55 protein-coding genes and 2 pseudogenes (1 of these 57 cut by a window edge) are annotated in these 57,671 nt (G+C 41.9%); 27 read left to right on the top strand and 30 right to left on the bottom strand.

The features are described 5' to 3' along the window. From ACFEL9_RS09680 to ACFEL9_RS09665, 4 genes are all read right to left on the bottom strand, one after another. Positions 1-11 carry the beginning of a 3-keto-disaccharide hydrolase gene (locus tag ACFEL9_RS09680; protein ID WP_385888955.1) on the bottom strand. The gene continues 799 nt to the left of window position 1, outside the view, so the window shows 11 of its 810 coding nt (coding positions 1-11); it begins with the start codon at positions 9-11; its stop codon lies beyond the left edge, outside the window. Between the two features lie 167 nt (positions 12-178). Then, on the bottom strand, positions 179-607 hold the full coding sequence (locus ACFEL9_RS09675; protein ID WP_385888952.1) for a hypothetical protein: 429 nt from the start codon (positions 605-607) through the stop codon (positions 179-181). 156 nt (positions 608-763) lie between these two features. Further along, on the bottom strand, positions 764-1,663 hold the full coding sequence (locus ACFEL9_RS09670; RefSeq protein WP_385888949.1) for a 3-hydroxyacyl-CoA dehydrogenase family protein: 900 nt from the start codon (positions 1,661-1,663) through the stop codon (positions 764-766). A 317-nt stretch (positions 1,664-1,980) separates the two neighbouring features. After that, positions 1,981-2,691, bottom strand: coding sequence for a carboxypeptidase-like regulatory domain-containing protein (locus ACFEL9_RS09665; protein ID WP_385888946.1), 711 nt, complete (start codon positions 2,689-2,691; stop codon positions 1,981-1,983). A gap of 92 nt (positions 2,692-2,783) precedes the next feature. Between ACFEL9_RS09665 and ACFEL9_RS09660 the strand changes: the two genes are divergently transcribed. Beyond that, positions 2,784-3,893: an Mrp/NBP35 family ATP-binding protein gene (locus tag ACFEL9_RS09660; RefSeq protein ID WP_385888944.1), complete on the top strand. Its 1,110-nt coding sequence runs from the start codon at positions 2,784-2,786 to the stop codon at positions 3,891-3,893. A gap of 93 nt (positions 3,894-3,986) precedes the next feature. After that, positions 3,987-4,184: a hypothetical protein gene (locus tag ACFEL9_RS09655; RefSeq protein ID WP_385888943.1), complete on the top strand. Its 198-nt coding sequence runs from the start codon at positions 3,987-3,989 to the stop codon at positions 4,182-4,184. Positions 4,185-4,293: 109 nt separating this feature from the next. Here ACFEL9_RS09655 and ACFEL9_RS09650 read toward each other — a convergent pair whose 3' ends face one another. Beyond that, the gene (locus tag ACFEL9_RS09650; protein WP_385888940.1) at positions 4,294-5,244 is read right to left on the bottom strand and encodes a hypothetical protein; all 951 of its coding nucleotides are present in this window, start codon (positions 5,242-5,244) and stop codon (positions 4,294-4,296) included. 83 nt (positions 5,245-5,327) lie between these two features. Here ACFEL9_RS09650 and ACFEL9_RS09645 point away from each other — a divergent pair, with 83 nt between their 5' ends. Both ACFEL9_RS09645 and ACFEL9_RS09640 read left to right on the top strand, forming a co-directional pair. Further along, positions 5,328-5,972, top strand: coding sequence for an FMN-binding negative transcriptional regulator (locus tag ACFEL9_RS09645; protein WP_385888938.1), 645 nt, complete (start codon positions 5,328-5,330; stop codon positions 5,970-5,972). Between the two features lie 29 nt (positions 5,973-6,001). After that, positions 6,002-6,910, top strand: coding sequence for a glycerophosphodiester phosphodiesterase (locus ACFEL9_RS09640; protein WP_385888935.1), 909 nt, complete (start codon positions 6,002-6,004; stop codon positions 6,908-6,910). 68 nt (positions 6,911-6,978) lie between these two features. On the opposite strand, the gene ACFEL9_RS09635 is transcribed toward ACFEL9_RS09640, so the two are convergent. Then, on the bottom strand, positions 6,979-7,971 hold the full coding sequence (locus tag ACFEL9_RS09635; protein ID WP_385888933.1) for an amidohydrolase family protein: 993 nt from the start codon (positions 7,969-7,971) through the stop codon (positions 6,979-6,981). Positions 7,972-8,036: 65 nt separating this feature from the next. Next, complete coding sequence (locus ACFEL9_RS09630; protein ID WP_385888932.1) at positions 8,037-8,576, bottom strand: 3-hydroxyanthranilate 3,4-dioxygenase; 540 nt, start codon at positions 8,574-8,576, stop codon at positions 8,037-8,039. A 90-nt stretch (positions 8,577-8,666) separates the two neighbouring features. Between ACFEL9_RS09630 and ACFEL9_RS09625 the strand changes: the two genes are divergently transcribed. The 10 genes and pseudogenes from ACFEL9_RS09625 (at position 8,667) to ACFEL9_RS09580 (ending at position 18,103) form a co-directional block, all read left to right on the top strand. Next, positions 8,667-9,497 (top strand): SDR family oxidoreductase, encoded by an 831-nt coding sequence (locus ACFEL9_RS09625; protein ID WP_385888929.1) that lies wholly within the window; start codon positions 8,667-8,669, stop codon positions 9,495-9,497. A 73-nt stretch (positions 9,498-9,570) separates the two neighbouring features. Beyond that, positions 9,571-9,962 (top strand): annotated as a pseudogene (locus tag ACFEL9_RS09620) (four helix bundle protein). A 43-nt stretch (positions 9,963-10,005) separates the two neighbouring features. Next, a complete protein-coding gene (locus ACFEL9_RS09615; protein ID WP_385890053.1) occupies positions 10,006-11,463 on the top strand; it encodes an aldehyde dehydrogenase in 1,458 nt (485 codons plus the stop codon). A gap of 51 nt (positions 11,464-11,514) precedes the next feature. Further along, entirely contained in the window at positions 11,515-11,928 is a 414-nt protein-coding gene (locus ACFEL9_RS09610) for a RidA family protein (RefSeq protein ID WP_385888926.1), read from the top strand. A 43-nt stretch (positions 11,929-11,971) separates the two neighbouring features. Next, positions 11,972-13,252: a kynureninase gene (kynU, locus tag ACFEL9_RS09605; protein WP_385888924.1), complete on the top strand. Its 1,281-nt coding sequence runs from the start codon at positions 11,972-11,974 to the stop codon at positions 13,250-13,252. A gap of 85 nt (positions 13,253-13,337) precedes the next feature. Continuing rightward, positions 13,338-14,687, top strand: a complete 1,350-nt coding sequence (locus ACFEL9_RS09600) for an FAD-dependent oxidoreductase (protein ID WP_385888922.1) — start codon at positions 13,338-13,340, stop codon at positions 14,685-14,687. Positions 14,688-14,768: 81 nt separating this feature from the next. Continuing rightward, positions 14,769-15,614 carry an orotidine-5'-phosphate decarboxylase gene (pyrF, locus tag ACFEL9_RS09595; RefSeq protein WP_385888919.1) on the top strand — a complete coding sequence of 282 codons (846 nt, stop codon included), beginning with the start codon at positions 14,769-14,771 and terminating at the stop codon, positions 15,612-15,614. 107 nt (positions 15,615-15,721) lie between these two features. After that, the gene (locus ACFEL9_RS09590) at positions 15,722-16,906 is read left to right on the top strand and encodes an acyl-CoA dehydrogenase family protein (protein WP_385888916.1); all 1,185 of its coding nucleotides are present in this window, start codon (positions 15,722-15,724) and stop codon (positions 16,904-16,906) included. 305 nt (positions 16,907-17,211) lie between these two features. Then, a complete protein-coding gene (locus ACFEL9_RS09585; RefSeq protein WP_385888915.1) occupies positions 17,212-17,718 on the top strand; it encodes a shikimate kinase in 507 nt (168 codons plus the stop codon). Next, positions 17,711-18,103, top strand: a complete 393-nt coding sequence (locus ACFEL9_RS09580; protein ID WP_385888913.1) for a DUF423 domain-containing protein — start codon at positions 17,711-17,713, stop codon at positions 18,101-18,103. Before ACFEL9_RS09585 ends, ACFEL9_RS09580 begins: the two co-directional genes overlap by 8 nt. Here ACFEL9_RS09580 and ACFEL9_RS09575 read toward each other — a convergent pair. Then, the gene (locus ACFEL9_RS09575) at positions 18,098-20,029 is read right to left on the bottom strand and encodes a sensor histidine kinase (RefSeq protein ID WP_385888910.1); all 1,932 of its coding nucleotides are present in this window, start codon (positions 20,027-20,029) and stop codon (positions 18,098-18,100) included. The two genes, ACFEL9_RS09580 and ACFEL9_RS09575, sit on opposite strands and share 6 nt — an antisense overlap. Before the next feature lie 136 nt (positions 20,030-20,165). Here ACFEL9_RS09575 and ACFEL9_RS09570 point away from each other — a divergent pair, with 136 nt between their 5' ends. Both ACFEL9_RS09570 and lolA1 read left to right on the top strand, forming a co-directional pair. Then, positions 20,166-22,820, top strand: coding sequence for an FtsK/SpoIIIE family DNA translocase (locus tag ACFEL9_RS09570; protein WP_385888907.1), 2,655 nt, complete (start codon positions 20,166-20,168; stop codon positions 22,818-22,820). Between the two features lie 119 nt (positions 22,821-22,939). Further along, complete coding sequence (gene lolA1 / locus ACFEL9_RS09565) at positions 22,940-23,587, top strand: outer membrane lipoprotein periplasmic chaperone LolA1 (protein WP_385888904.1); 648 nt, start codon at positions 22,940-22,942, stop codon at positions 23,585-23,587. 185 nt (positions 23,588-23,772) lie between these two features. On the opposite strand, the gene kdsA is transcribed toward lolA1, so the two are convergent. Beyond that, a complete protein-coding gene (kdsA, locus tag ACFEL9_RS09560) occupies positions 23,773-24,594 on the bottom strand; it encodes a 3-deoxy-8-phosphooctulonate synthase (protein WP_385888902.1) in 822 nt (273 codons plus the stop codon). A gap of 83 nt (positions 24,595-24,677) precedes the next feature. Here kdsA and ACFEL9_RS09555 point away from each other — a divergent pair, with 83 nt between their 5' ends. Further along, positions 24,678-25,628 carry an NAD-dependent epimerase/dehydratase family protein gene (locus ACFEL9_RS09555; RefSeq protein WP_385888899.1) on the top strand — a complete coding sequence of 317 codons (951 nt, stop codon included), beginning with the start codon at positions 24,678-24,680 and terminating at the stop codon, positions 25,626-25,628. Between the two features lie 98 nt (positions 25,629-25,726). Here the strand turns inward: ACFEL9_RS09555 and ACFEL9_RS09550 are convergent, their stop codons facing one another. The 5 genes from ACFEL9_RS09550 to ggt all read right to left on the bottom strand — a co-directional run bounded on the left by ACFEL9_RS09550 (position 25,727) and on the right by ggt (position 29,684). After that, complete coding sequence (locus ACFEL9_RS09550; protein ID WP_385888898.1) at positions 25,727-26,011, bottom strand: acylphosphatase; 285 nt, start codon at positions 26,009-26,011, stop codon at positions 25,727-25,729. 2 nt (positions 26,012-26,013) lie between these two features. Then, positions 26,014-26,487 (bottom strand): free L-methionine (R)-S-oxide reductase MsrC, encoded by a 474-nt coding sequence (gene msrC, locus ACFEL9_RS09545; RefSeq protein ID WP_385888895.1) that lies wholly within the window; start codon positions 26,485-26,487, stop codon positions 26,014-26,016. Between the two features lie 60 nt (positions 26,488-26,547). Further along, the gene (locus ACFEL9_RS09540) at positions 26,548-27,192 is read right to left on the bottom strand and encodes a porin family protein (protein ID WP_385888893.1); all 645 of its coding nucleotides are present in this window, start codon (positions 27,190-27,192) and stop codon (positions 26,548-26,550) included. Positions 27,193-27,350: 158 nt separating this feature from the next. After that, a complete protein-coding gene (locus tag ACFEL9_RS09535) occupies positions 27,351-27,863 on the bottom strand; it encodes a DUF1572 family protein (RefSeq protein ID WP_385888890.1) in 513 nt (170 codons plus the stop codon). 96 nt (positions 27,864-27,959) lie between these two features. Next, complete coding sequence (gene ggt, locus ACFEL9_RS09530; protein ID WP_385888888.1) at positions 27,960-29,684, bottom strand: gamma-glutamyltransferase; 1,725 nt, start codon at positions 29,682-29,684, stop codon at positions 27,960-27,962. Positions 29,685-29,842: 158 nt separating this feature from the next. On the opposite strand from ggt, the gene ACFEL9_RS09525 reads away from it, so the two are divergent. The 5 genes from ACFEL9_RS09525 (at position 29,843) to ACFEL9_RS09505 (ending at position 37,436) form a co-directional block, all read left to right on the top strand. Further along, positions 29,843-32,692: a TonB-dependent receptor gene (locus ACFEL9_RS09525; protein ID WP_385888885.1), complete on the top strand. Its 2,850-nt coding sequence runs from the start codon at positions 29,843-29,845 to the stop codon at positions 32,690-32,692. A 123-nt stretch (positions 32,693-32,815) separates the two neighbouring features. Continuing rightward, positions 32,816-35,293 (top strand): PIG-L family deacetylase, encoded by a 2,478-nt coding sequence (locus ACFEL9_RS09520; protein ID WP_385888882.1) that lies wholly within the window; start codon positions 32,816-32,818, stop codon positions 35,291-35,293. A gap of 81 nt (positions 35,294-35,374) precedes the next feature. After that, positions 35,375-35,551 (top strand): hypothetical protein, encoded by a 177-nt coding sequence (locus ACFEL9_RS09515; protein WP_385888880.1) that lies wholly within the window; start codon positions 35,375-35,377, stop codon positions 35,549-35,551. A 2-nt stretch (positions 35,552-35,553) separates the two neighbouring features. Then, the gene (locus ACFEL9_RS09510; RefSeq protein WP_385888877.1) at positions 35,554-35,679 is read left to right on the top strand and encodes a hypothetical protein; all 126 of its coding nucleotides are present in this window, start codon (positions 35,554-35,556) and stop codon (positions 35,677-35,679) included. Continuing rightward, on the top strand, positions 35,676-37,436 hold the full coding sequence (locus ACFEL9_RS09505) for a sodium:solute symporter family protein (RefSeq protein ID WP_385888874.1): 1,761 nt from the start codon (positions 35,676-35,678) through the stop codon (positions 37,434-37,436). The genes ACFEL9_RS09510 and ACFEL9_RS09505 overlap by 4 nt, the downstream gene beginning before the upstream one ends. Positions 37,437-37,438: 2 nt before the next feature. Here ACFEL9_RS09505 and ACFEL9_RS09500 read toward each other — a convergent pair whose 3' ends face one another. The 3 genes from ACFEL9_RS09500 to ACFEL9_RS09490 all read right to left on the bottom strand — a co-directional run bounded on the left by ACFEL9_RS09500 (position 37,439) and on the right by ACFEL9_RS09490 (position 40,416). Further along, positions 37,439-38,275, bottom strand: a complete 837-nt coding sequence (locus tag ACFEL9_RS09500) for a DUF2911 domain-containing protein (RefSeq protein ID WP_385888871.1) — start codon at positions 38,273-38,275, stop codon at positions 37,439-37,441. Between the two features lie 111 nt (positions 38,276-38,386). After that, positions 38,387-39,763, bottom strand: a complete 1,377-nt coding sequence (locus ACFEL9_RS09495; RefSeq protein WP_385888868.1) for a carboxypeptidase-like regulatory domain-containing protein — start codon at positions 39,761-39,763, stop codon at positions 38,387-38,389. A 32-nt stretch (positions 39,764-39,795) separates the two neighbouring features. Beyond that, entirely contained in the window at positions 39,796-40,416 is a 621-nt protein-coding gene (locus ACFEL9_RS09490) for an RNA polymerase sigma factor (protein ID WP_385888865.1), read from the bottom strand. A gap of 47 nt (positions 40,417-40,463) precedes the next feature. Here ACFEL9_RS09490 and ACFEL9_RS09485 point away from each other — a divergent pair, with 47 nt between their 5' ends. Together ACFEL9_RS09485 and ACFEL9_RS09480 are read left to right on the top strand one after the other, a co-directional pair. Then, positions 40,464-42,491, top strand: a complete 2,028-nt coding sequence (locus tag ACFEL9_RS09485; RefSeq protein WP_385888862.1) for a vWA domain-containing protein — start codon at positions 40,464-40,466, stop codon at positions 42,489-42,491. A 199-nt stretch (positions 42,492-42,690) separates the two neighbouring features. Next, positions 42,691-43,734 carry a T9SS type A sorting domain-containing protein gene (locus tag ACFEL9_RS09480; protein WP_385888860.1) on the top strand — a complete coding sequence of 348 codons (1,044 nt, stop codon included), beginning with the start codon at positions 42,691-42,693 and terminating at the stop codon, positions 43,732-43,734. Position 43,735: 1 nt separating this feature from the next. On the opposite strand, the gene xerD is transcribed toward ACFEL9_RS09480, so the two are convergent. Continuing rightward, a complete protein-coding gene (xerD, locus tag ACFEL9_RS09475; protein WP_385888858.1) occupies positions 43,736-44,638 on the bottom strand; it encodes a site-specific tyrosine recombinase XerD in 903 nt (300 codons plus the stop codon). 76 nt (positions 44,639-44,714) lie between these two features. Next, entirely contained in the window at positions 44,715-45,374 is a 660-nt protein-coding gene (locus ACFEL9_RS09470; protein ID WP_385888856.1) for a hypothetical protein, read from the bottom strand. Positions 45,375-45,449: 75 nt separating this feature from the next. On the opposite strand from ACFEL9_RS09470, the gene ACFEL9_RS09465 reads away from it, so the two are divergent. Beyond that, entirely contained in the window at positions 45,450-45,968 is a 519-nt protein-coding gene (locus ACFEL9_RS09465; RefSeq protein WP_385888853.1) for a YkgJ family cysteine cluster protein, read from the top strand. A 63-nt stretch (positions 45,969-46,031) separates the two neighbouring features. On the opposite strand, the gene ACFEL9_RS09460 is transcribed toward ACFEL9_RS09465, so the two are convergent. Further along, positions 46,032-46,388 carry a YraN family protein gene (locus tag ACFEL9_RS09460; RefSeq protein WP_385888851.1) on the bottom strand — a complete coding sequence of 119 codons (357 nt, stop codon included), beginning with the start codon at positions 46,386-46,388 and terminating at the stop codon, positions 46,032-46,034. Positions 46,389-46,422: 34 nt separating this feature from the next. Here ACFEL9_RS09460 and manA point away from each other — a divergent pair, with 34 nt between their 5' ends. Together manA and ACFEL9_RS09450 are read left to right on the top strand one after the other, a co-directional pair. Beyond that, a complete protein-coding gene (manA, locus tag ACFEL9_RS09455) occupies positions 46,423-47,634 on the top strand; it encodes a mannose-6-phosphate isomerase, class I (RefSeq protein ID WP_385888850.1) in 1,212 nt (403 codons plus the stop codon). 81 nt (positions 47,635-47,715) lie between these two features. After that, the gene (locus ACFEL9_RS09450) at positions 47,716-48,282 is read left to right on the top strand and encodes a DUF6580 family putative transport protein (RefSeq protein ID WP_385888847.1); all 567 of its coding nucleotides are present in this window, start codon (positions 47,716-47,718) and stop codon (positions 48,280-48,282) included. A gap of 76 nt (positions 48,283-48,358) precedes the next feature. Here ACFEL9_RS09450 and ACFEL9_RS09445 read toward each other — a convergent pair whose 3' ends face one another. From ACFEL9_RS09445 to ACFEL9_RS09400, 10 genes and pseudogenes are all read right to left on the bottom strand, one after another. After that, on the bottom strand, positions 48,359-48,454 hold the full coding sequence (locus tag ACFEL9_RS09445) for a hypothetical protein (RefSeq protein ID WP_512701508.1): 96 nt from the start codon (positions 48,452-48,454) through the stop codon (positions 48,359-48,361). Positions 48,455-48,495: 41 nt separating this feature from the next. Further along, positions 48,496-48,981 carry a ribonuclease HI gene (gene rnhA / locus ACFEL9_RS09440; RefSeq protein ID WP_385888845.1) on the bottom strand — a complete coding sequence of 162 codons (486 nt, stop codon included), beginning with the start codon at positions 48,979-48,981 and terminating at the stop codon, positions 48,496-48,498. A gap of 2 nt (positions 48,982-48,983) precedes the next feature. Further along, positions 48,984-49,439, bottom strand: coding sequence for an RES family NAD+ phosphorylase (locus tag ACFEL9_RS09435; protein ID WP_385888842.1), 456 nt, complete (start codon positions 49,437-49,439; stop codon positions 48,984-48,986). Continuing rightward, positions 49,439-50,008 carry an Xre family toxin-antitoxin system antitoxin gene (locus ACFEL9_RS09430; protein WP_385888839.1) on the bottom strand — a complete coding sequence of 190 codons (570 nt, stop codon included), beginning with the start codon at positions 50,006-50,008 and terminating at the stop codon, positions 49,439-49,441. The genes ACFEL9_RS09435 and ACFEL9_RS09430 overlap by 1 nt, the downstream gene beginning before the upstream one ends. Before the next feature lie 58 nt (positions 50,009-50,066). Further along, positions 50,067-51,713 (bottom strand): acyl-CoA carboxylase subunit beta, encoded by a 1,647-nt coding sequence (locus ACFEL9_RS09425; protein WP_385888836.1) that lies wholly within the window; start codon positions 51,711-51,713, stop codon positions 50,067-50,069. A gap of 92 nt (positions 51,714-51,805) precedes the next feature. Continuing rightward, positions 51,806-52,480: a hypothetical protein gene (locus ACFEL9_RS09420; protein WP_385888834.1), complete on the bottom strand. Its 675-nt coding sequence runs from the start codon at positions 52,478-52,480 to the stop codon at positions 51,806-51,808. A 108-nt stretch (positions 52,481-52,588) separates the two neighbouring features. Beyond that, positions 52,589-53,173: pseudogene (locus ACFEL9_RS09415) on the bottom strand (NADPH-dependent F420 reductase); the annotation flags it as partial. A 178-nt stretch (positions 53,174-53,351) separates the two neighbouring features. After that, positions 53,352-53,969: a Crp/Fnr family transcriptional regulator gene (locus tag ACFEL9_RS09410; protein WP_385888831.1), complete on the bottom strand. Its 618-nt coding sequence runs from the start codon at positions 53,967-53,969 to the stop codon at positions 53,352-53,354. Between the two features lie 115 nt (positions 53,970-54,084). Further along, positions 54,085-55,422 (bottom strand): cation:proton antiporter, encoded by a 1,338-nt coding sequence (locus ACFEL9_RS09405; RefSeq protein ID WP_385888829.1) that lies wholly within the window; start codon positions 55,420-55,422, stop codon positions 54,085-54,087. Positions 55,423-55,449: 27 nt separating this feature from the next. Then, the gene (locus tag ACFEL9_RS09400; protein WP_385888826.1) at positions 55,450-57,615 is read right to left on the bottom strand and encodes a xanthine dehydrogenase family protein molybdopterin-binding subunit; all 2,166 of its coding nucleotides are present in this window, start codon (positions 57,613-57,615) and stop codon (positions 55,450-55,452) included. Between the last annotated feature and the right edge of the window lie 56 nt (positions 57,616-57,671).

Here is a 57,671-nt window from a genome sequence, read left to right as displayed (position 1 = left end):
CGTGGCTGCATAAAATGATGATTATAAAATATTTTTCAAATTACGGGAAAAGGATGAGATAAGGTATTACTCCTTTTTCAGACAATGTCTGAAAGCATAAGAACTGCGAAGTGGGGACTTTCGCAGAACGGGGTCCCTATAAACATAGGAGCCTCATGTTGGCTGCGGTTCTCGAAGTTTAAGTATTCATTCTATTCCACATCTGCCAAACAACTTTATTAAAAAATGGATAAAGGGATGACACCAGAAAGGGAATGCAAAAAACTATACTCCCGATAATAATATGTCCATAAAAACTGGCTGCCAACAAACATAGCACACTTAACCATAGAAATATAATGCCTAAAATGTAAAGCAGTTTTCTAGCGTTTATCTTAGCTAACATCGAAGAGCCTAGGCCTAAATACCCCATAAGTGAGAAAAGCCCGATAAATGGCAATAACTCGGCGTTCGATAAATCCGACAGATCAGGAAGTTGCGGATTGTAAAACAAGTCAAACGCAAAAAGCACGGTTAATCCAAGAAAGGTACCTGCATGTCCAAAGCCAATCAAAATAAAAAAATGAAAGACAGCCACGAGAAATATAAACAGAGGTTTTGGATTCATAAATTCGAATATTCAGAAAGAAAGCTAAATCGAGTTTTTCGACTTTCCACACGGTCATCATCGAATTGCTGCCAACACTAAAATTGCTATATAATACGAACTTTCCAAATTTTTGAGCCATTGATTATCATCCCCTCATCAACTGCATCAAAAGCATTATCTAAACCGCTCACTCACCTTCAACTCCTTACTTCCCGCTTCATATTTATAAAAACCCTCACCGCTTTTTGCACCTAGTTTACCAGCGGCTACCATATTTACCAATAGGGGGCAGGGCGCATATTTAGGATTACCAAATCCATCATGCAGTACATTTAATATGGACTGGCAAACATCCAAGCCAATAAAGTCCGCTAATTGCAATGGTCCCATGGGATGGGCCATACCGAGTTTCATCACCGTATCTATTTCTTCCACGCCAGCTACCCCTTCATATAAACTATAGATGGCTTCGTTGATCATGGGCATTAGAATGCGGTTGGCAATAAAACCTGGATAGTCGTTGACCACGCAAGGAATTTTTCCCAGTTGTTTACTCAGTTCAACGATGGCTTCGGTTACTTCTTTTTTTGTTGCATAGCCATTGATGATCTCTACCAGTTTCATCACCGGCACGGGATTCATAAAGTGCATGCCGATCACTTTGCCGGCGCGGCCGGTGGCAGCAGCAATTTTTGTAATAGAAATAGAAGAAGTATTGGTAGCAAGAATCGCCTGTTTTGGCACCAGGTTATCCAGCTCTTCAAAGATTTGCATTTTCAGTTCAATATTTTCAGTAGCGGCTTCCACCACCAGTTCTGCATTTTTTACTCCTTCATTCATAGTGGAGTGAATACTGATATTGCTTAGCGCCTTTTTTTTATCATCTTCCGTTGCCAAACCTTTGGCAATCTGGCGGTCGAAGTTTTTGGCGATGTTGGCAACCGCTTTATCCAGTTGTGTCAATGAAATATCAACAATCGTTACTTTAAAACCGGCTTGTGCAAAAACATGAGCAATGCCATTGCCCATAGTGCCGGCGCCGATGACGGAAACAGAACCCCCGGGAGATATCATATAGTTGAAGTTTTCCTCTGCCCCTATCCTTCGATAAACTCAGGAGGGAGTTTTTGAAGACTCACTTAGAGCAAGAGTGTTTGATAAAATGTTTCGGGACAAATGTAAGCAGATCAAATTGCTGAGCAATGAACCGAACGATGAAGTGTCACCGACGATAAATGTCGGGATGTCGACCGCAAGCGTCGGCAAGTGACACAACAGGCGATGCTATCTAATACCACAGCTGGCTACAAAAAAAATAACTGCTATTAATAACATCGAATAAGTAAAAAAATAATGGATCTAAGTCCTCCCTTTAGGGAGACAGAGGGTTCTCACTTATTCTTAAAATCACCCCGTTTCCATGCCTGGATAAAATCGGCCCAGGCGGCAGGGTTGAAGATATTCATTGGCGGGGTTTGGCCCTGGTATACGGCACGGTTGGCGATGCGGTTAAATTGGATGCGGGTAGCTTCGCCGCCATCGCCGGGAGTGGTTTGCAATAGCACTCTTCGTTTGGCAGCACTGGTATTTTGCCGGGCAATTTCAATATCATCGTCCGGGATTTTAGTGTTCACAAAATCACGGGCAAATTGTTCCGGTGTAGGTCGGGCCTTAATGATCGTCGCCGGCAGGTACACCGTATCCTGCACCATTAATTGAATAACGCTGTATTGATTGCCTTCAATATTGCGGGGAATGTCGATCGTTTTGGGTTTATAACTGACATGTGAAAACTCCACCTGGTCACCTTTTAAAACCACTATTGAAAAAACACCCTGCTCATTAGTGATAGTACCGCGGTTTTGACCTTTGATGGTCACACTCACGGCAGGTATACCTACAAGACTGTCTGCCGTCATGATAACGCCATATAACTGAACAACAGAATCACGGGCTGTTTCAAACTGCGCTTTGGCAGTGAAGGGTAAAAGGAAGGCAGCTAGTACGAAATATTGTAAAAATTTCTTCACAGGCTCAAAAATAAGTACAAGTTGAATAAAATGAGCCAACAAAATAGGGCCTGATCTGTTTAACTTTGTCAATTAATCTGTTTTTTAACAAGGATTTTTGTGAGCCCCGCAATCAACACTTAAATCCTACAATGTGAAATGCTTAGCGGGAAATAAAAATTGATATGTCAAGTTCAGTTATGACCAAAGAAAAAGTATTAGAAGCCTTGAGTACCGTGCAGGAGCCTGATCTTGGGAGAGACCTGGTGACCCTTAATATGGTGCAGGATATTGCAATCGAAAAATATTATGTTTCGTTTACAATTGTATTGACCACACCTGCCTGTCCCCTGAAGGATAAACTAAAGAATGATTGTATCAATGCTATTAAAACAATCGTGAGTAAGGATGCAGTGGTCAAGGTAAATTTTACTTCTAACACTACTACCAAAAGAAGCGACAGCCGGGCCATACTTCCCAAAGTAAAAAATGTTATTGCCGTAGTGAGTGGTAAAGGAGGTGTAGGGAAAAGTACCGTCTCTGCTAACCTGGCACTGGCCATTGCGCAAAGCGGGGCTAAGGTCGGGCTGATGGATGCTGATATTTATGGACCAAGTGTGCCTATTATGTTTGGCGTGAGAGGTGAAAGACCAATGATGATGGAAATTGAAGGCAAGGGAATGATAGTGCCATTGGAAAAATATGGTATCAAACTAATGAGTATCGGTTTGCTGGTAGATGAAAAAAATGCAGTAGTGTGGCGCGGACCCATGGCAAGCAGTGCCATCAAACAATTTGTGTCGGATGTGTATTGGGATGAGCTCGATTACCTGATTATCGATATGCCACCCGGAACGGGGGATATCCATTTGACATTGATGCAAACAGTTCCTGTGACAGGTGCTGTAATCGTTACTACGCCACAGGATGTTGCATTGGCCGACGCCAAAAAGGGAGTAGCAATGTTTGGACAGGCACAGTTAAACGTGCCGATCATTGGTTTGGTAGAAAATATGAGCTATTTCACTCCTGCTGAGCTACCCGAAAATAAATACTACATTTTTGGCAAGGATGGAGGGAAACGCCTGGCAGAGGAATATGACCTTCCTTTTCTCGGTCAAATTCCACTGGTGCAGGGAATACGGGAAGGCGGAGATAAGGGAGTTCCCGTAATGGTGGGCAGTGACGAGATCACTAAGAAAGCATTTGAAGATTTTGCCGCCCTGGTGGTAAGAAGTGTGTCAATGCGCAATGCTGATATAGAAAAGGAAAAAGTGGCTGAAGTGGTGTCTTAAAAAAAAGTGGAGGGATTTTACCTAGTAAAGTTCTTTCGTTTGTTACTTTGTCGGCAATGTTTATTCTCTTTATTTTACAAACAAATCCGGACTATGAAACCTTATAAAATTTTATTTCTCCTGTTTTCATTTACGTTGATCGCTATGGCTTGTACACGCAGGGTTGTTGTGCATAAACGAACAACGGTAGTAAAGCCAATGCCGCCCGGGCATGCCAAAAAAGTGTACGGCAGCCAATCTGCAAAACCCTATGCTCCCGGCCAGCGAAAGAAAAGAGTCCGCGGTTATTAATACTTCAAAACTGTAATATAAAAGAGGCTGTTATATTTTTAACAGCCTCTGTAATTATGGGAGCGTCCATCGTCCCGTCAACCATCCAGTGAAACAAGCTCTTTATTTTCTAAATTTTCCTGGTAAAAGAAAATCCCATGGAGACACTATTAGAATAGTTGGGTTGGCTATAAAGGCTCAACACATTTTTTTTGCAATTCATTTTTTTCTGTAAAGCAAGGTTCAACGCACTTGTAATGATAGTCGTGGTGCCCATTGCGATGTTAACATAGGAAAGATTGTTTTGTGCTTTGTACGAAGTATAGGATTCACCGCCATTCATCACAGGAAAATTCGTTGTTCTTTTTGTATTGGCTAATCCAAGAATGACTTGTGTGGTACCTGTTACAAGACCCAAATACGATAGCGTTTTATTTTGCTTAAAGCGGTTGGAGAGGTTGGCAATATTGATGGCGATATTGGTGCCACCCACCAGGCCGGATGAAACACCGTAGCCGGTTTTTATGTCTGCATAATTTGTTTGATCAGCAGGCGGCGGCCCATAGGTTGGCTGTATCATGGCGCATTCTTCTAAGGTGAGACCATATTCATTCGCCCATTCTTCAATAGCCGGTTCATGCATGTCCGATAAGAAATCGTACTGGTGTTTTTCATTAATTGACTCAGCCATTTCACGGCCTTTTGTTTGTTCGATCAGGTAACCTACAGCGCAGATGTTCCCATCAGCATCGATGAAGCAAGGCCTTCTTTCACCGGGGTAATCCCTGTTGACCGGGAAAATGGCTGCGGTCCAATATTCGTGTAATAAGTTTAGGATCGTTGCCCGGTTGGCAGATTGAGTAACGGATAGATTGAGCTTTGCTGAACGTAACAGCGATTCAACATAGGAGAGGTGCACCTGTATCCGTTCCGTTTCAGTGACGGTTGCGGTGGGTAAGTGGCCTGTTGTGGCTATATAACTTTCATCATGCAGCACCGCATTTATCTCCTGTAATTTCGGTTGCGCCACAGTAGTAATGGTTAATGATAACAGCAAGAAGTAAAAGAAAAGAATTTTCATAAATAACGTTTCCCGGCCTGACAAACACAGGGACAGAAACGTTGCACTGGTATGAGCTGGACTGAAATCTGTAATTTAGCCGGATGTATAACTTACCTTATTTTAAAGAAAAAGATCCTGAAGTTGTCAAAGAATTTATCCGCCAGCATCCGTTTGCATTTCTAACCGGTTGCAGTGCCGATAACAAACCTGTAGCGACACAGATACCTGTTTTTATTGACGAGAAAGAAGGACAGCTATTTCTCTCCGGTCATATGATGAAGAATACCGATCATCATAAAGCATTTTTGCAAAACTCCAATGTGCTGGCTGTTTTTAGCGGGGCGCATACCTATGTAAGTGCCAGCTGGTATGAAAATAAGCAACAAGGCTCCACCTGGAATTATATGAGTGTACATGTAAGAGGCCAACTGAGGTTCCTGGATGAGCAGGCGCTTTTAAACACCCTGAAAAGAACGACTAATCATTTTGAAAATAATCCGCATTCGGGAGCCAATTTTGAAGACCTGCCGGATGAGTACGTACAAAAAATGATTAAAGCTATCGTTGCGTTTGAGATACAGGTGCAGGAAATGGATAATGTTTTCAAGCTGAGCCAAAACAGGGACAAAAAAAGCTTTCATAATATCATCGATAAATTAGAAGCACAGGATGCAGAGGGAAAAAAGATCGCAAACGAGATGAAACAGCGAACTTCACAATTATTTAAAACGGAAAAAGAGCAATAAAACGGCTGGCGCTGTATCATTGGCGAATTATGTATAAGAAAATTGTTCATTACGCACTTGTTTTTCTCTGCTTCCTTGCAGCTTGTCACGTGGCGAAAAAATTACCTGAAACGACAGATACAACCTCTTCCTTTGATATTCAGGGACACCGGGGTTGTCGTGGACTCATGCCGGAGAATACGATACCTGCCATGAAAAAGGCATTGGACCTTGGGGTGACCACCCTGGAGATGGATATCGTTTTTACAAAAGACAAATGGCCCATCCTTTCTCATGAGCCATTTTTTAATCATGAAATCACCACCAAGCCCGATGGCTCGCCGGTGACTGAAAAAGAAGAAAAGTCACTGAACATTTACAACATGGACTATGCCGAGGTCAAAAAATATGATGTAGGCATGCGGTCTCATCCCCGGTTTCCCCGGCAGGAAAAAATTAACGTGTATAAACCCTTGCTAAGCGATTTGCTGGATAGTGTGGATGAATACATGAAGACAAGCAAGCGGCCACTACCTTATTTCAATATTGAAACAAAATCAGACCCTGCTTCTGATAATATTTATCATCCTGCACCTGATGAGTTTATCGATAGACTAATGGCTGTTATCCGGTCCAAAAAAATTGAGGATAGGGTGATCATACAATCATTTGATTTCAGAACGCTCCGCTACCTGCATGAAAAATATCCATCAATAAAAACGGCTATGCTGATCGAAGACTTTGACGAGCGGGGAATAAAAGATCAACTGAAAGCATTAGGATTTACACCCACCGTTTATAGTCCTGAACATAAAATGGTAACCGAAGAGCTGGTGAAAAAATGCCATGAGCAAAATATTAAGATCATTCCCTGGACGGTGAATGATAAGGAAAGAATTGAAGAGTTGAAAAAAATGGGAGTGGATGGCATTATATCAGATTACCCTGACTTATTTTAGAACGCAGCTATTTATGATGATTATGATTTCGCAGGTGTTATCTTAATTAAATCTTAAGAACATGATGATCAGCGTACCAATCCCAGCCAGGTTTGGGCATTTTTATACAGCAGTTTCTTCTCCGTCTTTTTGCTGAGTTTCATTTTTTCAATCAGTTTGCCCGGATGATGTTCGCCTAACGGAAATGGATAGTCGCTGCCCAGGCAGATGCTATCATCTCCTATGACGTCAATTAAAAACTCCAGCGACTTTTTATCATGTACTAAACTATCTACCCAAAATTTGCCAATATAATCTCTCGGATTGGTGGGATTGTCCAGCGCCACCAAATCAGGTCTCACTTCAAAGCCATGTTCAATACGACCCAAGGTAAAAGGAAATGAACCACCGCCGTGAGCAAAGGCTACCCGTAAATTCGGAAAGGCAGCAAACACGCCGCCAAAGATCATGGAGCAAATAGCACGACTTGTTTCGGCTGGCATACCAACCAGCCAGGGCAGCCAATATTTTTGCATCTGTTCTTCACCCATCATTTCCCACGGATGTACGAACAACGCACAGTTCAATTTTTCCGCCGCTTCATAAAAAGGAAAAAAATATTTATCCGAAAGATTTTTGCCATTGATATTTGATCCTATCTCTAATCCGGGCATTTTTAATTCTTTCACACAGCGTTCCATTTCTTTTATGGCCAAATCAATATCCTGTAGCGGTACAGTGCCAACACCGGTAAAACGTTTTGGATTTTTTGAAGCTGTTTCTGCAATATGATCATTGAAGAATCGTGATGTCTCCAATCCGTCCACCGGCTTCGCCCAATAATTGAATAGAACAGGAATGGTTGAAATCACCTGTATGCTGACATCGGTCTCATCCATTTCTTTTAGCCGGATATCTTCTTTATAACAATTTTCTTCAACAACCCGAAAAAGTTTGTCGCCTCTCATCATACATGCCTGGCAATTGCGGTGTTCCAGGTGAATGAATTCACCATAGCCAAACTTCTGCGTCCAGTTCGGCATTTGTTCCGGCATGATATGGGTGTGGATGTCGATCTTCATACCCCCAACCCCTAAAGGGGCTTTTACTAATTTAAATGTTACAGTCTATTGTTTAGGTCTGCAGATTACACCCCTTTAGGGGCTGGGGGGGTTACCGGAGGCTCCATCACTGCGCCACATTTGTCACAGGTGCGATGCATGAGGTTTTCCCAATAGCGATTCATGACGGGTGGTAATTGTTTGACGATATCATCAACATGCAAAGTTTCTTCGTACAACTTATTGCCACATTTTTCGCAGAACCACATAAAACCGTCATCTTCTGTTTCTCTTTTCTTTTCTATCACCAGGCCAACGGTGCCGGGGCCACGTTGTGGTGAGTGTGGAGTTTTGGGTGGGAGCAAAAACATTTCGCCTTCTTTGATCGGTATATCTTTAAATTCACCGTTGTCAATTATTTTGACAACAATATCGCCTTCCACCTGGTAATATAATTCTTCGGTTTCATTGAAATGGTAATCTTTCCGTGCATTCGGACCACCCACCACCATTACGATGAAATTTTCGGCGTCTTTATATACACACTGGTTACCTACCGGTGGTTTCAGCAGATCACGGTGTTCATCGATCCATTCTTTTAAATTGAAAGGAGCAAGCACTGGCATAGCAAAAAGTTTAATAGTTTAAAAATCTATCATTGATAAGTTTTCTTACAAGCTCGTTTGATGAGTCTGATTATCCCGATTGACAACGTTATGTCACAACGAAAAATTACAACTTTTTACCGTAGGTTTGACTTTATGAATCTGTCATTGGAAGGCAAATATGCGATTGTTTGTGGCAGTACCCAGGGTATTGGTTTGGCTATTGCCGAAGAACTTGCATTGATGGGAGCCAATTGTACATTAATTGCAAGAAATGAGGAAGCATTGAAATCCGCTGTTCAGAGTTTGGATGTTACGTTGCGTCAGCAACACAATTATCTGGTTGCAGATTTTACACGACCCGACGAATTGCGAAAGATCATCGGCGCACACATGGAAAAATACCCGGCGCATATTCTTATTAACAACACGGGTGGCCCTCCCGGCGGACCGATCACGGAAGCAACAGAAGAAGCATTTGTAAATACTTTTAACCAGCACCTTGTCTGCAATCATATTCTGGCCAGGGCGGTAATACCTTCGATGAAAAAAGAAAAGTTTGGCCGGATCATTAATATCATTTCTACATCGGTAAAGATTCCATTAAGAAATTTGGGTGTTTCCAATACCATTCGTGGCGCCGTTGCGTCATGGGCGAAAACGATGGCAAATGAATTAGGCCAGTTTAATATTACAGTCAATAATGTATTGCCCGGTTTTACCAATACCCAACGATTATCGACATTGATTGATAATATCGCTAAAAAAGGAAATGTATTGGTAGATGTGGTGGCTAAAAATATGATGGATGAAGTTCCCATGAAACGATTTGGCGAGTCTGTTGAAATTGCATCGGTAGCAGCTTTTTTAGCATCACCTGCTGCTTCATATGTGAATGGTGTAAGCATTCCGGTGGATGGCGGCAGAACGGGAAGTATTTAGTCAAACGGTTAATTAGTTAATCGGTTTATTAGTTAACCAGGCAATTCTCGTTGGCAACGGTTTTTAGGTTCCTATAAATTGCTTCTTATGGATTATACTTTGGGAAAAACTGGAAGTCTACAATATGACAGAGGAATTTTCTGATGAAGTCTGGAATATTGTTGATGAATGGAAATTCTTTTTAAAAGATACGATCGGAAAGCAAATTGTCAGGGCAGCCGACTCCATTTCTGCAAACATTGGTGAAGGGGATGGGAGATATTATTACAAAGAAGCAAGCAATTTTATTTTTATTCGAGGGACTCAATACAGGAGGCTAAGGCATGGCTCGGGAAATGTAAAAGAAGAAAAATAATGAACGAAGATAAATGCCTTGAATTGCTTCAAAAGGCTGAAATGATTCTTATCAAGTTGAATGCCTATATTAAATTTGTCTCTGAATCAACAAGGCATAATCCTAAATAGCGGTCATCCCGATTAACTAATTAACTAATAAACCAGTTAACCGATCAACTTAGAAATACCATACAATCTTGAAAACTTTATCGACGGTGGATTTTATGCCCCTGTTTCGAGGAACTATATCGATAATATCAACCCGGCAACGGGTAAAGTAATTGGACGAATACCCGATAGTAATGAGAAGGATATTACTGAAGCTGTAGCTGCCGCAAGAAAAGCATTTCCGCAATGGTCCGTTACACCTGTTGAGAAAAGGTTCATTATTTTGAACAAAATAGCCGAGTTGATTGACGCCAATATCGATACATTGGCAATGGCAGAAACAATCGATAACGGCAAACCACTTTGGTTGAGTAAGAAAGTGGATATTCCAAGAGCTTCCGCCAATTTCAGATTTTTTGCTACCGGTATTATGCATTTTGCAACCGATAGCCACAATATGGAAGACAAGGCGGTTAATTATACGTTGCGACAACCAATAGGTATTGTTGCGTGCATTTCTCCGTGGAATCTTCCTTTGTATTTATTTACCTGGAAAATTGCCCCGGCATTAGCAGCCGGCAATTGTGTGATCGGCAAACCATCCGAAGTAACACCGGTAACAGCTTATCTTCTTGCACGAATCTGTAAAGAAGCAGGTTTGCCGGACGGCGTTTTGAATATTATACATGGCACCGGCACTATAGCCGGTGAAGCCATTGTTAAACACCCGGAGGTGAAAGCCATTTCTTTCACTGGCAGCACAAAGGCGGGAGAACGGATTGCATCGCTTGCCGCTCCTAAGTTTAAAAAGCTTTCACTTGAGCTCGGCGGAAAAAACCCGAACATCATTTTTGCTGATTGCGATTGGGAAAGAATGATGAAGACAAGCATTGAATCTTCATTCAGTAACCAGGGACAAATATGTTTGTGTGGCAGCCGGATATTGGTTGAGCAGTCGATCTACGAAAAGTTTAAAACAACATTTGTTGAAAGGACAAAGCAATTAATCGTCGGCGATCCGATGGATGAAAATACAAAGCAGGGAGCGGTGGTAAGTAAAGCTCACCTGGCAAAGATCATGCGTTGTATCGATACGGCTAAGCAGGAAGGTGGGAGGATACTCTGTGGTGGGCATGCGGTAAAACTTCGCGGTGAATGTGCGGAAGGCTATTTTGTTGAACCAACCGTCATCGAAGGGTTGGGGTCGGAATGTGAAACTAATCAACAGGAAATCTTTGGCCCGGTGGTAACGCTCCAGCCATTTAAAACAGAAGAAGAGGCTTTGCGATTGGCCAATGCAACAAGTTATGGCCTGGCTGCAACTATTTGGACACAGGATATTTCCAAAGCAAACCGGGTAGCCGCAAAGGTAGAAAGCGGCATCATTTGGATAAATTGTTGGCTGGTGCGTGACTTGCGCACACCTTTTGGTGGCATGAAGAATAGTGGTGTCGGGAGGGAAGGCGGTTGGGAAGCATTGCGATTTTTTACAGAATCTAAAAATGTATGCATTCAACTATAATCATGATAACCTACATTGATGTCTTATCATTAAAACCAGCGATTGCTATTCATGGAAAATATAATCAATACCGGTAATGCCTCACCACCTCTCGGGGCCTATCCGCATGCAAGGCGTGCCGGTAACCTGCTGTTTCTTTCCGGGATCGGGCCGAGAAATCACAAAGACAATTCCATTCCGGGTTTGGAGTTGGATGCGGAAGGAAATATCGTGAAGTATGATATCGAAGCAGAATGTCACTCAGTCTTTGCAAACGTAAAAGCTGTTTTGGAAGCTAGTGGTAGTAGTTGGAATAAGATCATTGATGTAACTGTCTTTCTGACAAACATGGAAAAAGACTTCCCAATTTATAATAAGATATATGCGGATTATTTTACTTCTGTGCAGGCCTGCCGTACAACCGTTGAAGTAAAAAGTTTGCCAACGCCTATTGCGATTGAATTGAAAGTAATAGCAACTGTCTGAACCGGGGTTTACAGGATTTAGCGATTACCAGGAAATGAATTGTATGAATTTTGAAAACACACTAGCTTTTGCGCAGAACCTTGACGCAAAAGACATGCTTAAAAATTTCCGGGAACGGTTTTATATCCCGCAACATAACGGAAACGATACTATTTACTTTACCGGTAATTCACTTGGGTTGCAGCCTAAATCTGTTTCATCTTATATTCAGCAGGAGCTGGATGATTGGGCAAAGTTGGGTGTGGAAGGACACTTTCACGCAAAAAATCCGTGGTTGTCTTATCATGAAATTTTTCCTCCATTATTAACAAAAATCATAGGCTGCCAACCCAATGAAGTGGTGGTAATGAATCAACTTACCGTGAACCTTCACTTGTTGATGGTAAGTTTTTACCGGCCTACGACAAAGCGATACAAAATTATCTGCGAAGCAAAGGCCTTTCCTTCCGATCAATATGCTTTTGAGTCACAGGTTCGTTATCACGGTTTCGATCCGGCCGATGCCATTATTGAAGTAAGTCCGGGGAATGGTGAGCATATCATCCAAACCGAAGATATACTTTCTGTTATCCGGGAAAATAAAGATGAAACTGCGTTGGTATTATTCGGTGCTGTCAATTATTATACTGGCCAGCTGTTCGATATAAAAAAGATAACTGATGCAGCGCAGGCCGCTGGCGCCTATGCTGGATTTGACCTGGCTCATGCGGCAGGTAATGTTGAGCTTAAGTTGCATGACTGGAATGTTGATTTCGCAAGCTGGTGTTCTTACAAATATTTAAACTCCGGGCCAGGTGCTGTGTCCGGTATTTATATTCATGACAGGCATGTTACGAACAAAGAGCTACCACGTTTTGCCGGTTGGTGGGGTTATACCAAAGCCACAAGATTTAAAATGGAAAAAGGCTTTGAACCAATCCCCTCTGCTGAAGGCTGGCAGCTAAGCAATGCACCGGTGCTGAGTATGGCGGCACATAAAGCCTCACTGGATATTTTTGATGAAGCGGGTATGGACCGGCTGATCACGAAAGCAAGACTTCTTTCGGGCTACCTGCATTTTATTTTGGAAGAAATCAATAAACAACAAAAAGTGAAATGGATTGAAGTGATCACGCCTGCCAATGAAACGGAAAGAGGCTGCCAGTCATCCATGCTGATGTTGAAAAAAGGGAAGGAAATTTTTACCGCATTAACCGAAAATGCGGTTGTTGCTGACTGGCGGGAACCTAATGTGATCAGGGTGGCGCCGGTGCCCTTATACAATACGTTTGAAGATGTGTGGAGGTTTGGAGAGATTATGAGAACCGTGATTAACAGGATTTAAATGGATTTTGAGGAAATGTTGCGTTACGGTTATCGGCTCTGCTTATCTTAATAATCATAAAAATCAGCGTTCCTGTATTTATTGTATGAAAAAAGATGTAGCTATTATTGGTGCAGGTTTGGTCGGTTCATTGCTTTCTATTTATTTATCAAAAAGAGGATATAAGGTTAGCATTTATGAACGCAGACCGGATATGCGAAAGGAAAAAATAGCCGCGGGACGTTCTATCAACCTGGCTTTAAGCGATAGAGGTATCAGGGCATTGGAAGAAGTAGGAATTATGGAATCTCTCAGGGAGATCGCTATCCCAATGCATGGGCGATACATTCATAATGCAGATGGTAAAGCCGCTTATCAGCCGTACGGGAAACAAGGACAGTTTATCAACTCGGTATCACGGGCAGAGTTGAATAAGAAATTAATGGATTTTGCGGAACAGCATAATGTAGAAATTATCTTCAATTATAAATGCACGGATATCGATTGGAAAAAAAGGAAAATAATTTTTGAAAAAACGAACAACCACCAACTTTCAACTACTGACTTCGACCTTCTATTCGGTGCCGACGGTGCTTATTCAGCGGCAAGATTACAGCACCAGTTGCAGCATGACAGGTTTCAATACCAGCAGCATTACATTGACTTCGGGTATAAAGAATTGACGATACCCGCGGGCAGTAATGGAACTTTCCAACTAGAAAAAAATGCCTTGCATATCTGGCCGAGAGGTAATTATATGTTGATTGCTTTACCTAACAACGATGGAAGTTTCACCTGCACTTTATTCTTTCCATTTGAAGGAGAGCCTTCGTTCGGGTCGCTGAATACAAGGAAAAAAGTAAAAGCTTTTTTTGCAACAACATTTGCCGATGCTTTCCCATTAATGCCCACGCTGGAAGATGATTTTTTTAAAAATCCAACTACTTCACTCGTTACAGTGAAATGCTATCCCTGGATACGGGAAGATAAATTTGCCCTGATTGGTGATGCGGCCCATGCCATTGTTCCTTTTTTCGGCCAGGGAATGAATTGCGGTTTCGAAGATTGTTCCGTATTGGATGAAATGATCGGGAAATATAATCATGATTGGGCCACTATTTTAAAAGAATACCAGCAACTGCGAAAGCCTGATGGAGATGCTATTGCGGAACTGGCGTTGAACAATTTTATTGAGATGCGGGATAGAGTTGCAGATCCCTCTTTTTTATTACAAAAAAAAATAGAAGCAAGACTGCACGAAAAATATCCCGATAAATGGATCCCGGCGTACTCACAAGTAACCTTCAGTCCGCAAATTAGATATAGCGATGCCTTTCAAAATTCAATGCGGCAGGAAGCAATTATGCAGGAGGTAATGGCAATATCCGGTATTGAAGCTAAGTGGCAATCTTCAGAAATCGAAAACCTGGTGTTACAAAAATTGGAACGCAGATAATCATGATTGTGAAGATTACGCTGTAAATCATAATTGATCATCACAATCGTAAAAATCTGCGTTCTCCCTACCTTCGCAGCCATGACAAGACAGCAATTAATTGAACAGATTCGGCAAAGGAAGTCTTATCTCTGTGTGGGGTTGGACACAGATATCACAAAAATTCCTAAACATCTTTTAGCTGCAGCAGATCCAATTTTTGAGTTTAATAAAGCGATTATTGATGCAACGAAAGACTTGTGTGTAGCCTATAAGATCAATACAGCTTTTTATGAAGCATTGGGATTAAAAGGCTGGGAGGCAATGGAAAAAACGGTGCGCTATATCGGCGATGAGCATTTTAAAATTGCCGATGCCAAGCGGGGCGATATAGGCAATACATCTGATCAATACGCCAAAGCTTTTTTTGAAACGCTGCCTTTTGATTCCGTGACAGTAGCGCCATATATGGGCGAGGATAGTGTAAGACCTTTTTTGCAATATCCCGGTAAATGGGCCATCGTGTTAGGACTTACTTCGAATGCAGGCGCAAAGGATTTTGAATTAAAAAGATTGGCTCGTGAAGACCTGCCTACCGGTCAGGCAGGCACGAACCAGGGCGGCGAGTTGTTATATGAAAAAGTTTTAAAAACTGTTTCGGCCTGGGGTTCGCCTGGCAATTTAATGTTTGTAGTAGGCGCTACACAAGCCGATGCATTTACTAATATCCGAAAGCTTACCCCTGATCATTTTTATTTAGTACCCGGCGTAGGTGCGCAGGGCGGAAGTTTAAAAGATATTTCTGAAAAAGCAATGAATAAAGATTGTGGTTTGTTGGTAAATGCCAGCCGGGCTGTTATTTATGCTTCGAATGGGGAGGATTTTGCAATGAAGGCAAGATCTGTTGCGGAGGAATACCGTACAGAAATGGCTTCTTATATAAAATAACCCGGAGGTTAATCAAAATTTATTGAGGGAAGAAATGCGTGCCGATTTGCCGTCTTTCTAAGGCAGGCCCAAACCCTTACCTTTGCGCCAAATAAAATGATTGCGCTATGGCGGCCCGCACAGACCTTTTTCAAAGCCCGGATTATTTTAATGTAGATGATTTGCTTACCGAAGAACATAAACATATTCGTGAAGCCGTTCGTGGATATGTGAAGAAAGAAATTTCTCCGGTTATTGAAGATTATGCGCAAAAAGCTGAATTTCCTCAACAAACCGTAAAGCAGTTGGGTGATCTTGGTTGCTTCGGGCCAACCATACCGGTAGAGTATGGCGGCGGCGGGTTGGATTATATCAGCTACGGATTGATGATGCAGGAATTGGAACGCGGAGATAGCGGTGTTCGTTCCACTGCATCTGTGCAGGGATCATTGGTGATGTTTCCTATTTACGCCTACGGCAGCGAAGAGCAACGCAAAAAATATTTACCCAAATTGGCAAGTGGTGAATGGCTGGGCTGTTTTGGATTGACAGAGCCCAACCATGGGAGCGATCCATCCAGTATGCTGACCAATATAAAGGATGCCGGTGATCATGTTATTTTGAATGGTGCTAAGATGTGGATTAGCAATGCGCCTTTTTCACAGGTAGCTGTGGTGTGGGCCAGGGATGAGGAGAATGTAATCAGGGGTTTGATTGTTGAAAGAGGCATGGCAGGATTTACTACACCGACCACCCATGGAAAATGGAGTTTGCGGGCCAGTGCCACCGGTGAATTGGTTTTTGATAATGTGAAAGTGCCGAAGGAAAATATATTTCCTAATGTAAAGGGATTAAAGGGCCCGCTGGGCTGTTTGACAAAGGCCCGTTATGGTATTGCCTGGGGTGTGATTGGCGCCGCCATGGATTGCTATGACACGGCATTGCGTTATTCACAAGAACGGGTGCAGTTTGATAAACCAATTGGCGGATTTCAACTGCAGCAAAAGAAACTGGCCGAAATGATCACAGAAATCACCAAGGCGCAATTACTGAACTGGCGGCTCGGCGTATTGATGAATGAAGAAAAGGCAACACCACAACAGGTGAGTATGGCAAAAAGAAATGGTTGTGAGGTCGCCGCAGATATATGCCGGGATGCAAGACAAATGCTCGGTGCTATGGGGATCACCGGCGAGTATTCCGTGATGCGACACATGATGAATCTTGAAAGTGTGATTACCTATGAGGGAACACACGATATTCATTTGCTGATAACAGGTATGGATGTTACGGGGATAAATGCATTTAAGTGAAACTCTCTGTCTCCCTAAAGGGAGAACTTAGATCGGTGTTTTCTTTTCTTTTTTGAAGTTCTTTATAGTAATTAGCTGAATGATTGTGACACCAACTTCGGTTCCTTGATCAACAGTGGTTGCGCCTGCCCCGACGAGGAGCAAAGCGACGGAACTCGGGGTCGCACACTTTAAGGTTTTGTTCATTATTGAACAAGGGTAAGAGAATAAAAATTCTAATAATAATTTTCAAATCCTCCCTCCTGAGTTTATCGAAGGATAGGGGCAAAGGAAAACTTTTACTATAGGACTAAACTTGGGGGTTTATGAGGATATTTCTTATCGGCTTTATGGGCTCAGGTAAAACACATTGGGGACGGCTATTGAGCCAAAAACTCAGCCTGCCTTTTTTTGATCTTGATGAACAAATAGAGAATGCTGAGAATAAATCTATCAATGAAATTTTCGAACAAAATGGCGAAGAATATTTCCGGCAAAAGGAGAAAGAAGTTTTGCATATCATCACGGAAAGTCATTCAACGTTTGTGATGTCATGCGGCGGCGGCGCTCCCTGCTATTACAATAACATTGAGTATATGAACCGCGCTGGTGCTACGGTTTGGCTCAATACGTCCTGCGACACACTGTTCAAACGTTTATTGAAAGAGAAAGAGAATCGACCTTTATTGAAAACTTTGTCAGACGATCAGTTGATGTCGTTTATAAAAAAGAAATACGCTGATCGCCGCATCTATTACGAACAGGCCGGCATGATCATAGATGATGAGAATATTACATTAGATAAGTTTATAGAAAAAGTTTTTCATGCATAAATTATTTTTATCGATTGGAGCTTTGTTAGGTGGTGTAGCAGTAGCGCTTGGCGCTTTTGGCGCACATGGATTAAAAAAGATTGTACCTCCCGAAACCGTCAATACATTTCAAACAGGAGTACAATACCAGATGTATCATGCCCTGGCGCTGATAGCTGTGGGCATTGCTTTTGAACGATTCCCTAATAAGTTCATGACATGGGCAGGCGCCTGTTTCGGTATCGGCATGCTGCTTTTTTCAGGATCGCTTTACCTGCTTACGATTTTAAAGGCTACAGGCAAAGTTGGATTAGAAGGACTAGGCATCATTACTCCGTTTGGCGGCTTGTTCTTTATTGTTGGCTGGGTGTTGCTCTTCGTTGGAGTAATGAAAAGCAGTTTATAGCGGCAACTTTAATATCGTAGTTGTACCTACCGTATTTTCAATTTGGTAGGAACCGCCGATACTTTCCATTCTTTTCGCAATATTCTTCAATCCATTTCCAAATTGCCTGATCTTTTGCCGGTCAATACCAACGCCATTGTCCGTTATCTGGATGATTAAGTCCCTGTCGATAGTGAAATCAATTTTTAATTCCGAAGCTTTAGAATGCTTCAATACGTTGTTCAGTGTTTCTTTGACGCACAAAAACAGGTTGCGCCGCTTATCGCCGGTAAGTTCGGTGGGTTCTATTTGATCCGGGGTTGTGATCTTGCAAATGATAGGAGTGTTTTCAAAATATTCAATCGCATAAGACCGGATATAGGAAACGAGGTTGTCAATCGTATCATTGCCGCTATTCATACTCCAGATGATCGCATTCATTTTATTCAGTACTTCATCCGCTGAATGAGATATTTTTTCAATTTCTATTGGCGTATTTTCTTTCATCTTATTACGGGCAATTTCACTCATCAGCCTGATGGCCGTCATGCCCGATCCCAGTTCGTCATGCATATCTGCGGAAATGCGTTCCCTTTCCTGTTGCTGTGCTTTGTAGATAGCAATTTCTTTTTCATATTCATTGAGCTGGTTCTTGGCTTTCAATTGCTCTCTTTCTCTTGTCTGCGCAATCAGCCGGCGTTTGTTTTTGTGATTAAGACCCAGCAAAAAGAATATCAGTTCCAGCAATAGTCCAATTTCATAATAGAACAACGAAGATCCCAAGATGGCGGGCAGATTTCTGGGGACAATATTGCCTGTTAACATTAGTAGAGAGAAAAGTGAGAACAACAGGAGGAAGAGATTACCCCAAAACAGGTAGACCAGCAACTTGTCCTGCCAATGCCTGGTTGAGTAAACAAGAAAGATTACTATCATCGCCAGTAGCAATAGCTTGGTAGTATTTTCAATTTTATTTTCTAACGGGAAATTATAGGTGAAGTAATGCACATAGGTGTAAAGCAAGGTGGAAACGACCAGCAGCAAAATACCTACATTATAAAACTTGTGGAGAAAGGGGTGATGTTTGCGGGTAGCCAGGAATTTTTGCATAAACAGCATGTACATGAGGATGCCCGTGTTTTGCATGATAAGATCAAGGTAGGTCTCCTGGAAAAAACTAAACCAACTGGTATGATAGCTATGAATCGCCTTTATAAAAAGCATCAAACCCAGGAAGAAAGCATAACCGGAATAATAAAGAAACTCCTGGTTGCCGCCCTGTGAATAAGTAGCCAGCGAAAAAAGAATCATCATCAACAATAACCCGCAAAAGAGATGCGTGACGATTTTTGACTCCATGTTAGTAGCATCAAGGTCTTTCACATAAGAACTCAAAAATTCCGGGCTTATGAGGCTTGGGCGAATGGCGTTGAGGTGAGTCCTGACCAGCGTTAATTCAATAATCAACGTGGCAGAGTCGTGGGCCGGCAGGGTAATGAGGCGGTAACTGATTTCTTTTGGTTTTTCGGGAAGAATGGAGGGGATTTTTTGTAGCCGGCCTCCCACCAATTGGTACAATTGCGCATCCCAAAAATAGAGTCCGGGGAAAAACCAGCAGGAATGCGTCGTATCTGATGTGTTGACAATTTTGAACCGCAGGATCGCCTTTTTGGTGACGTTATTTTCAGGAACAAACCGGTCTTTTCGTGTCATACGCCTAAAGGCGAGTTGGCTATATTCTTCTGCTACTGTTTTAGTGGGATCGATATAAGTGAGTTCAATCTTCGCTGCTATTTCCTGCGATAGCGTTATTTTACTGATATCGATATATGGAATTTGAGCCGTGTCGGGGTTTATGACGGGTCCGGGTTGGGCAACCAGGTTTTCCACAAGTAGTAATAAAAAGAATATTGGAAAAAACCGATAGTTGCCCATATTGCAGTTCATTGGTAAAGAATAGTCAAATTTAATACTTGATGATATGTTTTAATAGTATAACAGCTACCACTTTCAGGTAATTTTGAATACGATTTACCGTTATCCAATGGGCCAAACGAAGCAGTAGGTGGCTTCTATGACCCTGATGAAAATTGCAAACTACATTATCTTTGCCGCCATGGCCAATAAGCAGAAAAAGACCACCCCCAAAAAAGTGAAAGCCGACCCGAAGAAAGCTGAGGCAAAACCTTTTAAACCGGATACAGAAGAAAAAATTGACTGGAAAGAGCTTGCCCGCGATGAACGGACCTGGAAAATCACCGGCGCCGTTTTCTTATTGATCGCCATTTTTCTCTTCATTGCTTTTATCTCGTACTTTTTTACGTGGAAAGAGGACCAGGACAAAGTTTTCAGGGATGGTCTTTTGTTTAATAATGATATAAAAGTTTCCAACCTGCTGGGGCGCCTCGGAGCCATTGTTTCGCATTTTTTTATTTATAAGGGGTTCGGTGTTGCCTCGCTACTCATCGGTACATTCTTTTTTGTGGTAGGTACCAACCTGTTGGTAAACCGCAAAGTATTTTCCATTTGGCGCAACCTCAAATATGTGACCATTGGCTTGCTGGTGCTATCAGTTTCATTGGCATTTATTTTATCCAATAGCGAGTTTCGTTTTGGTGGCGGTGTGGGTAACCTTATCAGCAATTGGCTGATTGGAATTTTCGGCAATTTCGGCACAGCAGCTTTGCTGTTCGTTGTCGCTTTTGCCTATATCATCTGGCAATTCAATCCAAGTTTTAATGTGCCGATACGCCAGGAAAAGCCGGTTACGATTGCAGATGAGGTGATGGAAAACCTGAAAGAGGAAGGAGAGGAAGAAGAAATACCGGGGGTACCCGGCGCAAAAACCATCAATGACAAGTATGCGGAAGCAGCTGCATTGGACCAAAAAGGCAATAGTTTGAAGAATAATGCTGGCATGCTTGACCTCACCATCAACGACAGCCCTGGCAATCATGAAATGCAGATGGTTGAAAAAGACGACGCAGGTGAGGATCTCCTGATGGATGATCAACCAATTGAAAAAGAAATGGTGTCGGATATCCTGCACAAGTATGAAGATTACCCGACGGAACCGGTCCAGGAATTAAAAAAAGACTTCGACGTCCCACCACCATTGCAAAAACCTAAAAAGGAAATTCCAGTCAGCAACCTGGAGCTTGAAATAAATACAGATCCTCAACCGGAACAAGAAGAGGAAGAAGTGATAGAAGCTGATCCCGAAAAACTGGCTCCATATGAACCTACACTGGATCTAAAGAATTATAAGTACCCGAGCCTTGACTTGCTCGAAACACACGGCAGTGAAAAAATAATACAGGATCCTGCAGAATTGGAGAATAACAAAAACCAGATCATCGCTACTCTTCGAAATTACGCTATCGAAATTCAAAAGATTAGTGCCACAGTTGGACCTACTGTGACCCTATATGAAATAGTTCCTGCTGCTGGCGTTAGAATATCCCGTATCAAAAACCTGGAAGACGACATAGCCCTGAGCCTTGCGGCGCTGGGCATACGTATCATTGCTCCGATACCAGGTAAAGGAACGATTGGTATTGAAGTGCCGAATGCAAAGAAGACCATTGTCAGTATGCGGACACTGCTTGACTCTGATAAATTCAAGCAAAACAATTTTTCGCTGCCGATAGCTATTGGTAAAAAAATCAATAACGAAAACTTTATCGTTGACCTGGCAAGTATGCCGCACCTGCTGATGGCAGGTGCTACCGGCCAGGGTAAATCGGTTGGATTGAATGCTATTCTGGTTTCGCTGTTGTATTGCAAACATCCATCCCAGTTGAAGTTTGTGTTGGTGGATCCGAAAAAAGTAGAGCTGAGTGTTTATAGTACGATCTCCAATCATTTTTTGGCCAAGCTGCCCAACGAAGAAGATGCAATTATCACCGATACAAAAAAGGTGATCAATACGCTGAATGCTTTGTGTATTGAAATGGATAATCGCTATGATCTGCTAAAGGAAGCTGGTTGCCGCAATATCAAAGAATATAACACCAAGTTTATTGCAAGAAGGCTGAATCCGCAGAAAGGTCATCAATTTTTACCGTTTATTGTTTTGGTAGTGGATGAATTTGCCGACCTGATCATGACGGCGGGTAAAGAGGTAGAAATGCCAATAGCCCGCCTGGCCCAGTTAGCCCGGGCAGTAGGTATTCACCTGATCATCGCTACGCAAAGACCTTCGGTAAATATCATCACCGGTACTATCAAAGCTAACTTCCCGGCACGTATTGCTTTTAAAGTAAGTAGTAAGATCGACAGCCGCACAATTTTAGATGCTGGCGGTGCTGAGCAGTTAATTGGTAAAGGAGATATGCTGATCAGTTATAATGGTGAAATTGTTCGCCTGCAGTGTGCATTTGTCGACACTCCCGAGGTAGATAAAATTGCTGACTTTATCGGCTACCAGGAAGGTTATCCACAAGCATTCCTGCTACCGGAATATATTGATGAAAAGGACCTGGAGGGCAAGGAATTTGACCTGTCAGACCGGGATTCTTTATTTGAAGATGCAGCCCGCCTTATTGTTCAAAACCAGGTTGGTTCTACTTCATTATTGCAACGTCGCATGAAACTGGGTTATAACCGGGCTGGTCGTTTAATGGATCAACTCGAAGCGGCCGGTATAGTAGGAGCCAACCAGGGAAGTAAAGCAAGAGAGGTACTGATCAAAACCGAAATGGACCTTCAACAGCATTTAGACACATTAGGTTATTAACCTGTTAAGAAAAATTCATCCTTTGCAACCCGGTACGGTCATTGCCAGTCTATAGACGTAATTACCTATTTTTGCAACCCTTTGAAAACAAGATATTCTTTAATTTAAAATTAACAATCATGCGGAAGTTATACATAGCCATGGTTTTATTGATTAGCAGTTCAGTTGTTATTGCCCAAAAAAATGATCCGGCAGCCAAGCAGGTGCTGGACGCAGTGAGTGCTAAATTCAAAACTTTTTCATCTGTCCAGGCGGGATTTGCTTACAAAGTGGAAAATGCAGCTGGTAAAGCTCTTTCTAACAAAAGCGGAACCGTGTGGATGAAAGGAAATAAATACAAAGTAAGTTTTGGCGGCCAGGATATTTTCAGCGACGGTAAAACAGTGTGGAATTATGACAAAAACAGTAATGAAGTAACCATTAATAATATAGATGCTTCAGGCAGCACGTTGACTCCTCAGAAACTGTTCACTAACTTTTATGATAAAGATTTTCTTTATCTCTTAAATGGTGAGAAAAAAGTTGGTAGCAAAACGTTGCAGGAAATTGAGATGACACCTACTGATAAAAGCAAGGCTTTTCATAAAGTGTACCTGCAAGTAGACAAAGCAGCAAAAACAATCTATAGCACTAAAGTGCTGGAAAATGGCGGTAACCGGTATACTTACACCGTGAGCACCATGAAAACCAATGCCCCGTTGGCAGACAACCAGTTTGTGTTTGATAAAAGTAAGTATCCTGGCGTGGAAGTAGTGGATTTAAGATAGTCGTCTGAACCATGATTTGGGTGGATTAGATGAACTATGAGGAAATTTGGAAAAGTTATCATTTACAAAGTGCAGCTGAAAATTTGGTAAAAAACAGTTAATCACAAGAACAGATAATAAAAAAGGTCGCTGAAAACGACCTTTTTTATTTCTGCTAAATCTTTATAATCCACCCAAATCCAGGTTCAGAAAATTGCTTTCCTGATTTTTACCAATTGCTCCAACAAGCCTTCCAGCAAATCAAGTTTCAACATATTTGCGCCATCGCTTTTTGCAACAGCAGGATTCGGATGTGTTTCAATAAACAAACCATCGGCACCTGTCGCAATAGCGGCTTTTGCTATAGTACCAATCAGCTGCGGGTTGCCACCCGTTACCCCCGACGTTTGATTGGGTTGCTGCAGTGAGTGAGTAACGTCCATTACTACAGGTACTTTGTGTTCCTGCATCCAGGGGATATTGCGATAATCGACTACCAGGTCCTGGTAACCAAAAGTTGTTCCTCTTTCAGTCAAAATGATTTTGTCGTTCCCGGTGTTCCTAATTTTTTCAACCGCGAATTTCATAGAAGGGCCGCTAAGAAATTGCCCCTTCTTCACATTCACCACTTTTCCTGTTTCACCGGCTGCAATCAGCAAATCAGTTTGCCGGCACAAGAAGGCAGGTATCTGTAAAATGTCAATATATTTTGCAGCGATTGCGGCTTCTTCATGTGCATGAATATCGGAGGTCGTTGGCAGTTTAAATTTTTCACCCACTTTCTTCACCAGGGCTAATGCAGTCTCATCACCAATACCGGTAAAGGAGGAGGCACTGGTTCTGTTTGCTTTTCGATAAGATGCTTTAAAAATATAGGGTATTCCCAATCTTTTGCATATCGCAGATACTTTGTCCGCTACTTCCATGATCAGTTCTTCACTTTCCACCACGCAGGGGCCAGCTATCAGAAAGAAATTTTTTTGATCAAACGATTGAGCAGCGAACAGGTCAGTGAACATTTTTTCCATGGCGCAAAAATAGTCGATAGTTTGCAGTTGCGCCGGTTGGTTTTTGAAGTTTAGCTTTTACTTTTGAGGCCTCAAAAAAATCTATGGTAAGAGAAAAGATACTGGTGATTGGCGCCAGCGGACAAATAGGGGTGGAGTTAACACTGGCTTTACGGAAGATATATGGTAACAGCAATGTGATTGCATCTGATTTACGGGAGCAAAATCCACTGCTCGAGGGAACAGGCCCTTATGTAAGCCTGGATGTAATGAACAAAGAGATGTTGCATGTGCAGGTGATCAGGCAGAACATTACACAGATTTATCTTTTGGCTGCTATTCTTTCGGCAACAGGAGAGAAGAACCCCGGTCTTGCCTGGCATCTCAATATGCAGGGATTGTTAAATGTATTGGAAATTGCAAGGGAAGAAAAATTATACAAAGTATACTGGCCATCTTCTATTGCTGTATTCGGGCCTACTTCGCCGCGGCAAAAATGTCCACAGCAAACTATCATCGAACCTATTACTGTGTATGGCATCAGTAAGTATGCCGGGGAATTCTGGTGCAATTATTATCACATGAAGTTTGGCGTGGATGTGCGGAGCCTTCGATACCCCGGATTGATCTCTTATAAATCGGAACCGGGTGGTGGCACTACCGATTATGCTGTTGAAATTTTTCACGAAGCATTGGAAGAAAAAAAATATGAATCCTTTTTAAAAGAGGATACTTACCTGCCAATGATGTATATGCCCGATGCTATACGGGCTACTATCGAATTGATGGAAGCTCCGGCTGCAAAAATTGGTATTCGTACATCCTATAATATTTCTTCGATGAGTTTTTCCCCAAAAGATATCTCAGCAGAGATAAAAAAACATATACCTGAGTTTTCGATTTACTATAAGCCAGATTATCGCCAGGCAATTGCTGATAGCTGGCCTCAAAGCATAGATGATAGCGTGGCAAGGGCCGACTGGGGATGGAAGGAAGAATATGATTTGGCTGCCATGACAAAGGACATGCTGAATAACTTACAGAACCACGATTAGAAAATTGTTAGGTATTTACAGGAGATATCTCATTCCCTGCTTGTAGGTCCATTTGGTATAACCATTACTTTGTAGTGAAAATCCGATATAAACCTTAATCATCGTGGTTCTCCCCTGACAATATCAAAATCCTTGAACCTTTGTAACGGAATTTTTTCAACTTTTACGCCAGTAACAATGGCTCTTTCAGGACCCTGGTTGCACCATTGAATCAATTGCTCTAATTGTGCTTCAGTGCCGGTAGCGATTATTTGAACTGAGCCATCACGTTTATTTTTGACCATACCGGTGATGCCTGTTTCAATGGCTTTGGCTTTTGTAGTCTGCCGATAAAATACTCCCTGTACTAATCCTTCTACAATAATGGATACGCTTTGTAACATACTTAAAACTTGATCTGCTGAATGATTTGTTCAAGAAAAAGCTGGTCAGTTGTATCAAACTGATCAGCTTCTTCACTGTCGACATCCAACACAGCAATTACCTCGCCATTACGAATAACCGGCACGACTATCTCTGACTTTGATAGACTGCTACAGGCAATGTGACCGGGAAATTTTTCTACATCGGGAACAATGAGTGTGGTTGCCTGCGCCCAACTGGCACCACAAACACCTCTATTTTTTTTAATGCGTGTACAGGCAACAGGCCCCTGGAATGGGCCCAACACAAGTTCGTCTCCTTTTACAAGATAAAAACCAACCCATAACCATTTAAACTGTTCCTTTAATGCCGCGACTGTATTCGCTAAGTTGGCAATAAGGTCAGTTTCTCCTTCTAATAAGCCTTTGATTTGTGGTAGCAGTGATTGGTATTGTTCTTCCTTGCTACCTGTAATGATGGATAAATCTTCTGCCATGTGGCAAAGATAGAACGAAGAAAACGTGGAACAGGTTAATAAAAAATTATTGTTTTCCGCTCATTTCTTTCCGAGGTATTTACCAATAGAAATACCATATACCCGGTGATAAACGGAAGGACCAAAATCTGCATTGTTCATGTTGCCAATACCATAATTGTATTGTACAAAGAATTGAAAACCATTTTTTGTTTCATAGCCAAATTGCATAATAAGATTAGCGGCAACTCTTCCATATTTGGTGAAGCTAAAGGTCATATCCCGTTCTACGGTTGTATTGTCTTTCTTGGTAAACTTTTCTTTGCCGGATAATTGCAGGTCAACTGAAGGACCGGCCTTTACGAAAAAGTGACCGGGCTGTGCGGTAAAGTCGTATTGAGCCAACGCTCCTAATTCGAACGTATGAATGGTTGTATTGTTATCGATGGCCATGCTATCCGGAGGGGATGCTTTTTGCGTAAAAGCTACTTCATATCCTTTCAAGCTATAAAAAAAAGCAGGAGCGAAATACAATTTGTTTTCAAACGGAACTTTCAGTGTTGTGCCAAGTTGGAAGCCGCACTTGCCGGAAGTGGATTGTTTTTGCCCATTAATCGAATATTTCGCAGTGCTGATATGAGGACCGCCAAAAATTGCGGTTTTTACCTGTGCTTTACATACAAGGGTGGACATCACAAGCACAGTGGCTACTACAGTTTTTCTCATAAAAAGTCTCCAGGGTTCGGGTGCAGTTAATTAATTAAAGTGAAACTTGCGGCCTTACATTAGGATTACAGGCCATCCACGTGAGTGGGAGGGTTGGATTATCTAGGGGTAAAAATAGAAATTAATTTCAGGAAAGCAAACCCCGCCGGGCTTTTCTTTCACTCGGCATTATACTTCAGCGATTCGCCTTTGCCAATAGAAAGGTTTTGCCAATCACCAGCTTTTATGATTTTTCCGAGCATTACAATCTGTCCTGCGTGATAGGCGTAATGGGTAAGCTGCTGATGAATGGCTTCAATTACAACTAATGGTTTTGTTCGTATGTAAATAGTTTTTGCAAGATCGCTGACGGTTAAAGATTCAAGTGCACCAAAAACGCATTGCCAACCCTCTTCCCAAAGTTGTAATAGTTTTTCTTTGGAATAGGAGTGAATTTCAAATTCATCATCACGTTGCCGCCAGCTTTTTTCGCCATCCTCTGTTAAGAAATTGGTCCATCGGCTTAACATATTGCCATGCATATGGGTGATGTTGATGGCGATGCTATTTGTTTGCTCATTTGGCTGGTAGTGAAAATCTCTATCATTGATTTGAGCAAAAGTTTTTTCAGCCAGCAACTTATAATCTTTGAACTGCTGAATCGCACTTTTAAGAAAAATCACCTCGTCCATAATTTTTCAGTTTAATCTTATAAAAGAATAGCAGAAAAGTTTGGTAGTTCCCGAAAAGCCAGGGCTGTGCATTGATAAACCGCTTAGGAGTCTAGGTTACCAACCTCTCGCATCATCGTCTCCGCGGTTGTCGGCTACGGCTTCAAATTTTCCGTCGGGTGAAACCTTTATTACCTCTGTTCTGCCAATGCCTCCACGCTGTACTATATGGTAGCCCATCTGTTGAAGAGCTGTTATAACCTCTATCGGAAAAGCATTTTCTACATCAACCGAGTCGGGGAGCCATTGATGATGAAATTTTGGTTTATACACCGCATCTTCCGTGCTCATATTAAACTCGATGATGTTTACCAGTGTTTGAAAAACGGAAGTCGGAATTGTCGTACCACCTGGGGTGCCCACCACTAAAAAAGGTTTATCATTCTTCAAAACAATGGTTGGCGTCATTGAACTCAACATTCTTTTGCCGGGCTGAATGGCATTGGCTTCGCCACCTACTGCGCCATACATATTGGGAACGCCCGGTTTAATGCTAAAATCATCCATTTCATCATTGAGGAAAAAACCAGCGCCACCTACAACCGTATAGCTGCCGTAAGAATTATTAAGCGTAGTAGTGACGGCAACGGCGTTGCCTTCCTTATCAATAACACTCAGGTGTGTTGTTTCTTCGCTTTCGGCCACCGGTAATGATCCCGGTTTGATCAAACTGCTGGGTGTAGCTTTTGTAGAGTCATAATCCCTCATTCGTTGTTGGATATATACATCGTTCGTCAGCATTTTGACGGGAACTTTATAATAATCGGCATCGCCCATATATTCCGCCCGGTCGGCATAAGCTCTTCTTTCTGCCTCAATCATTAATTGTACAGCTGCAGGAGAATGAAAACCCATTGATGCAATATTGCGGCTTTCGATCATCTTCATCATTTGATGCAGCAACACACCACCGCTGCTTGGCATGGGCATGCCTATTACTTTGTAATCTTTATAATGAAAAACATGCGGTTCCCTTATTTTGGCTACATAGTTTTTCAGATCATCAGGAGTGATGATGCCATTACCCCGTTTCATTTCTTCGACGATGAGCTTTGCTGTTTCACCTTCGTAAAATCCTGCGGCTCCGTTTTGTTTTATTCTTTTTAATGTGTTGGCAAGATCTTTTTGAATAAGTGTATCACCTTCTTTCCAGCCGTTATCTTTTACAAACACGGGCCTCTCCGTATTATTTTTTTTTAAGTCATCCTGGAGCCCGTTCAATGAATTGGCTTCTCTTTTACTAATCACAAATCCTTTTTCTGCCAACTGTATCGCAGGTTCAATCAACTTATCAAAAGATAGTTTTGCATATTTGGCTGAAGCAAACAACCCAGCCACCGTGCCCGGAACACCGCTGGATAAATGTCCTTCCTGGCTCTTATCCGTTCTTGCATTACCGGCTGAATCGATATACATATCACGATGTGCTTTGCCCGGAGCCATTTCTCTATAGTCTATAGAAATTTCTTTTCCGTCACTCAACTTTGCCACCATAAATCCACCACCACCGAGGTTGCCCGCATTTGGGTACACCACTGCTAATGCTAATTGAGTGGCTATAGCTGCATCCACGGCATTACCCCCTTTTTTTAAAATTTCAAGACCAGCCTGGCTAGCCAATGGATGTGCCGATACAACAGCGCCATTATCTGCAATTGCTTTCTTTTGAATGGAATACCGGTAAGGATTAAATCCCGTGGAACTGGGATCAATTTTTTTTGTTACATGACAGGCTATTAAGAGAAGGGGAAAAGAAAGAAGAAGTAACAAATTTTTTTTCATAACAGATTAATATAATCAGCGTCGCAAATAGAAATCTATTGCTGGTAGTTTAATTAATTGTGCAATTTAATCATTAAATTTAGTGAAGTGTTAAGACCCTGCTAACGTCGCTTCCATCCAGAGACAGACTTTTTTTATTAATATAAAACAATACTGCTATGATGAGAGCTAATCGCACTGCTGTACAAACACTTTGTCTCCTCCTTGTTTTTATTTTGTCTGGTTTAATGGCTTCGGCACAAACCGGAACCGTTAAAGGCTCAGTTAAAAATGCCAATGGCGAAGCACTTCCCGGAGCCTCTGTCCAGGTACAAGGTTCCAAAGCCGGAACGGTGGCAGATAATGAGGGGAATTATTCGATTTCCCTTACACCAGGAAAGCATGTCATTATTATTTCATTTGCGGGTTATGTTACAGAACGGACTGAAGTAAATGTTGCCGAAGGTTCGTCAACTGATTTGAGCATTTCATTAAAGGACGCCGGCGACCTGGGCAATATCACGGTGGTAGGCTCAAGAAACCTGACAAGAACAAGGGTTGAAACACCGGTGCCGGTTGATATTATCCCGATTTCACAAGTGATAAATGATATCGGGCAGGTTGATCTGAACCAGATCTTAAATTTTATAGCTCCATCTTTTCAATCCGCCCGGCAAACGATTGCTGATGGCACAGACCATGTGGATCCGGCACAATTAAGAGGACTGGGTACAGACCAGGTGCTGGTATTGATAAATGGCAAACGTCGTCACCAATCCGCATTGGTAAATGTAAATGGCACGGTTAACCGCGGTTCGGTAGGAACTGATATGAGTGCTATTCCCGCTACCGCCATCGAAAGAATCGAAATACTCCGTGATGGCGCTGCCGCCCAATATGGATCGGATGCTATCGCCGGTGTTATCAATATAGTGTTAAAAAAGAAAACGGGTCTGTTGGAAGCCGGCGTCAGCTATGGCAAATACATCACCAGCTATGATAAAAATTATGCTTTATATAAACTGGCTAATAAGCCGGATGATCCATCGGTGAAGGCCAGAGATGGAGGGAATTTCCAGGCCTCGGTAGGCTATGGATTTAATTTAGGTAAGGGATATTTATCACTGACTGGAGAATATATTGCCCGGGAGGCTACTAACAGAACTGGGACTTATACAGGTGCTGTATATCCCAATGTAAATGGAGTAAACAGGGACGACTCAATCCTTAGTGCAAAAGGGCAGACGAGGAATGATTTCGACATGAACATCGGGAACTCAAAGATGAATGGCGGCGCCATCTTTTACAATTTCGGCTATCCTTTGAGCGATAAAACTGAGCTATACCTGTTTGGGGGCTTCAGTAAAAAGAGTGGAACAGCTGCTGGTTTCTATCGTTATCCCAGCGGGCTACCGGGCGGCGCAAGACAATATGAACCCAATGTTTTAGCTATTTATCCCAGTGGCTTTTTACCAAGGATCAATTCTGACATTACAGACTTTTCTACATCAGCTGGGGTTCGCACCAAATTCAATCAATGGAATTTTGATATCAGCAATACTTTTGGAGCGAATAAATTTGACTTTACCATTGACAGATCAGTCAACTACACACAGTTTGCTATCCCCGGCAATAGTCAAACCGAGTTTGACGCAGGTGGTTTGAAATTTTGGCAAAATACCGTGAACGCTGATATCTCCCGTAAATATGATGTATTGGAAGGTTTAAACGTAGCAGCCGGTGCGGAATTTCGGATCGATGCATTTGGTATCAACAGCGGTGAGGAAGCGTCGTATAGGAATTTTGACACTGCGTCTAAAGCTGCTTCAGGGGCACAGGTATTTGCCGGTTTTGTTGACAGGATAGGTGATACCAAAACCAGGAATGCAAAAGCCGTGTACCTGGACCTGGAGCTGGATATCACCAAAAAATTTTTGGTAGCCGGCGCCTTGCGATTTGAAGATTATAGTGACTTTGGTTCTACACTCAATTACAAGTTGGCCAGTCGTTATAAATTCAGTGATCAATTTAATCTGCGGGCCTCGATGAGTTCAGGTTTCAGGGCACCGTCCATGCAGCAGCGCTTTTATGCCAAAACAAATACCCTGTTTGTATCCACGCCTTCAGGACTTGTACCCACAGAAAGCGGCACTTTTACCAATGATAGCAAAGCAGCGGAAATATTGGGCATTCCCAAACTGAAGGAAGAAACCAGCCACAACTATTCAGTTGGATTAACAGCCAAACCATTTCGTGGATTTGAAATAACAGTGGATGCCTACCAGATCGATATTGATGATCGCATTGTACTCACTAATAATTTTACCGGCGGAACGAACACACAATTGCAACAACAGCTGACCGCAGCCGGTGCCAGTACGGCAAACTTCTTTACCAATGCTATCGATACCCGTGCCCGTGGCCTGGAAGCCGTATTGTCGTATAATAAATCATTTGCCTCCAAACATTCCCTGTTAACTACACTGGCCATGACATTTATTGATAACGAAGTAAAAAAAGGTGGGGATGGCAAGCCCATTATTCATGCGTCTGAAATATTGGTCAATAGCGGACAATTGGGCAATTATTTCAACCGCGAAGATCAAAGCCGGATAGAGGTTGCCAATCCGAAGAATAAGATCAGTCTTGCTTTCAATTACAAGTATAAAAAGTTTGGCGCAATGCTTCGTTTTGTAAGATTTGGTAAGGTTCAATACCTCGATCCTTCCATTAATCCGTCAAACCCGGCAGCTTTCCCTGTAAATGCTTTTACGGGTGTTGCAGAAACCCTGGACCAGGAGTTTGATGCGAAGACAGTAACAGACCTGTCTCTTTCTTACCAAATAGTACCTATGCTGGGAGTAACTATCGGTGCCAATAATCTATTTGATGAATACCAGGACATGCATACACATAGCGGAAATATGAGCCTGGGACGTTTTGTGTACAGCCGTCGTGTGCAGCAGATGGGTTTCAATGGTGCTTATTATTTTGCAAGGCTTAAATTGAACCTGGAAACAAAAAAATAAGCGTTAAAACTTTCTAAAAACTATCGCAAAAACTTGTGATAGTTTTTTTATTGTCCGGACTTTACACCACCGGAAGCGGGTACTTTGACAACATCAGTTATATTCGCCGAATAATTTGCTTAGATGAAGAAATCTTTACTCCTGTTAATTGCTTGTTTGCAATTAGCGGTTGCTTTTTCACAGGCTCCGCAAAACTGGTCCTCAGCCGATATGTTTCTTGCCCTGCGCAAATTAAATGTGCTGGGTTCCGTTTTATATGTAGCTGCTCACCCCGATGATGAGAACACAAGGCTCATTACTTATTTTTCAAAAGATAAATTATACCGAGCCGGGTATCTATCGCTTACCAGGGGAGATGGCGGTCAGAACCTGATTGGCGATGAACAAGGGGTGGAACTAGGATTGATCCGTACACAAGAGTTACTCGCGGCCCGCCGCATTGATGGGGGCGAACAATTTTTCTCCAGGGCTTTTGATTTTGGTTATTCAAAAACACCTGAAGAAACTTTTTCAAAGTGGAATAAAGAAAAAATTTTGAGCGATGTAGTATGGGTGATCCGCAAGTTTCAACCCGATATTATTATTACCAGGTTTCCGACCACGGGTGAAGGCGGTCATGGGCATCACACTGGCTCCGCCATTTTAGCCAATGAAGCGTTTGTGGCTGCGGCCGATCCCAAACGTTTTCCTGAACAACTAAAATATGTGCAGCCCTGGCAGGCCAAAAGAATATTATGGAATACATTCAATTTCGGCAATACGAATACCATTACACCTGATCAATTCAAGGTTGACGTTGGCGGGTATAATCCATTACTTGGCAAAAGTTATGGTGAAATAGCCGCAGAAAGCCGCAGCCAGCACAAGAGCCAGGGTTTTGGTGTGCCTGCATCAAGAGGTGAATCGTTTGAATACTTTAAAACTACAGGCGGCACCGAACCGGTCAATGATCTGATGGATGGCGTTGAACTTGGCTGGAACAAAATTGCCGGCGGTGAAGCAATTCAAAAAAAGATAAATGAGCTGATCAAAAGTTTTGACATGTTGCATCCTGAAAATTCGGTGGAGGGATTGGTGCGTTTGTACAAAACTCTTGACCAGTTGCCAAAAGGTTACTGGAGAGAACAAAAGTTAAAAGAAGTCCAGGAACTGATAGTCCAATGCAGTGGATTGTTTGTAGATGCGACGACTACTGAACAGTTTGCGGTAGAAACGGACTCGCTTAAGATCAATTTCTCTTTAAACAATCGGCTTGGTACGAATGCTGTTTTGCAAAAAATAAAAGTGGAGGATTTTGATACAACATTATCTCAGCCACTGCTGAAGAACAAAAATTTAAATTTTTCAAAGACGATTTATGTCCCTGCCTCAAAGCCTATTACCCAACCTTATTGGCTGAAGGATAAAATGGAGGAAGGTTATTTTAACGTTAGTGATCCATTGAAAATAGGTCAGCCGGATGTAGATGCTGCTTATACTGTCCTGGCAGATATAAAAATATTTGATAAGGCGTTCACTTATTCAAAACCTGTAAAGTATAAGTTTACAGATCCGGTAAAAGGGGAAGTGTACCAGCCAGTGGTTGTAGTCCCTTCCGTTTTAGTAAATGTTTTCCCTGGGACTATTATTAAAACGAGTGAAGAATCATCTCCATTTACCGTTTCTTTAAAAGCAATTAAAAAGTTTAAATCAAAAAATGCGTCATTGCTAATTGATGCAGATGTTACTCCGGATTTTTTGAAGCAAAATTTGCCCTCAATGGATGAAAACAGGGTAGTGTCGAATGATTTTAAGTTAGTAGATACTATTTCATATTCCCCAAGACATATTTACCTGATGAATGGTTCGGAGAAAGAAGTATTTTCAAGTAGTTTAAGAGAAATACATTACGATCATATACCTAATATTACTTTCTATAAAACATCAGAGATTAATGTCAACATTGTGGATTTAAAGATAGCAAACAAAAAAATCGGTTACATAATAGGTGCTGGCGACAAAGTGCCTGATGCGCTCGAACAAATGGGTTACGATGTTACATTGCTGACCGATAAAGAACTTGCACGAAATAACCTGCAGCAGTTTGACGCCATTATCAGCGGCGTCAGGGCATACAACACCAGTGACTGGCTGGCAAAATATTATGACAAGCTGATGAAATATGTAAATGACGGTGGCAACTACATTGTGCAATACAATACCAACAATTTTATCAGCAATGTAAAAAGCAGGATAGGTCCATATAATTTCGATATTTCGCGGACAAGAATAACAGACGAAAATGCCGCGGTAACCTTTTTAAAACCCGAACACCCCGCGCTGAATTTTCCCAATAAGATAACTGCAGACGATTTTAAGGGTTGGGTGCAGGAACGCAGTATTTATCATGCTGCCAACTGGGACAAAAACTTTGAGCCCATCCTTTCCATGAGTGATCCGGGTGAAAAAGCTGATGATGGAAGCCTGATTATTTCAAAATATGGTAAAGGGTATTTTACTTACACGGGCCTTGTATTTTTCCGGGAATTGCCGGCCGGTGTGCCTGGTGCATACAGGTTGTTGGCAAATATCATTGCATTGAATAAGAAAAAAGCTTTTTAGATCTCACCCAAACCCTCTCCATCCTTCGGTAAACTCAGAGGAGAGAGGGCTTATGGAAGACGATAATCTGAACAAGATAACATGAGAGAACAACATAAACCAAGCATAAGAAGAGGTGAAATGGCATTCATTTTTGCGATCGTTCTTGGCCTTATTGTCGGCATCCTGATAAAAAGAGTGCGGATAGGAATATTGATCGGTCTTGTGCTCGGCTTTTGTATTGTATTGTTGGGATGGAGCCGGGCTACAAAAAGATAATAATGAAACAGAAAGAAAACGATAAGATCCCTTTGTTTAGAAGCTGGAATGCCTGGTATGCGTTTGTTATCTTCTTTCTTGTTTTATTGATCGTACTATTTTCTTTGTTTACGAAAAGATTTTCATGAACCAACTCGACTGGATAGTACTTGTTGTAACGTTGCTTGCTATCATTGCCTACGGCCTGTACAAGAGCCGGACTTCCCGCAACCTGGATGGTTATTTTCTTTCCAATCGTACCATGCCCTGGGGATTGATACTGTTAAGCATTATGGGTACACAGGCCAGTGCTGTTACTTTTTTGTCGGCGCCCGGCCAGGCTTATACCGATGGGATGCGGTTTGTGCAATATTACTTTGGCCTTCCACTAGCCATGATTGTGATCAGCATTTTCTTTGTGCCGATCTTTCACAAACTAAAAGTATATACGGCTTATGAATACCTTGAAAACCGGTTCGACAATAAGACAAGAACATTAACTTCTTTTCTTTTTCAATTGCAAAGAGGATTGTCAACCGGTATCAGTGTATTCGCTCCATCCCTTATTCTTTCTTCCTTGCTGGGCTGGAATATTTATTATACGAATATCGTAATGGGAGGGCTGCTGATCATCTATACGATGAGTGGTGGTGCCAAAGCTGTTGCTTACACACAGCAGTTACAGTTGATCATCATCTTTATCGGGATGTTCCTGGCTGCTTATATGATGGTAAACATGTTACCAAAGAATGTGAGCTTCACCGATGCCTTATCCATTAGCGGCAAAATGGGAAAACTAAATGTGATAACCACTGGCTTCGAAGGCGGAAGTTTTAACTGGAGTGATCAGTATAATTTATTGAGCGGTGTCATTGGTGGTTTCTTTTTGGCGTTGTCCTATTTCGGGGCCGATCAATCACAGGTGGGCCGTTATCTTACAGCCAAATCATTGACCGAAAGTCGCATGGGTTTGTTGATGAATGGCCTGGTAAAAGTGCCCATGCAATTCCTGATCCTGCTGATCGGTGCGCTGGTATTCGCTTTTTACCAGTTTAACAGCGCTCCGGTTTTCTTTAATGACGTACAGATAAGCAAGCTGGAAAATTCAGTTTATAAAGATTCATTTGCGGTGGTACGCCAGAAATACGATGCCGTTGCGTTGCAAAAACAAAAAGTGGTTGTTGAATACTCGCAGGCTTCAGATGTAAATAATGAAGCAGTTAAAGAACAAAAGATCGCAGAACTGAAAAGTCTGCAATTGGGTTCCGATACTTTGCGGGGCAGGGTGAAACAATGGCTTGGGAAAAAAGCCGTGGGCGGGGATGCGAATGATACCAATTATATTTTTCTTCGTTTTGTAGTGGATTATCTGCCGGTGGGGTTGGTAGGTTTGCTGATAGCGATTATTTTCCTCGCATCCTGGGGTAGCATTGCAGCAGCAGTTAACTCATTGGCATCTTGTTCAATGGTCGACTTTCATAAGCGATTTACAAAAAAGGAGCACACGGGTGAAGATGAGTATAAGATATCGAAATGGTACACGCTGGGATGGGGCATATTTTGTATTATAGTAGCAATGTTTACGTATAATATTGGCAATAGCCTGATTGAAGCGGTGAATGTATTAGGATCTTTGTTCTATGGCGTTATACTCGGAGTGTTCCTGGTGGCTTTTTTCATCAAAAAGATCAAAAGTGGTGATGTGGTATTTTGGGCTGCCTTGTTAACGGAAGTATTAGTGCTTAGTATTTTTATTCTTACCAAGGTTGGAGTTTTTAAAATGGGCTTTCTCTGGCTCAATCCAATTGGTGCATTTGGAGTGATTTTGTTTAGCCTGTTGTTGCAGCCGGTTCTGGCAAAAAAAGAGAGCCCCGCTTTGCAGGCAGGGCTCCCGGGAAAAATTTAAGCTTAGTTTTTTGCCAGTTCTTTCAATAATTTATCATTCAGTTTTACATAGTCATCATTTTTGGCGGCGATAGCCAGTTCTTTTGATTTCAAAGCCGCGGCCTTCGCTTCATTTTTCTGACCCAATTTAGCAAGACAATTTGCCCATTGGTGCTGAACCCAGAATGCATTAGGTTGCGCTTCTACAGCTTTATTAAACCACGTAAGTGCCTGGTTCAGGTCTTTACCATTTTCCATATAATACATGGCGGCCTGGAAGTAGGGTGGCTTTTCTGATTTCATGGCTGATTCAATACTGGCCATAATTTTACTGTCGATATCAGTGGCGATAGGCAAGGTCACAGCTGATTTATCCCACATAATCTGCAATTCGCAGCTCGTTGGTTTTACATTGGCAAATTGCATGGTAAATGATTCAGCGGCTTTTTTTGTTTTGGATACAGCAACAGGCACCCTTACTACATCCATATCTTGCTTGTAAGCAGCAGGACTTGTTACATCAGTTTGTTTAGTGATGATTATGGTCCAGGTGTTTTTTTCCGGAATGGTCAGCAAACCGTACTTGCCAGCCGGAATTTTAGTACCTCCTATGGTCACTTCATCACCAAAGGTGAGGGTAGTGGCATTGTTGGCACCAGTCCGCCAAACATTGCCATAAGGAACTATATCGCCAAAAATTTTTCTTCCTTTAACCCCGGGGCGGGAATAGGAAAGTTCAATGGTTGACAGTCCAAAATCTTGCTTGATAGTCTGGCCGGGGCTTGGAGCCGGTGTTTTCAATTGTGCATTTGATACAACGAGTGTGCAAGCAGCTATTGCTGATAGTATGATCTTCTTCATAGAAAACATTTAGTTGAATGGCAAAGTTAGGGGAAGGGATGATAAGTAAAAGATTAGAACTACGAAGCAGGTTACGGTCAACTCAATCGTATTTGTACAGGGCTTTGTATATTAAAAAGAAATAGTCACGGTAGCCTTTCCTTTTTTTGCCTTGCGTTTCCATTTGGGACCTTCTTTTAACAAGCGTATCGCTTCCTTATCGCAACTTTCGCAGAGTGATCTTTTCACGGTAATGTTTATGGGTTCACCCGATTTACTGACTTCGAAACTAAGCTCAACTTCTCCTTGCGAGCCCTCTTGTTTGTCCTTGAAAGTTTCAGGAGTCTTCAGGTTATTGGCGAGATAAAGATCATAGTTGTTCCATCCGTCGGCTGGTTCGGCCTCATCCAGCACCATATGATTATTTCTTGTACGACTGGTGTTGACCTTTTTGTTGCTCAATACTACTTCTGCCAAACTATTCCTGTCTTCCTGCAAATAGACCTGGTTACTGGCCACTTTATTATTCAACAGCACGTTGTCACTTACAAAACCTATAGACTTTACTTGTACGTTTAAAACAGTATCAGGCGAAGTAAGCGTAAAATATCCATTGGCATCGCTATAGGTGCCGATATTATCCTCTTTATTGGTGATATTGGAAAAAGGCAGGGCATTATTATAAATATCTGTTACTCTGCCCCGAAAGACGTTAGCCTGATTAAAAGCCTGACGGCCTTGAATGGCTTCCATGTTTTGAGAGGCGGCAGCGACTTTTCCATCCGCTTGTGAGTAGCTTGGTGAAGCAGCAGGTTGAGCGACCGGGCGAGTTTGCTCTTTTACAAGAAATGATTTCTTGTACTTTGTGTTATCCGATTTTAATTCATCTGTTGTCTTTTCTGCTACAATACCAGCCACATCGTCAGGATTGACTGAATCTTTCGCAAGAGCGGCCGTTGCTATCCGGGGTGCGGAAGGAGTTGCCTGCTTTATATCTTCTCTTTTTTTAATTTTTACTGATTCCTGGTTATCCCCGGTGGGGTTTTCATCGGTCGGCCTTGCAGATTCTGTAGCGGTACTTACACTATCGCCTGGTGCAGGAGGAATAGCTTTTTCGGGTTCATTTTTTTGTTGATTTAAATCTTTCGGTTGCGACGACTGCGCTATATCTTCTTTTTGGGCATTGAATGCAAACTGGTAAACCAATAGCCCGGCGCCTGCTACTAGTACGATCATTGCGGCAACTTTCCACCACGAAAAAGAGAGTTTGTTTACGGCTATTGGGATAACTTTCTTTTTTTCTCCGGTTCTTTCGGCGAGTCGTTGCTTTAATTCTGAGATATCTTCACCGAAGGTTGAGGTATTGGCATAACCTTCCAATGCATCCGCCAGGAATGGATCATCCAGTGCCGCTTTTTCAATGGCGTGCCTTTCCTTCGAAGACATCAGTCCGCGGTGATATCTTTCAATATCAGCGGCTGTAAATAATATGTTGTGCCCGTCTGCCATCCCTTTACAAAATTAAAAACACTTTGTTGCCATTACCCTATTTTAAACTCCTGGTTTTTTTCCATACATAATCTTAAGTTTCTCCTTCCATTTTGGATAAAACTCCTGACCTGGTTCCATTCCTGGCCGGTTATTTCCACTATTTCATTATAACATTTTTCTTCCAGGTAAAATAACCGGATAGCCACCTGCTGATCATTAGACAAGGTGCCGATACAATATTCCAGTTTTTTAAAATTTTCTTCTTTCTCCAGTATGCCATTAAGATGCACATTTTCTCCGCTTTGCACAAGTTCGGTTTTGAGTTCGACCGTTTTCAGGTTTTTAGGCGTTCTCAATTGCATCAGGCAATGATTTTTAGCCACCTGGTGCAACCAGCCCCGGAAATTTTCTATATCATGTTTTTTCACTTTCGATACCAACTCTTCAAAAATTTGCATCACGGCGTCTTTCGCTGGTTCAGGATCCTTTAAGTACTTCAGGCATACCCCGTAAACCAGGTCCATATATCGCTGGTAGAGCCGGCCCAATATGGTGAGGTCACCCGCCTGCTTATACAGTTCTATCAACTCGTTGTCGTCAATAGTATTATCCGGTATGTTCTTTAAAAAAGTCAATGCGCTAAAATTAGCGAATAAAAAATTCCCGGGCATTTATGCAATTGCTAAAAAAAGGTCATCTGTTCCTGAAAACACAGTTTATGCAACGAATAATTTTTATGCTTTTACCGGCTATAGCCTTGTTCCTGGCATTTCGGCCAATCGCCTATCATACAGTGAGTGGAAAAATTACCGATGACCAGGGAAATGCCATTGCTTCGGCCAGTATTCTTATAAAAGGAACTAAGCAAGCAGCTTTGTCAGCACAGGATGGAACTTACCAAATCAGCACTACAAACAAAAATGACGTCCTCGTTTTTTCTGCGGTGGGGTATCAATCGCAGGAAATAAATATCGGCGGCAGGACGACCATCAATGTGGCGCTGATAACCTCAGCTGCAACGCTGCAGGAAGTAGTGGTGACGGGTTATTCAACGCAAAAGAAAATGAGTTTGACAGCATCGACGACTACAGTGAATCCATCGGCAATATATGGGTCAAGAGTTCCAGTTGATAATTCATTGCAGGGCCGGGTGGCTGGAGTGCAAGTTAATAGCCCAGGATCAAACAAAGCAATTCGAATTCGTGGCAACTCCTCTTTTAAAAAAGAGAACAGGCAAGGTTACCATGATCCGGTTGCAGAAGATTTTAATACGGAAGGCTATGATTATATCACTGAAAATGCTTTTTTGAAATCAGCAGACAATCCTTTGTCCACCTTTTCAATTGATGTAGATGCTGCATCGTATAGTAATGTGCGTCGCTTCCTCAACCTGGGACAGCTGCCGCCAGCGGGAGCTGTGCGGATAGAGGAAATGATCAATTATTTTCATTATGATTATCCGCAGCCAAAAGAGGGTGATCCTTTTTCCATCAATACGGAGATTTCGGATGCTCCCTGGAATAAAGAACACAAACTTGTGTTGATCGGCTTGCAGGGTAAAAAAATTCCAACAGGCAATTTACCTGCATCCAATCTGGTATTCCTGATTGATGTATCGGGCTCTATGAATATGCCTAATAAGTTGCCACTGGTAAAAGCGTCGATGAAAATGCTGGTGGAGCAGTTACGGGAAAAAGACAGAGTTTCAATCGTCGTATATGCCGGTGCGGCGGGACTCGTGTTGCAACCAACCAGTGGTGATCAAAAAACAACTATTAAAGATGCGATCGATAATTTGGAAGCAGGTGGATCCACTGCCGGCGGCGCCGGTATCAGGCTTGCTTATAAAACCGCCAAAGACTTTTTTGAAAAGGGAGGTAACAATAGGGTCATACTATGCACGGATGGAGATTTCAATGTTGGTGAAAGTAGTGATGATGCCATGGAACGGTTAATAGAAGAGGAGAGAAAGAGCGGTGTATTTCTGACCGTGCTGGGATATGGTATGGGAAATTATAAAGACAGCAAGATGCAAAAACTCGCCGATAAAGGAAATGGCAACCATGCTTATATCGACCGCATCAGTGAAGCCAAAAAAGTACTGGTAAACGAGTTTGGCGGTACATTGTTCACCATTGCTAAAGATGTCAAGCTGCAAATCGAATTTAATCCTGCTAAAGTGCAGGGCTATCGATTGATCGGTTATGAAAACAGGTTGTTGGCGAAAGAAGATTTTAATGATGATAAAAAAGATGCCGGTGAACTGGGAAGCGGCCATAGGGTAACAGCGCTGTACGAAATAATTCCTGCGGGTATTAAAACCAACTTTCTGAAAGATGTTGATCCTTTGAAATATCAGAAGGGAGATGGAGATACAAGAAAAGCCTCACATGCTAATGAACTGATCACGGTGAAATTTCGCTATAAGGCTCCGGATGGCGATATAAGCAAATTGATCGAACATGCCGTGAAGGATCATCAGCTGTCAATTGCCAACACTTCTGATAACTTCCGGTTTGCGGCATCAGTGGCTGAATTTGGAATGCTGCTGCGCAGCTCAATTTTCAAATCGCAAGCCTCCTATGACAATGTCATTAATCTTGCGAAGAAGGCAAAAGGGAATGATGAAGAAGGTTATCGCTCAGAGTTTATCCGCCTGGTAGAAAGTGCACAGTTATTAGTGAAAGGGAAAGGTGAAGTGGACAAAGAAGAAACTGCGATGAAGAAAGTTTTGCAAGAGAATTAGAACTGCACGTGTAACAATCGATTTCAGCGACCGTATTATAATTAACCTTTAACAGCCGGTGCTGAAATATTCATCAGCATCAGACGGGGCTGGTTTCTACCGGCCCCCTATTATCTGAACCGGGATTTATAAGATTTTATGGATTAATTGGAAATAAGAATCTTAAAAACAATCATCACTACATAGCCAAAATTGTTTTATGAGAAAGCATATACAATTGAACATTCCTGGTCCTTGTCATGAAAGTTGGGATCAAATGAAGCCCGTTGATAAAGGAAAATTTTGCGGCTCCTGTCAGAAGCAAGTAATAGACTTCACCAGTATGAGCGATACACAACTTGTTGAATTTTTTCGAAAACCAATGACGGGTTCTGTGTGCGGACGTTTTATGAATGCGCAGTTGGACCGGCCTATCGAAATTCCAAAGAAGCGGATTCAATGGGTAAAATACTTTTTTCAGTTTGCCCTCCCTGCTTTTTTTCTTTCATTGAAGACGTCTGCACAAGGAGAAGTGAAAGTAACTAAGAATACTACAGTGATTGTACCTGCATCACAAGGGGAAATAGTGGGACTTATCGTTAAAGAAATAGACTTACCCAAATTTGCAGAAATAAGGGGTGTTGTGACTGATGGAGATGGCAATGGAATTCCCTACGCATCTGTTTTTATTAAAGGAACTACGATTGGTGCGGCGGCAGACAGTACGGGAAGTTTCCATCTTGTTTATCCGGGTTTTGAAAAGCAAGTTGTGCTGGTTAGCTCATGTATAGGCTTCGAATCCAACGAGACTGCGATCGATATGAGCCAGAAAACTGACTGCGTCTACGTGGTATTGACGAATGAATCGGCTTTGGTTGGGGATGTAGTCGTTGTCGGTAACATATCGACAAAGGGGGCCGTTCGATATACAGGTGCGGTTAGCGTTACGACGAAATGTACTTTTTCCCTTGATACCTTGTTGAATAAAATCCTGCCTTCTCCACTATCAGCAAAGGTTTATCCCAATCCGGTTAGGAGCAACAATGCGATCACAATCGATCTTCGAAATCAAAAAAAAGGTGACTACCAATTTCAACTTTATACTATGTCAGGCCAGTTGATATTGACACAACAAAGAAGGCTTGATAAGTATTCCGGCCCAACAAACATAGTAATCCCTGGTTTACCGGCTGGTGTTTATATGTTGAAAGTAACAAGCAAAGATTCGAACAAAGAATTTACAGAAAAAATCGTGGTACAGTAGTTCATCCTTTAAATGCAGGATGAAACTGCTCCAATGTTTTTCGTAAAAATTCACGATCGAGGTGAGTATAGATCTCCGTGGTGGTAATGCTTTCATGCCCCAGCATTTCCTGTACCGCCCTGAGATCGGCGCCGCCTTCTACGAGATGAGTGGCAAAGGAGTGACGCAATGTATGCGGTGATACTGTTTTTCGGATGCCAGCTTTTTTGGCAAGATCCTTAATGATCAAAAATATCATTACTCTTGAAAGTAATGTGCCCCGGCTATTGAGAAAGAGAATATCCTCGTTGCCATGCCTGGGTTGGGTATGAACTCTTATTTCGTTTTTATAAATATTAATAAAATGAATGGCGCTGCTGCCAATAGGTACCAATCTTTCTTTATCTCCCTTGCCGATCACCCGGATAAAACCAACGTCGAGGTAGAGCTGTGATATTTTAAGATTCACGGTTTCACTGACCCGAAGGCCACAGCTATACATGGTTTCAATGATTGCTTTATTTCTGCCACCATCTGGTTTGCTCAGGTCAATTTTTGAGATCATTGCTTCAATCTCATCAAAACTCAATACATCCGGCAATGATCTTTTCAGTTTGGGTGCTTCCAGCAATACAGTAGGATCAACACGGGAAATATTCTCCAGCAGGCAATATTTATAAAATGATTTGATACCGGATATCATCCTTGCCTGTGAAGAGGCTGTCATACCCAACTCCGCGACCCATTTGATAAAATGCTGCAGGTCCTTTAATTCAACATCAGCCGGTGTTTTAAGCGAAGAAGCCTCCTGCAGGTATTGTGTCAATTTATCAATATCCCGCAGGTAGGCTTCAACAGAATTATCAGACAGGGATTTCTCCAGTTGCAAATAGGCTTTATATCCTTTCTTATAACTATCCCACATAAGAGAACTTTGGAATTGGAAACAGGCAATCGGAAATTTTCGATGTATAAAATTTAACGACGGAGAAATATTGAAATCACTTCAATTCGATATTTTTTTCAAATGTTTTCCATTCATTGCCCAACTTCACTCTCGCCCACAAGCGGGTAGGGGTTACGTTTACCGAATCAACAGTTTCATGTATCGCATCGTAATCAATATCGGCTTTGGCGCCAAAGGTCATCATTGCTGTTTTTCCGGTTGCCATGTCTTCGACAAAAAGATTTCCGCGGTCTGAGAAAGCCACCAGGCCATCAGCCACTGAAAATTTGGGATCAAATTTATTGATGGTGCTGCTTTTTCTGCCAATATTGTCTTTTTTATTAAACGGTATTTTTAGTGAATAGCCACGGCCGTTGCTGCAGTCGTTGAATAATACCCAGGCATAGCTGGTGTCTTTTATAAAACAGGTGATATTGTCTTTATTGATATGAACGGGTGTGCCCAAAAAATCAGGCAGGCCCATTTTCCGGTTGGCTCCCATGTCAATATAGCTCCAGGTAAGCGTATCAGCTATGCATTTGGATGCACTGATATACACATATGGCTTTAACGGGTGTTCTTCTTTGGTAAACTTAATTGAATCCTTCAGGCAACTGGTGTCGCAAAAAGTAGGCGCCACCGACGACTCGGATTTACATGATCCAAACAGCGAGGTTAATGCAACAAAAAAAGTCAGGATGATAAATAGTCTCATATTTATTGGTTTTGTGATCAAACAAAAATAGCCAATGAAAAACTTTCGGGTTTAAAATTATTTTACCTTCGGCGCATGAGTGAAATGATCCCGGTAAATCTCAAGGTATTTAAAAAGAAAGCAGGCGATAATAAACGTAGCTTCAGGAGATTTTTGACCAAGCTGGAAAATGAACCGCCTAAAAAGATTAATACCCTCACGGCTACATTGGAGAAAGAAGTGTGGGAGGAAGTAGACTGCCTGTCTTGCGCCAACTGCTGCAAAACAATGACGCCCACTTTTACCAACGCTGATATGAAAAGGATCGCTGCCCACTTTGGCGAAACGGTAGAAGAGTTCAAGAACAAATGGCTCTATAAGGAGCGAAAAAAAGATGGCGACTGGTTGAATAAGAAACAGCCCTGTCAATTTTTAAATTTGGCAGATAACAAATGCAGCATTTATGAAGTAAGGCCAGCTGATTGTGCCGGCTTTCCCCATATGACGAAGAAGTTTCACGAATATTCACATGTGCATAAGCAAAATATTGAATATTGTCCTGCTACATACAAGCTTGTTGAAAAAATGAAGCAATCGATAGAAGCAGGCAGGTAATCGATAACCTATAATTCGCAGAAAGCCCAAGGCTATGGTCTATTGACCGTGGTCCATCGACTCTCATAGAAACACGTCTTCGAGCAAGAAGAAATCTGGCTCCTTGTTATTATAAACGGTAATGGATAATACATCATATTGTATCCACTTATGTCCCGGGTTTAAAAAAAGAAACTCATTAGCTGCTTTTTGAAGACTTTTAAATTTCTTTTTCGTTACGCTGTCTTCGGGAAAGCCAATGGTGGTGTTATTCCGGGATTTTACTTCAATAAAATGGAGCATCTTGTTTTTCAAGGCAATAATATCAATTTCATAATACTTGTGCCGCCAGTTGCGATATAGTATTTCATAGCCCCTTTCTTTCAGCCATTCGGCAGCCAGGTTCTCCCCGTCTGCGCCAAATTTGTTATGTGAAGCCATGCAATCTATATTTGCTTTAAGATAAGTTTTTTTTATGTACGTTATTGCGCCATTAGCCGGAGCTGTTAAGCATTATGATTGGGGTGGATATAATTTTATTCCTTCTTTGCTGAAGCAGTCAAATGATCAAAAACTCCCCTTTGCAGAATATTGGCTGGGCATTCATCCCGCGGCTGAATGTAAAGTATTACTGCCGGATGGAGATGTTCGTATGCTGCATGATTATTTTACTACGGACTCTCCAACAGCAATGGGTGACTACGTTGCGAGACATTTTGGTACCATGCCCTATTTGTTGAAAGCATTGGATGTAAAAGATATGCTTTCTATCCAGGTACATCCATCCAAAGCTGATGCTGAAAGGGATTATAAAGAGGAAACCTTAAAAGGAATTCCACTGGATTCTCCGAAGCGTAATTATAAAGATGAAAATCACAAACCTGAATTGATGGTTGCCATGGGAGATTTTTGGCTGCTGCATGGCTTCAAACCAGAAGATAAAATAAAGAAGACATTAAAGAGTGTTCCTGAATTGGGTTCGCTATTGCCGGTCTTTGAGCAATCAGGTTATAAAGGTCTTTACAAAAAGCTGATGGAGTTACCGCAGGAACAAGTGAATGCTCAATTGCAACCTTTGCTGGATCGCATCATTCCCTTATACAAGGAAGGTAAATTGAACAGATCGCAGGCAGACTACTGGGCGGCGAAAGGATCTCTTAGCTTTTCGCAACCTGGAAAAATTGACAGGGGTATCTTCTCTGTTTATCTTTTTAACCTGGTTGTATTGCACAGGGGAGAAGCCATCTTTCAGGATGCCGGTGTGCCGCATGCTTATCTCGAAGGACAGAATGTAGAGATCATGGCCAGTTCGGATAATGTATTACGGGGCGGGCTGACCAATAAGCATATTGATGTACCTGAATTATTGAAACATGTAAAATGTGAAGCAACACATCCGGAAATATTGAAGGGAGTCAAAAACGGGCTTGAACTTACCTATAAAACACCGGCGCCAGATTTTGAATTAAGCAGTTTTGCTTTGCATAAGGGCGACAGTATTTCTTTCATACCGCATACAGCCGAAGTGATATTGCTGATAGACGGGCAGACAGAAATTTCAAACATGGATAGTAAAGTTATTTTAGAGAAAGGTCAGCCATCTGCCATAGTATTTCCCGGTCATGAAATAAAAGTAACTGCTAATGAACCTTCATGGCTTTTTAAGGCAACCGTTCCTGTTAACTAAGCTTAAATCAAAAATTCAGCTCAATTCAACTATTTTTGTGGTGGGATTAAAATACACTTTAAAGTTTTTTAATTACTTATTATGAAGATCAGCGCAAGATTAATTGTTTTCACCCTGTTGTTAATTGTACTGGCCACGGTTTGTAAATATTTTTTCGGCCCCAATCCTGATTGGTCGGGATTTTCACCCGTTATTGCTATCGCTCTTTTCTCCGGTTTCATCGTTAGGCAAAAAGATACATCATTCTTATTGCCACTACTGGCTTTGTTTATAAGCGATGTGGTGATTCAGTTTTTGTATATGCAGGATCTTTTTCCTTATGCAGGTTTTTATGGCGGTCAATGGAAAAATTATCTTATTCTCTTATCCGCAACATTGATTGGCTGGCTGCTTAAAGGAAGAAGCTATTCCAACCTGCTAGTTGGAGCAATTGCAGCACCTACAGTGTTTTTCCTGATTTCCAATTTCAATGTCTGGTTGAGTGCCGAAGTAACATATTCCAGGGATTTCAGCGGGCTAATGACCTGCTATGCTGCCGGTCTTCCATTTTATAAAAATGCATTGATCGCTACATTGGTTTTCCTGCCGGCTATTTTATTGTTGTATAACTATATGACAAGAAAGAAGGCCGTACTGACCATTGCTTGATCGTCTCATACAAAAATTTTAAAGCCATTCGTCACAGACGGATGGCTTTTTGTTTGAATCAATTCAAGGTCTTCAGTTATTGTAAAACCAGGTTCCCAAACCAGCAATTTTGGTGATGTAATTTTTCTATAACAGTTGCATCAATTCTTTCTTTAAACAGCGGGCAATCCAGTACTAGTATAAGATATTCGCCATGTTTATTCGACCTGGTTATTATGTAAAAAGAGAATTCTTATCCTGCTCATAACCTTCATCCGTTAACAGGTTCCTGCCATCAGCCGCGGCAGTCGCCAGTTCGTCACACCGGTTATTGTAAGGATTATCGGCATGACCTCTGACCCATACAAATCGTATGCTCTTGTTTTGTGATAAATGGTGATACTTCATCCAAAGGTCTTTATTTTTTTTCCCGCCTTTGAAGTCGGTAGCTATCCAGTTTTTCAGCCAGCCCTGTTCAATGGCTTTTACAACGTATTGACTATCGGAGAAGATCGTTATAGGAATACCATCTTTCTTCAAAGCTTCTAGCCCTGCAATAACGGCCATCAATTCCATTCGATTGTTTGTAGTCAACCGAAAGCCCTGGGAAAGTTCTTTTCTTTTATCGCCAAACATTAATATGGTTCCATAGCCTCCTGGCCCCGGATTACCTCTTGAAGAACCATCTGTATATATCGTGATGCCACTTGCAGCTACCATTTTTATTTTTTTAAAAAGCGTTCATCAATAGGAATATTCCTCGTGTATATAATCTTCACCTTTTTAAAACCAGGGTGATTGGGGTTCAGCAAAAAATTATTTTCCTCGGGCATGATGGCCGAAGGGATTTTTAATGCCAGCCATTTATTTTCCTTAATAAAATTATCCCCGATTGACTTAAGCTGATCTGGTGCAGGATTTACAAACCAGTTTGCCGGGAGTTCATTTGCCTGTATTGTCTGTATTTTATCTTCCGGAATAGCTAAACAGATCATGCAATAAGAAGAAACGGCAATGTTGGAGATATGTACTACGCTTTCCAGTAAAGCCAGCGAAGGCGTTGCTGCCGTATAAAGAATATAGGTGCCCTTGCTGTGCCATCGTCCGGGGAACATGGCCGCACCCGTTCCGTGCAGGTCAGTTATATATTCGCATTTGCTGATCCGGTAGACATTCATCAGGCAAAGATTCCATGTTCAATTCTTCCTAATTCATCCATCAGCATTTCAATACCCATAGAAGTGTCTAAAAATTCTTTGGGTTTTTTATTGCCTAATGCCATGACTGTACTGTTCATCCACTCTTTAAAGGCATCGAGAGTGCCAAAAACCTCTTCGCCGCGGCTATATACTTTTGCAAGCTCTATTACTCTTTCCGATTGCTCCGCATTTAGTTTTTGCTTAGGAGAATATCGTCGGAGTGTACGGTCTGAGGTTCTGACAATATCAGCCATTTCAAGTGTGGTAATACCTGTCACTTCTATTAAATTATCCAATGCTTTTTTGGGAACTCCTTCACGAATACAAACAATAAAATCGGCAACGTTTTCTACCGTGTTAAAAGGTGCAATATTGGCAACGCCCATCAGTGCCAACGAACGTTTTACGTAGTTGCCTGCCTGCTTTATGCCATGTACCGGGATTAATGGCGGTACGTTATAAGCTGCCGCTGCTTCTTCTACTATTGACTCGTAGTTTGCAGTGACTTGTTTTTTGTGCGTTTTGATGCGTTGCTGTTTGCTTGCCATACTCCCTTTTGAAACTTGTCCACAATGTACGGCCATTTGTCCGGTTTGTCAAATTTTTTTATACCTGGAACACACCTGTTTGCAGTTCATTGATTTCTTTGTTGTGACTGGCCGCATGGATTCCTTCTGATATCAGCATCCTGGTTTTAAGAGGATCAATAATATCATCCACCCACAGCCGTGCCGCAGCATAATAAGGTGAGGTTTGTTTATCATAGCGGCCTTTTATTTTGTCGAGTAGTTTTTGTTCATCTTCTGCATTCAGCGTTTCTCCTTTGGCTTTTTTTGATGCCACTTCAATTTGTAACAGGGTTTTGGCCGCCTGGTCGCCACCCATTACGGCAATTTTGGCTGTGGGCCATGCGTAAATAAAACGGGGATCATAAGCCTTGCCGCACATAGCATAGTTGCCCGCCCCATACGAGTTGCCCATAACAATGGTAATCTTGGGCACAACAGAATTGGCTACGGCATTAACCATCTTTGCTCCATCTTTGATGATACCCGCATGTTCGCTTCGGCTGCCTACCATAAAACCCGTAACATCTTGTAAGAAAACCAACGGTATTTTTTTCTGGTTACAGTTTAGAATAAAACGGGCAGCCTTGTCAGCACTGTCGTTATAAATGACACCGCCCATCTGCATTTCTCCTTTTTTGCTTTTTACAATTTTTCGTTGATTGGCGACAATCCCAACTGCCCAGCCATCGATGCGACCATAGCCACAAACAATGGTTTTACCATAATCTTCTTTGAATTGTTCAAACGAAGAACTGTTTTTTGCTCCCGGTAATGCATCTACTATCCGCTCGATCACTTCCAATATATCATAGGGCTTTCCGTCACTCGGGAAAATGCCATATAACTCTGCCGGATTTTTTGCAGGAGAAACAGGAGCAATCCGGTCAAACCCTGCTTTTTCCTTTGAGCCCAGCATAGAGATCATTTTCTTGATATGATCCATGCATTCCTGCTCTGTCTTGAATTTATAATCTGCAATGCCAGATATTTCAGTATGTGTTATAGCTCCACCCAATGTTTCAGCATCAACATCTTCACCGATGGCTGCTTTTACGAGATAAGGACCTGCTAGAAAAATAGAACCATTTCCTTCCACCATCAGCGTTTCATCACTCATGATCGGTAAATAAGCACCACCGGCCACGCAGGCTCCCATCACGGCAGCGATCTGAGTAATACCCATCCCACTCATGCGGGCATTGTTGCGAAAGATGCGGCCGAAATGTTCTTTATCCGGAAAGATCTCATCCTGCATGGGCAAAAATACCCCGGCGCTATCAACCAGGTAAATGACGGGCAAATGATTTTCCATGGCGATTTCCTGTAATCGCAGGTTCTTTTTACCCGTGATAGGAAACCAGGCGCCGGCTTTTACTGTTTGATCGTTGGCAAGGATGACACATTGCCGGCCGCTCACATAGCCAATGCCGGCTACTGTTCCGCCGGCCGGGCAACCTCCTTGCTCTTCATACATCTCAAAACCGGCAAAGGCGCCGATCTCGATAAAAGGTTTATCGATATCCGTTAAATAACTGATTCGTTCACGGGGAGTGAGTTTATTTTTTTCTTTTTGTTTGGCCATGGCTTTTTTGCCACCGCCCTCATAGATCTTTTCCAGCTTTTGGCGCATCGAGCTCAGCGAACATTTCATTGCATCCTCCTGCCTGTTGAATTCAATATTCATACGAAACCGTTATGTGGCAAAGATAGGGAAGGGGCTGTGACCCTGAGCGGAGTCGAAGGGGTGACAACCCCTGGCGGCAGATTTTATACCGGTCACTCTTTATGAATTTTTAAATCAGAGAAGAAACCTTCTGTCCCTGCGTCGACCCAAAGTCCGATGGCTCCCGAAGGATCTGCTCCATGTTTCAAATCATTTACAATCAGTGATGGCTGTTTATTGTCGTTTATGAAAAGTTTTGCCTGGGTATCTTTCACTATAATTTTCAGTTTTATCCATTCGTTCAATCCCATATCTGCATATGATTCATATTCCCCCGGAGCTTCTTTTCTAAGACGTTCAAACTTGTAGTCGGGATAAGAAAAATACTGAATCGAGCGGTTTCTTCTTAATTGGCTGTTAGCTCTCCCATTAGCCGGACGAATATAGATGCATTCAAATTTTGAGTTACTATCGTTTATTCTAAAAGCAATTCCAATAAAACCTCTTGCCAACTCAGGCGCATTTGGCAGAAGTCTGCTCAAAACGCTTACTTCTATAGTGCCGTTATTAAATTCAATTCCATTTGCTATAGCGAAAGTAGGTTCATCAAATTCCTTTATAGTAGAATCTTTTATGACCTTCACAACTTCTTTGTTCATTAGCTTAGTCATAGATACAGATACGTTAACTGCCTCGAGTTTATTTTTGTCAAATTTGAGATTTTGTGCATACATACTAAGTGATGCGACAAGACAGCAGCTGATTATTGTAAATATTACGCTTTTCATTTGTCCTTTTTTTTTATTATTCTTTAACCAAAAGGAATTGATGAGTTCATTTATTTTATTTGACTTTATCGTCCGCCAATTGATTTTAGGATTTTGTGCTCTGATCAGTTAAAGCTTTTCTTTCGCTTCAGCTAACGTAACCGTTTTACCAAGTGCGCCAAATTCATGCAAGTCACCAAAAACTTCAATGCGAATGGATTGGTCGATACCCACGATACGGACAGGCTCAAAACCATTATCACGGATCAGGTCTTCAATTGCTGCATTAATACCAGTATCATCTGTTGCATAAAACAGAACGGCAGGTTCAGGTTTTTGGAAGGCGGTATTTGTGAGTGATGCAACTCCTAATGTTCCCAATGCTTTGGCAAGTTTTGCGCCTTCGGGAAGGAGTGTAGAAAGTATTTCGCCAGCTGATTCTTTTTCATCAATTATTTTTTTGAAACCTCCTTTGTCATCCGGTGCAATAGGATTGGAAGGGTCAACGATGATTTTTCCACGGAGTTCTGCGGCATATTTGCCTAGCAATTCTTTGATGGCATCGAACCAAACGGCAAATACAATAATATCAGCTTCTTTGATAGCAGCGGGAATTTCCATCGGTTGAGCTAAGCTCCCTAACTTCCCGGAAAGTTCTTTTGCTTTATCCAGTTTACGATCAGCGATTACTACAGAACGATTACCTTTTACAAGATTGGCAGCAACAGCTTAACCAATATTACCAAGTCCGATAACAGCGATTGTTGATTTGTTTGATACTTGTGACATGACTATTTCTTTTTTATTGTGATGATTGAATTGTGAATACAAATCTCCAACAATAGGCAGGGGGCATCCAATGACCTGGTTTAAGAAATAGTCTTGAACTGGGTTAAGATTTTGATTTAGGGGCCTTGCTCCGCCGGTTTCGCAAACGGCTCAAAAATTCCGGGGTTATGCCTAAAAAAGAAGCTATTTGCACTTGTGAAAGACGGTTGACTAAATGAGGATAGATGTCGACAAACGATTGATAACGTTCTTCTGCAGTTGAGCTGATGTTTTGTAGTAATCGTTCCTGCAGCCGAACAAAACTGTTTTCTATGAGCACCCGAAAAATACGGTCAAATTTTGGTGCCTGGATGTAGAGCGATATAAGATCAGCACGGCTGATTTGTAAGACAACTGTATCTTCCAAGGCATCAATATTTAATCCGGATGGACTTATGCTGTGAAAGCTACCAAGATCATTGATCCACCAGTTTTCGGTGGCAAATTGAAGGATATGAGTAAAGCCCTTTTCGTCTATTTTATACATCCTTAAACAGCCTCGTACAACAAAATAGAAATGTGTACATAGGTTTCCTTCCTGTAATACATATTGTCTCTTGCGAAAGAGGCGATGGTGAAATTTCGCCACAACCAATTCTTTCTCATCCTTGTTTAGTGGTATAAGGCCATCGAAGTAGCTAAGCAATGGTTCAATCGATGCTTGAGTGTCTGCAGGTTTCATTTTATAAGTAAAACATCAGGTATAAAAACGCTTAAAGTTATCCCATAAAAAGCTATAAATGCATCAGCAGGTATATTTAGTAAAGCAAATTGATTATTCATTCTGGCATGTTCACCTAATCAGAGTAAGGTTCCCGTAATGTTTTTTCCCGGATATTAAATTCTTCAAGATCGATCAGCGAAAGATATTTTCTGATCAATTCTTCATCAAACTCCTCGGAACGGTTCATTTTATTGAGTAAGTTTCGCTGTTGTTCCAACAAGTCAATATAAATGGTTTGATAGCTTTTTAAAGAATTATCCCCTGCATGATTTAATTTGTCAGCTACCTGCTCAAAAAAATTAAGTTTCAGCCTTGCATGCAAATTATTTACATGCATATTTAAACGGCAATCTTCACTATATTTCTTTTCGAGTGTTTGCAGGGAAGTCTGTACTAATTGCTTTTGAATAATTAATTCCTGTTTATCTCCGGATATTGGAGTGTGTTTATCTTCGGGCTTTACTTTCCTGATCAGCCACGGCAGTGTCAATCCCTGCAAAACAAGAGTGACGATAATAACAATAAAAGTAATAAACAAGATCAGGTTGCGATAGGGGAAAGGCTTGCCCTCTATTAGCAATGGTATCGAAAGCGCTGCCGCCAAAGAAACCACACCACGCATACCGGCCCAGCCAAAGATCAGCGGCCCTTTCCATCCCGGATCGGCATCTGCCACTGTAATAAAACGACTCGCTGCTTTTGTAAAAAGGGAAGTGCCAAATGTGCAAAGCAATCGTGTAAGAATGAGCACGGCAGAAATTGCCAATCCATACCAGATGGCCGTGGCCAAGCTGATATCACCGAGTTGTTGTGTAATGAAAGGCAATTGAAGCCCGATTAATAAAAAGATCAAACCATTCAGTACAAAGACAATATTGGTCCACACATTTACTCCTTGTAGCCGGCTTTCGTAGCTTAACATGTTATTGCGCTGGCTTGATAAAAAAAGGCCGCCACTTACTACCGCAAGCACACCTGAAAAATGAAAATGCTCTGCGAAATAATACATACAGTAAGGAGTGACGAAGGTTAAAACAATATCAATGCTTGGTGTAGTAGGCAGCCAGCGATGAATGGCATAAAAAATAACTCCCACCAAAAGACCAATAAGTATTCCCATTGTGATAACGACAAAAAAGCTGGTAGCCGCCTCCTGAAAATGAAATTGCCCGGTAATCACCGCTGCTAATGCAAAACGAAATACAATCAGAGATGAAGCATCGTTAAGCAAACTTTCACCTTCAACAAGACTCCCCAGTGATTTTGGAACATCTATACGACGCATAATAGTAGTTGCTGAAATTGCATCGGGCGGCGATATGATTCCACCCAACAAAAACCCCAATGCTAAAGTAAATCCTGGAATGAGTGCATTGGATACGAATGCAATTACACAGGATGTAAGGATCACAATTGGGAAAGCAAAACCGATAGTTTATCAAATTGTATTTAGACTAAAAGGAAGTTTTCTGATTCGCTTGCCTGTTAGATCATAGATCGCATTAGTAAGGGCAGGGGTGAAGGCAGGCAGACCTGGTTCACCAACGCCACCCGCATCCGCATCGTTTTCCATGATGTGCACTTCTATAGGAGGAATATCGTTTATGCGCGGCATGTTATAGGCATAAAAATTCCGTTGTTGTGTCATTCCGTCTTTAAAGATTATCTCATGCATAGTGGCTGCACCTAACGCCATTACAATACTTCCTTCCGCCTGGGCTTTGATGGTATCAGGATTTACATACCAGCCACAATCTATCACCGCCCAGACATGGTCAATTTTTATTTTTCCATCAGTTTGTTTTGATACTTTCACTACCTGTCCAACCGTACTGGCAAAGCACTCCGTGATAGCCACTCCGTAGCCTTCATTTTTCTTCCTTTTTTTCCAGCCAGATACTTCTTCTATTTTGTCTATTTGACGATGTAAACGTTCGTCTTTCAGATATTGTCTTCTGAAATCAAGCGGATCTTTACCTGCTGCAATGGCTAATTCATCCATGAAGCTTTCATAGGCAAACCCGTTGGTGGAAGCATATACGGAACGCCACCACATCGTGGGTATAGGCGTTTCAAACAGAACTTCTGCAAAACTTATATTCTTAATCGTATCAAAATATGGTTTTAAAAAACCTTCCGATGTGCTGCGATTAGCTTTAGTCTTATCACCACCTCTCCAGTGATCATTATTTTGTCCGGCCATTCTTACTTTAAATGCATTGATCTCACCATTGGTGACAACTCCTTCACAGCGGTAAGATATCCCCGGACGATAAGGTCCCTGCGTCATATCATCTTCACGGGTCCAAACAACTTGCACGGGTGCACCAATCTCTTTAGAAATAACAGATGCTTCATGCGGATAATCCATAAACGCTTTTCTTCCAAAACCTCCACCCAAAAATGTCAGATTTACGATCACACTTTCTCTCGGTAACCCCATCTCTTTGCTGATATAATCCTGAACCCACTCGGGTGCTTGTATCGGTCCCCATATTTCCAGTTTATCTCCCTGCCAATGAGCAACGCAATTCAAAGGTTCCATGCAACTGTGCGATTGATAGGGAGTTTGATAAACTACATCAATTTTCTTTTGAGCTTGTTGTAAGATGTTGTCGGGATCTCCCGCTTTACGAAAAGAAAGACCTTCTTTTGTTTTCAGCTCTTCTTCCTGCCGTTTGAAAATCTCTGCTGTACTCAAATGTTCAAAGCCGCTATCGTCCCATTCTACTTTCAATGCCTTCTTTCCCTGTATAGCGGCCCAGGTTGAATCAGCTACAACAGCCACACCCTCACGATAAGTACTGAATACTCCCATTCTTACTTTGAAAACATTTTTTACACCGGGTATTTTTCGTGCGGCACTATCATCAAAGCTTTTTACTTTTCCACGCAATCGTGGATTTCGCTCTACTGCCGCATAAAGCATTCCGGGTATTTTTTTATCCAAACCAAATATGGCTGTGCCGCTTGTTTTCAAAGCTGTGTCTTGCCGGTTAAGCGGCTTACCGATGAGTTTATATTCCGAGCGGGCTTTGAGCTTAACAGTCTTTGGTGCTTCCAGTTTGGATGCATCCACAACAAGCTCACCGTAATGAAACTTTTTTCCTGATGGCCGGTGTATAACATGTCCCGCTTCTGCATAACATTCGGTTTTGGATACGTTCCATTTGTTACTTGCTGCTTCTATCAGCATTTCTCTTGCTGTTGCTCCGAGGTTCAGTAAATTTTTATAGGAACCGCGAACACTCGAACTGCCTCCTGTTATTTGATTGCCATATTTTTTATTGTCCCCCTGAGCAAAAACAATATTTATCTCGTTTAAATTCACTTCCAGTTCTTCGGCAATGATCTGTGGCAGGGACTGGTAAACGCCTTGTCCCATTTCGGCACGATGACTGAAAAGGGTGACCTTTCCCGAGGTATCAATATGTATCCACGCATTCAATTCAACACTTGTGGCTTCGTCGGTACCGCTTAAAATTTTTGCCTCCCTGCTGTTTGCAGGAAAGTGAAAACCTAAACAAAGAGCCGTTCCGGTCAAGCCAGAAATCTTGATAAAATTTCTCCTGGATAACGTCTTTGGGTTTATATTGTGTGACATAGCTGAATATTGTTTTTGTTAGTGCAGGATTAATGTGGTAAAATGTTTTCAAAGAT

The sequence above is a fragment of the Terrimonas alba genome (genome assembly GCF_042434975.1).
GTDB classification, from domain to species: domain Bacteria; phylum Bacteroidota; class Bacteroidia; order Chitinophagales; family Chitinophagaceae; genus Terrimonas_B; species Terrimonas_B alba.
This window is presented reverse-complemented; position numbering and strand designations above follow the sequence as displayed.

Coding starts and splice junctions, on each gene's coding strand:
- ACFEL9_RS09420 (WP_385888834.1), bottom strand. CDS start 52,480: ATGAAAAGCGTAATATTTACAATAATCAGCTGCTGTCTTGTCGCATCA.
- ACFEL9_RS09575 (WP_385888910.1), bottom strand. CDS start 20,029: ATGAACTGCAATATGGGCAACTATCGGTTTTTTCCAATATTCTTTTTA.
- ACFEL9_RS09515 (WP_385888880.1), top strand. CDS start 35,375: ATGAGAGAACAACATAAACCAAGCATAAGAAGAGGTGAAATGGCATTC.
- ACFEL9_RS09625 (WP_385888929.1), top strand. CDS start 8,667: ATGTCACAACGAAAAATTACAACTTTTTACCGTAGGTTTGACTTTATG.
- ACFEL9_RS09550 (WP_385888898.1), bottom strand. CDS start 26,011: ATGTTACAAAGCGTATCCATTATTGTAGAAGGATTAGTACAGGGAGTA.
- ACFEL9_RS09570 (WP_385888907.1), top strand. CDS start 20,166: ATGAAAATTGCAAACTACATTATCTTTGCCGCCATGGCCAATAAGCAG.
- pyrF (WP_385888919.1), top strand. CDS start 14,769: ATGACAAGACAGCAATTAATTGAACAGATTCGGCAAAGGAAGTCTTAT.
- ACFEL9_RS09480 (WP_385888860.1), top strand. CDS start 42,691: ATGAGAAAGCATATACAATTGAACATTCCTGGTCCTTGTCATGAAAGT.
- msrC (WP_385888895.1), bottom strand. CDS start 26,487: ATGGCAGAAGATTTATCCATCATTACAGGTAGCAAGGAAGAACAATAC.
- ACFEL9_RS09465 (WP_385888853.1), top strand. CDS start 45,450: ATGAGTGAAATGATCCCGGTAAATCTCAAGGTATTTAAAAAGAAAGCA.
- lolA1 (WP_385888904.1), top strand. CDS start 22,940: ATGCGGAAGTTATACATAGCCATGGTTTTATTGATTAGCAGTTCAGTT.
- ACFEL9_RS09520 (WP_385888882.1), top strand. CDS start 32,816: ATGAAGAAATCTTTACTCCTGTTAATTGCTTGTTTGCAATTAGCGGTT.
- ACFEL9_RS09675 (WP_385888952.1), bottom strand. CDS start 607: ATGAATCCAAAACCTCTGTTTATATTTCTCGTGGCTGTCTTTCATTTT.
- ACFEL9_RS09640 (WP_385888935.1), top strand. CDS start 6,002: ATGTATAAGAAAATTGTTCATTACGCACTTGTTTTTCTCTGCTTCCTT.
- ACFEL9_RS09585 (WP_385888915.1), top strand. CDS start 17,212: ATGAGGATATTTCTTATCGGCTTTATGGGCTCAGGTAAAACACATTGG.
- ACFEL9_RS09670 (WP_385888949.1), bottom strand. CDS start 1,663: ATGATATCTCCCGGGGGTTCTGTTTCCGTCATCGGCGCCGGCACTATG.
- ACFEL9_RS09400 (WP_385888826.1), bottom strand. CDS start 57,615: ATGTCACACAATATAAACCCAAAGACGTTATCCAGGAGAAATTTTATC.
- ACFEL9_RS09580 (WP_385888913.1), top strand. CDS start 17,711: ATGCATAAATTATTTTTATCGATTGGAGCTTTGTTAGGTGGTGTAGCA.
- ACFEL9_RS09610 (WP_385888926.1), top strand. CDS start 11,515: ATGGAAAATATAATCAATACCGGTAATGCCTCACCACCTCTCGGGGCC.
- rnhA (WP_385888845.1), bottom strand. CDS start 48,981: ATGGTAGCTGCAAGTGGCATCACGATATATACAGATGGTTCTTCAAGA.
- ACFEL9_RS09645 (WP_385888938.1), top strand. CDS start 5,328: ATGTATAACTTACCTTATTTTAAAGAAAAAGATCCTGAAGTTGTCAAA.
- ACFEL9_RS09485 (WP_385888862.1), top strand. CDS start 40,464: ATGCAACGAATAATTTTTATGCTTTTACCGGCTATAGCCTTGTTCCTG.
- ACFEL9_RS09630 (WP_385888932.1), bottom strand. CDS start 8,576: ATGCCAGTGCTTGCTCCTTTCAATTTAAAAGAATGGATCGATGAACAC.
- ACFEL9_RS09535 (WP_385888890.1), bottom strand. CDS start 27,863: ATGGACGAGGTGATTTTTCTTAAAAGTGCGATTCAGCAGTTCAAAGAT.
- ACFEL9_RS09470 (WP_385888856.1), bottom strand. CDS start 45,374: ATGAGACTATTTATCATCCTGACTTTTTTTGTTGCATTAACCTCGCTG.
- kdsA (WP_385888902.1), bottom strand. CDS start 24,594: ATGGAAAAAATGTTCACTGACCTGTTCGCTGCTCAATCGTTTGATCAA.
- ACFEL9_RS09660 (WP_385888944.1), top strand. CDS start 2,784: ATGTCAAGTTCAGTTATGACCAAAGAAAAAGTATTAGAAGCCTTGAGT.
- manA (WP_385888850.1), top strand. CDS start 46,423: ATGTACGTTATTGCGCCATTAGCCGGAGCTGTTAAGCATTATGATTGG.
- ACFEL9_RS09435 (WP_385888842.1), bottom strand. CDS start 49,439: ATGAATGTCTACCGGATCAGCAAATGCGAATATATAACTGACCTGCAC.
- ACFEL9_RS09655 (WP_385888943.1), top strand. CDS start 3,987: ATGAAACCTTATAAAATTTTATTTCTCCTGTTTTCATTTACGTTGATC.
- ACFEL9_RS09525 (WP_385888885.1), top strand. CDS start 29,843: ATGATGAGAGCTAATCGCACTGCTGTACAAACACTTTGTCTCCTCCTT.
- ACFEL9_RS09490 (WP_385888865.1), bottom strand. CDS start 40,416: ATGCCCGGGAATTTTTTATTCGCTAATTTTAGCGCATTGACTTTTTTA.
- kynU (WP_385888924.1), top strand. CDS start 11,972: ATGAATTTTGAAAACACACTAGCTTTTGCGCAGAACCTTGACGCAAAA.
- ACFEL9_RS09450 (WP_385888847.1), top strand. CDS start 47,716: ATGAAGATCAGCGCAAGATTAATTGTTTTCACCCTGTTGTTAATTGTA.
- ACFEL9_RS09410 (WP_385888831.1), bottom strand. CDS start 53,969: ATGAAACCTGCAGACACTCAAGCATCGATTGAACCATTGCTTAGCTAC.
- ggt (WP_385888888.1), bottom strand. CDS start 29,684: ATGAAAAAAAATTTGTTACTTCTTCTTTCTTTTCCCCTTCTCTTAATA.
- ACFEL9_RS09500 (WP_385888871.1), bottom strand. CDS start 38,275: ATGAAGAAGATCATACTATCAGCAATAGCTGCTTGCACACTCGTTGTA.
- ACFEL9_RS09460 (WP_385888851.1), bottom strand. CDS start 46,388: ATGGCTTCACATAACAAATTTGGCGCAGACGGGGAGAACCTGGCTGCC.
- ACFEL9_RS09540 (WP_385888893.1), bottom strand. CDS start 27,192: ATGAGAAAAACTGTAGTAGCCACTGTGCTTGTGATGTCCACCCTTGTA.
- ACFEL9_RS09555 (WP_385888899.1), top strand. CDS start 24,678: ATGGTAAGAGAAAAGATACTGGTGATTGGCGCCAGCGGACAAATAGGG.
- ACFEL9_RS09505 (WP_385888874.1), top strand. CDS start 35,676: ATGAACCAACTCGACTGGATAGTACTTGTTGTAACGTTGCTTGCTATC.
- ACFEL9_RS09600 (WP_385888922.1), top strand. CDS start 13,338: ATGAAAAAAGATGTAGCTATTATTGGTGCAGGTTTGGTCGGTTCATTG.
- ACFEL9_RS09635 (WP_385888933.1), bottom strand. CDS start 7,971: ATGAAGATCGACATCCACACCCATATCATGCCGGAACAAATGCCGAAC.
- ACFEL9_RS09590 (WP_385888916.1), top strand. CDS start 15,722: ATGGCGGCCCGCACAGACCTTTTTCAAAGCCCGGATTATTTTAATGTA.
- ACFEL9_RS09650 (WP_385888940.1), bottom strand. CDS start 5,244: ATGAAAATTCTTTTCTTTTACTTCTTGCTGTTATCATTAACCATTACT.
- ACFEL9_RS09510 (WP_385888877.1), top strand. CDS start 35,554: ATGAAACAGAAAGAAAACGATAAGATCCCTTTGTTTAGAAGCTGGAAT.
- ACFEL9_RS09430 (WP_385888839.1), bottom strand. CDS start 50,008: ATGGCAAGCAAACAGCAACGCATCAAAACGCACAAAAAACAAGTCACT.
- ACFEL9_RS09425 (WP_385888836.1), bottom strand. CDS start 51,713: ATGAATATTGAATTCAACAGGCAGGAGGATGCAATGAAATGTTCGCTG.
- xerD (WP_385888858.1), bottom strand. CDS start 44,638: ATGTGGGATAGTTATAAGAAAGGATATAAAGCCTATTTGCAACTGGAG.
- ACFEL9_RS09495 (WP_385888868.1), bottom strand. CDS start 39,763: ATGGCAGACGGGCACAACATATTATTTACAGCCGCTGATATTGAAAGA.